At 62.6% G+C, this 57,671-nt stretch carries 51 protein-coding genes and 3 pseudogenes (1 of these 54 running past the window's edge); 31 read left to right on the top strand and 23 right to left on the bottom strand.

Annotation, left to right across the window (positions count from 1 at the left end; all coding sequences use genetic code 11):
* The 19 genes and pseudogenes from HWN72_RS09705 to HWN72_RS31800 form a co-directional block, all read left to right on the top strand.
* A protein-coding gene (locus tag HWN72_RS09705) for an alpha/beta fold hydrolase (protein WP_211150166.1) crosses the window boundary here: on the top strand, window positions 1-506 show its 3' portion. Its footprint begins 346 nt before the window's first position; the window shows 506 of its 852 coding nt (coding positions 347-852); its start codon lies off the left edge, out of view; the stop codon is at window positions 504-506.
* A gap of 19 nt (window positions 507-525) precedes the next feature.
* Window positions 526-1,449 carry a catechol 2,3-dioxygenase gene (locus HWN72_RS09700; protein WP_211150165.1) on the top strand — a complete coding sequence of 308 codons (924 nt, stop codon included), beginning with the start codon at window positions 526-528 and terminating at the stop codon, window positions 1,447-1,449.
* A 29-nt stretch (window positions 1,450-1,478) separates the two neighbouring features.
* Entirely contained in the window at window positions 1,479-1,883 is a 405-nt protein-coding gene (locus HWN72_RS09695) for a heme-binding protein (RefSeq protein ID WP_309141562.1), read from the top strand.
* 53 nt (window positions 1,884-1,936) lie between these two features.
* Window positions 1,937-3,421 (top strand): 2-hydroxymuconic semialdehyde dehydrogenase, encoded by a 1,485-nt coding sequence (locus HWN72_RS09690; protein WP_211150164.1) that lies wholly within the window; start codon window positions 1,937-1,939, stop codon window positions 3,419-3,421.
* A gap of 4 nt (window positions 3,422-3,425) precedes the next feature.
* Window positions 3,426-4,238, top strand: a complete 813-nt coding sequence (locus HWN72_RS09685; RefSeq protein WP_211150163.1) for a 2-keto-4-pentenoate hydratase — start codon at window positions 3,426-3,428, stop codon at window positions 4,236-4,238.
* Window positions 4,239-4,263: 25 nt separating this feature from the next.
* On the top strand, window positions 4,264-5,202 hold the full coding sequence (locus HWN72_RS09680; RefSeq protein WP_040261278.1) for an acetaldehyde dehydrogenase (acetylating): 939 nt from the start codon (window positions 4,264-4,266) through the stop codon (window positions 5,200-5,202).
* A complete protein-coding gene (dmpG, locus tag HWN72_RS09675; protein WP_025548191.1) occupies window positions 5,199-6,230 on the top strand; it encodes a 4-hydroxy-2-oxovalerate aldolase in 1,032 nt (343 codons plus the stop codon). Before HWN72_RS09680 ends, dmpG begins: the two co-directional genes overlap by 4 nt.
* Window positions 6,231-6,240: 10 nt before the next feature.
* Entirely contained in the window at window positions 6,241-7,011 is a 771-nt protein-coding gene (locus tag HWN72_RS09670; RefSeq protein WP_086494137.1) for a 2-keto-4-pentenoate hydratase, read from the top strand.
* Complete coding sequence (locus HWN72_RS09665; protein WP_086494136.1) at window positions 7,012-7,224, top strand: 2-hydroxymuconate tautomerase; 213 nt, start codon at window positions 7,012-7,014, stop codon at window positions 7,222-7,224.
* A 4-nt stretch (window positions 7,225-7,228) separates the two neighbouring features.
* Window positions 7,229-7,507, top strand: a complete 279-nt coding sequence (locus HWN72_RS09660; protein WP_025548196.1) for a 2Fe-2S iron-sulfur cluster-binding protein — start codon at window positions 7,229-7,231, stop codon at window positions 7,505-7,507.
* A gap of 19 nt (window positions 7,508-7,526) precedes the next feature.
* A complete protein-coding gene (locus tag HWN72_RS09655) occupies window positions 7,527-9,026 on the top strand; it encodes an aldehyde dehydrogenase (protein ID WP_211150162.1) in 1,500 nt (499 codons plus the stop codon).
* Between the two features lie 42 nt (window positions 9,027-9,068).
* On the top strand, window positions 9,069-9,869 hold the full coding sequence (gene hcaB / locus HWN72_RS09650) for a 3-(cis-5,6-dihydroxycyclohexa-1,3-dien-1-yl)propanoate dehydrogenase (protein ID WP_211150161.1): 801 nt from the start codon (window positions 9,069-9,071) through the stop codon (window positions 9,867-9,869).
* Between the two features lie 72 nt (window positions 9,870-9,941).
* Entirely contained in the window at window positions 9,942-10,322 is a 381-nt protein-coding gene (locus HWN72_RS09645; RefSeq protein WP_007015990.1) for a hypothetical protein, read from the top strand.
* Between the two features lie 224 nt (window positions 10,323-10,546).
* Window positions 10,547-10,735 (top strand): annotated as a pseudogene (locus HWN72_RS31040) (sigma 54-interacting transcriptional regulator); the annotation flags it as partial.
* 36 nt (window positions 10,736-10,771) lie between these two features.
* On the top strand, window positions 10,772-11,104 hold the full coding sequence (locus tag HWN72_RS31035; protein WP_248005918.1) for a helix-turn-helix domain-containing protein: 333 nt from the start codon (window positions 10,772-10,774) through the stop codon (window positions 11,102-11,104).
* Between the two features lie 116 nt (window positions 11,105-11,220).
* Window positions 11,221-12,447: an NAD(P)/FAD-dependent oxidoreductase gene (locus HWN72_RS09635; protein ID WP_007015992.1), complete on the top strand. Its 1,227-nt coding sequence runs from the start codon at window positions 11,221-11,223 to the stop codon at window positions 12,445-12,447.
* Window positions 12,448-12,615: 168 nt separating this feature from the next.
* Window positions 12,616-16,062, top strand: coding sequence for a pyruvate carboxylase (locus HWN72_RS09630; RefSeq protein WP_211150159.1), 3,447 nt, complete (start codon window positions 12,616-12,618; stop codon window positions 16,060-16,062).
* A 441-nt stretch (window positions 16,063-16,503) separates the two neighbouring features.
* Window positions 16,504-16,569: pseudogene (locus HWN72_RS31805) on the top strand (hypothetical protein); the annotation flags it as partial.
* Complete coding sequence (locus HWN72_RS31800) at window positions 16,550-17,029, top strand: oxidoreductase C-terminal domain-containing protein (RefSeq protein ID WP_309141561.1); 480 nt, start codon at window positions 16,550-16,552, stop codon at window positions 17,027-17,029. The pseudogene HWN72_RS31805 and the gene HWN72_RS31800, both read left to right, overlap by 20 nt.
* Window positions 17,030-17,044: 15 nt before the next feature.
* On the opposite strand, the gene HWN72_RS09620 is transcribed toward HWN72_RS31800, so the two are convergent.
* On the bottom strand, window positions 17,045-17,836 hold the full coding sequence (locus HWN72_RS09620; RefSeq protein ID WP_375154519.1) for a 1,6-dihydroxycyclohexa-2,4-diene-1-carboxylate dehydrogenase: 792 nt from the start codon (window positions 17,834-17,836) through the stop codon (window positions 17,045-17,047).
* A gap of 170 nt (window positions 17,837-18,006) precedes the next feature.
* Between HWN72_RS09620 and HWN72_RS09615 the strand changes: the two genes are divergently transcribed.
* The 4 genes from HWN72_RS09615 to HWN72_RS09600 are packed head-to-tail and all read left to right on the top strand — an operon-like array spanning window position 18,007 to window position 21,045.
* Window positions 18,007-19,008 carry a dihydrodipicolinate synthase family protein gene (locus HWN72_RS09615; protein WP_211150158.1) on the top strand — a complete coding sequence of 334 codons (1,002 nt, stop codon included), beginning with the start codon at window positions 18,007-18,009 and terminating at the stop codon, window positions 19,006-19,008.
* Window positions 19,009-19,018: 10 nt separating this feature from the next.
* Window positions 19,019-20,194 carry an aromatic ring-hydroxylating dioxygenase subunit alpha gene (locus HWN72_RS09610; RefSeq protein ID WP_211150157.1) on the top strand — a complete coding sequence of 392 codons (1,176 nt, stop codon included), beginning with the start codon at window positions 19,019-19,021 and terminating at the stop codon, window positions 20,192-20,194.
* Complete coding sequence (locus tag HWN72_RS09605) at window positions 20,191-20,688, top strand: aromatic-ring-hydroxylating dioxygenase subunit beta (protein WP_211150156.1); 498 nt, start codon at window positions 20,191-20,193, stop codon at window positions 20,686-20,688. Before HWN72_RS09610 ends, HWN72_RS09605 begins: the two co-directional genes overlap by 4 nt.
* Before the next feature lie 51 nt (window positions 20,689-20,739).
* Window positions 20,740-21,045 carry a hypothetical protein gene (locus tag HWN72_RS09600; RefSeq protein ID WP_211150155.1) on the top strand — a complete coding sequence of 102 codons (306 nt, stop codon included), beginning with the start codon at window positions 20,740-20,742 and terminating at the stop codon, window positions 21,043-21,045.
* Window positions 21,046-21,443: 398 nt separating this feature from the next.
* Here HWN72_RS09600 and HWN72_RS09595 read toward each other — a convergent pair whose 3' ends face one another.
* The 5 genes and pseudogenes from HWN72_RS09595 to HWN72_RS09575 all read right to left on the bottom strand — a co-directional run bounded on the left by HWN72_RS09595 (window position 21,444) and on the right by HWN72_RS09575 (window position 27,883).
* Window positions 21,444-22,451, bottom strand: coding sequence for an IS110 family transposase (locus HWN72_RS09595; protein ID WP_098109090.1), 1,008 nt, complete (start codon window positions 22,449-22,451; stop codon window positions 21,444-21,446).
* 115 nt (window positions 22,452-22,566) lie between these two features.
* Window positions 22,567-23,172: pseudogene (locus HWN72_RS09590) on the bottom strand (IS5 family transposase); the annotation flags it as partial.
* A 519-nt stretch (window positions 23,173-23,691) separates the two neighbouring features.
* Window positions 23,692-25,173 carry an efflux transporter outer membrane subunit gene (locus HWN72_RS09585; protein WP_211150154.1) on the bottom strand — a complete coding sequence of 494 codons (1,482 nt, stop codon included), beginning with the start codon at window positions 25,171-25,173 and terminating at the stop codon, window positions 23,692-23,694.
* Window positions 25,174-25,180: 7 nt separating this feature from the next.
* Window positions 25,181-26,737, bottom strand: a complete 1,557-nt coding sequence (locus tag HWN72_RS09580) for an MDR family MFS transporter (RefSeq protein WP_211150153.1) — start codon at window positions 26,735-26,737, stop codon at window positions 25,181-25,183.
* Window positions 26,738-26,743: 6 nt separating this feature from the next.
* Window positions 26,744-27,883, bottom strand: coding sequence for an HlyD family secretion protein (locus HWN72_RS09575; protein ID WP_375154518.1), 1,140 nt, complete (start codon window positions 27,881-27,883; stop codon window positions 26,744-26,746).
* Window positions 27,884-27,991: 108 nt separating this feature from the next.
* Here HWN72_RS09575 and HWN72_RS09570 point away from each other — a divergent pair, with 108 nt between their 5' ends.
* Entirely contained in the window at window positions 27,992-28,468 is a 477-nt protein-coding gene (locus tag HWN72_RS09570; RefSeq protein ID WP_211150152.1) for a MarR family winged helix-turn-helix transcriptional regulator, read from the top strand.
* A 214-nt stretch (window positions 28,469-28,682) separates the two neighbouring features.
* Entirely contained in the window at window positions 28,683-30,056 is a 1,374-nt protein-coding gene (locus HWN72_RS09565; protein ID WP_248005911.1) for an AarF/ABC1/UbiB kinase family protein, read from the top strand.
* A gap of 31 nt (window positions 30,057-30,087) precedes the next feature.
* Here the strand turns inward: HWN72_RS09565 and HWN72_RS09560 are convergent, their stop codons facing one another.
* Entirely contained in the window at window positions 30,088-30,456 is a 369-nt protein-coding gene (locus HWN72_RS09560; RefSeq protein ID WP_248005910.1) for a hotdog fold thioesterase, read from the bottom strand.
* A 41-nt stretch (window positions 30,457-30,497) separates the two neighbouring features.
* The gene (locus tag HWN72_RS09555) at window positions 30,498-31,382 is read right to left on the bottom strand and encodes an alpha/beta fold hydrolase (protein WP_211150149.1); all 885 of its coding nucleotides are present in this window, start codon (window positions 31,380-31,382) and stop codon (window positions 30,498-30,500) included.
* Between the two features lie 81 nt (window positions 31,383-31,463).
* Here HWN72_RS09555 and HWN72_RS09550 point away from each other — a divergent pair, with 81 nt between their 5' ends.
* A complete protein-coding gene (locus tag HWN72_RS09550) occupies window positions 31,464-31,910 on the top strand; it encodes a MarR family winged helix-turn-helix transcriptional regulator (RefSeq protein ID WP_248005909.1) in 447 nt (148 codons plus the stop codon).
* A gap of 13 nt (window positions 31,911-31,923) precedes the next feature.
* Here HWN72_RS09550 and HWN72_RS09545 read toward each other — a convergent pair whose 3' ends face one another.
* From HWN72_RS09545 to HWN72_RS09500, 10 genes are all read right to left on the bottom strand, one after another.
* Window positions 31,924-32,343, bottom strand: a complete 420-nt coding sequence (locus HWN72_RS09545; RefSeq protein WP_211150147.1) for a BphX family protein — start codon at window positions 32,341-32,343, stop codon at window positions 31,924-31,926.
* A 26-nt stretch (window positions 32,344-32,369) separates the two neighbouring features.
* Complete coding sequence (locus tag HWN72_RS09540; RefSeq protein ID WP_211150146.1) at window positions 32,370-32,657, bottom strand: DUF1330 domain-containing protein; 288 nt, start codon at window positions 32,655-32,657, stop codon at window positions 32,370-32,372.
* 54 nt (window positions 32,658-32,711) lie between these two features.
* The gene (locus HWN72_RS09535) at window positions 32,712-34,034 is read right to left on the bottom strand and encodes an LLM class flavin-dependent oxidoreductase (protein ID WP_211150145.1); all 1,323 of its coding nucleotides are present in this window, start codon (window positions 34,032-34,034) and stop codon (window positions 32,712-32,714) included.
* 38 nt (window positions 34,035-34,072) lie between these two features.
* Window positions 34,073-35,140, bottom strand: coding sequence for a tartrate dehydrogenase (locus HWN72_RS09530; protein WP_211150144.1), 1,068 nt, complete (start codon window positions 35,138-35,140; stop codon window positions 34,073-34,075).
* A 22-nt stretch (window positions 35,141-35,162) separates the two neighbouring features.
* Complete coding sequence (locus HWN72_RS09525) at window positions 35,163-36,176, bottom strand: ketopantoate reductase family protein (RefSeq protein WP_211150143.1); 1,014 nt, start codon at window positions 36,174-36,176, stop codon at window positions 35,163-35,165.
* A gap of 20 nt (window positions 36,177-36,196) precedes the next feature.
* Complete coding sequence (locus tag HWN72_RS09520) at window positions 36,197-37,159, bottom strand: dihydrodipicolinate synthase family protein (RefSeq protein WP_211150142.1); 963 nt, start codon at window positions 37,157-37,159, stop codon at window positions 36,197-36,199.
* 51 nt (window positions 37,160-37,210) lie between these two features.
* Window positions 37,211-39,877, bottom strand: coding sequence for a pyruvate, phosphate dikinase (gene ppdK, locus HWN72_RS09515; protein ID WP_211150141.1), 2,667 nt, complete (start codon window positions 39,875-39,877; stop codon window positions 37,211-37,213).
* Between the two features lie 106 nt (window positions 39,878-39,983).
* Entirely contained in the window at window positions 39,984-41,081 is a 1,098-nt protein-coding gene (locus tag HWN72_RS09510) for an NAD(P)-dependent alcohol dehydrogenase (RefSeq protein WP_211150140.1), read from the bottom strand.
* A 36-nt stretch (window positions 41,082-41,117) separates the two neighbouring features.
* The gene (locus HWN72_RS09505) at window positions 41,118-41,687 is read right to left on the bottom strand and encodes an aromatic-ring-hydroxylating dioxygenase subunit beta (RefSeq protein ID WP_007016011.1); all 570 of its coding nucleotides are present in this window, start codon (window positions 41,685-41,687) and stop codon (window positions 41,118-41,120) included.
* Window positions 41,684-43,048: an aromatic ring-hydroxylating dioxygenase subunit alpha gene (locus tag HWN72_RS09500; protein WP_211150139.1), complete on the bottom strand. Its 1,365-nt coding sequence runs from the start codon at window positions 43,046-43,048 to the stop codon at window positions 41,684-41,686. Before HWN72_RS09500 ends, HWN72_RS09505 begins: the two co-directional genes overlap by 4 nt.
* Before the next feature lie 129 nt (window positions 43,049-43,177).
* Between HWN72_RS09500 and HWN72_RS09495 the strand changes: the two genes are divergently transcribed.
* Complete coding sequence (locus tag HWN72_RS09495; protein WP_211150138.1) at window positions 43,178-44,137, top strand: DMT family transporter; 960 nt, start codon at window positions 43,178-43,180, stop codon at window positions 44,135-44,137.
* Window positions 44,134-46,047, top strand: a complete 1,914-nt coding sequence (locus tag HWN72_RS09490; RefSeq protein WP_211150137.1) for an AMP-binding protein — start codon at window positions 44,134-44,136, stop codon at window positions 46,045-46,047. Before HWN72_RS09495 ends, HWN72_RS09490 begins: the two co-directional genes overlap by 4 nt.
* Window positions 46,048-46,596: 549 nt before the next feature.
* Here the strand turns inward: HWN72_RS09490 and HWN72_RS09485 are convergent.
* The gene (locus HWN72_RS09485) at window positions 46,597-46,860 is read right to left on the bottom strand and encodes a transposase (RefSeq protein ID WP_013834063.1); all 264 of its coding nucleotides are present in this window, start codon (window positions 46,858-46,860) and stop codon (window positions 46,597-46,599) included.
* A 911-nt stretch (window positions 46,861-47,771) separates the two neighbouring features.
* Between HWN72_RS09485 and HWN72_RS09480 the strand changes: the two genes are divergently transcribed.
* The 3 genes from HWN72_RS09480 (at window position 47,772) to HWN72_RS09470 (ending at window position 52,032) form a co-directional block, all read left to right on the top strand.
* Window positions 47,772-49,379 (top strand): phosphatidylserine/phosphatidylglycerophosphate/cardiolipin synthase family protein, encoded by a 1,608-nt coding sequence (locus tag HWN72_RS09480; RefSeq protein ID WP_211150136.1) that lies wholly within the window; start codon window positions 47,772-47,774, stop codon window positions 49,377-49,379.
* Between the two features lie 229 nt (window positions 49,380-49,608).
* Complete coding sequence (locus HWN72_RS09475) at window positions 49,609-50,682, top strand: helix-turn-helix transcriptional regulator (protein ID WP_211150135.1); 1,074 nt, start codon at window positions 49,609-49,611, stop codon at window positions 50,680-50,682.
* Between the two features lie 222 nt (window positions 50,683-50,904).
* Window positions 50,905-52,032 carry a tetratricopeptide repeat protein gene (locus HWN72_RS09470; RefSeq protein WP_211150134.1) on the top strand — a complete coding sequence of 376 codons (1,128 nt, stop codon included), beginning with the start codon at window positions 50,905-50,907 and terminating at the stop codon, window positions 52,030-52,032.
* Here the strand turns inward: HWN72_RS09470 and HWN72_RS09465 are convergent.
* From HWN72_RS09465 to HWN72_RS09450, 4 genes are all read right to left on the bottom strand, one after another.
* The gene (locus HWN72_RS09465; RefSeq protein WP_211150133.1) at window positions 52,018-53,394 is read right to left on the bottom strand and encodes an efflux transporter outer membrane subunit; all 1,377 of its coding nucleotides are present in this window, start codon (window positions 53,392-53,394) and stop codon (window positions 52,018-52,020) included. The genes HWN72_RS09470 and HWN72_RS09465 overlap by 15 nt on opposite strands.
* A 2-nt stretch (window positions 53,395-53,396) precedes the next feature.
* Window positions 53,397-55,346, bottom strand: a complete 1,950-nt coding sequence (locus HWN72_RS09460) for a MacB family efflux pump subunit (RefSeq protein WP_211150132.1) — start codon at window positions 55,344-55,346, stop codon at window positions 53,397-53,399.
* Window positions 55,347-55,354: 8 nt separating this feature from the next.
* Window positions 55,355-56,557, bottom strand: coding sequence for an efflux RND transporter periplasmic adaptor subunit (locus tag HWN72_RS09455; RefSeq protein ID WP_211150131.1), 1,203 nt, complete (start codon window positions 56,555-56,557; stop codon window positions 55,355-55,357).
* 120 nt (window positions 56,558-56,677) lie between these two features.
* Window positions 56,678-57,532 (bottom strand): SMP-30/gluconolactonase/LRE family protein, encoded by an 855-nt coding sequence (locus HWN72_RS09450; RefSeq protein ID WP_211150130.1) that lies wholly within the window; start codon window positions 57,530-57,532, stop codon window positions 56,678-56,680.
* Window positions 57,533-57,671 lie beyond the last annotated feature (139 nt).

The raw sequence follows: 57,671 nt of genomic DNA, 5'->3' as shown, positions 1-57,671 counted from the left end.
TGGCGTTCATGATCGCGCATCCCGATCGGGTCGAAAGGGCGGTGCTGATGGGGCCGGCAGGGCTCGATTTCCCGATCACGCCTGCGCTCGACCTGGTCTGGGGCTACCAGCCTTCGCTGGAGGAAATGCGCGCCTCGCTCAAGTACCTTGCCTGGGATCACAGCCGGCTAACCGAAGACCTGGTCCAGTCGCGCTACGAAGCGAGTGCGCGTCTGGAAGCGCACGAGCCGTATCACGCGACGTTCGGCGGGGCTGACCGGCAGCGCAACATCGCGATGCTGGCTAGCCGCGAGGAAGACGTGGCGGCACTTAAACACGAAACGCTCATCCTGCATGGCCTGTTCGACCAGGTGATTCCGCTGGAGTCCACCGTTCGCCTGGCCAGCCTGTTGCCGCGCGCCGACCTGCACGTGTTCGCGGAATGCGGCCACTGGGTTCAGATCGAACGGATGGCGAGCTTCAACCGCATGGTGGCCGAATTTTTCGAGAACGGCCTCAAGGCCTGAAGGGACAAGGAGAACTGAAATGGCGCTGACCGGTGTACTTCGCCCTGGCTATGTCCAGTTGCGCGTCCTCGATCTGGATGAGGCAATCCAGCACTATCGTGACCGTATCGGCCTCAACCTGGTGAGCGTCGAGGGCGGCAGGGCTTTCTTCCAGGCCTTCGACGAGTTCGATCGCCACAGCATCATTCTGCGCGAGGCCGATACCGCGGGGCTCGACCGGATGGCATTCAAGGTCGCCAGGGATGCCGATCTCGACCACTTTGCCGAACGGCTGCTCGACATGGGGGTCCACGTCGATATCATTCCGGCGGGCGAGGATCCCGGCGTTGGCCGCAAGATCCGCTTCAATACGCCAACTGCCCACGTGTTCGATCTCTATGCCGAGATGGAGCTGTCCGATACGGGTCCGGCCGTGCGCAATCCGGACGTCTGGATCGCCGAGCCGCGCGGTATGCGCGCGACCAGGTTCGATCATTGCGCGCTCAATGGTGTCGATATTTCGGCGAGCGCGAAGATTTTTGTCGAAGCACTGGATTTTTCGGTCACTGAGGAACTGGTGGACGAAGGGTCCGGCACTCGGCTGGGCATCTTCCTGTCATGCAGCAACAAGGCGCATGACGTGGCGTTTCTGGGCTATCCAGAGGACGGACGGATCCATCACACGTCTTTCAACCTCGAATCTTGGCACGATGTCGGTCATGCGGCGGACATCATCAGCCGCTACGACATCTCGCTCGATATCGGCCCCACCCGCCATGGGATCACACGCGGTCAGACGATCTATTTCTTCGACCCGTCGGGCAACCGCAACGAGACGTTCAGCGGCGGCTATACCTATTATCCCGATAATCCGCGCCGGATGTGGCAGGCCGAGAATGCCGGCAAGGCGATCTTCTATTACGAGAAGGCGCTCAACGACCGCTTCATGACGGTGAACACCTGAGCATGAATGGAGTGGCGACAATCCGGTCGGTGGGACACGATCTTGCCGCCAAGGCGGTGCAGGTCGCCGTGGCCAAAGGCGGCGAGGCGGGCTGTCCCCTCGTCGCCGCAGTGGTTGGCGCCACCGGGGAGCTGGTCGCCCTGTTGCGCGCCACCGGGGCCCCGTTCCCCTCGTCCCAAATCGCGCAGGACAAGGCCTATACCGCGGCCAGCTTCAAGGTTCCGTCGCCGGACGTCTACAAGATGGTCGCGGGCAATCCCGCGCTAAGCGGAGGTATCGCCGCGAAGCCCGGAATCGCCATGTTCGGCGGCGGGCTGCCGATCGCGATCGCCGGCGAAATCGTCGGCGCGATCGGAGTGTCGGGCGGAACCGAAGAACTGGATACGCAGTGCGCAAACGCAGCCCTCATCTCGATCGGGGCGACGCAATATTGAGCGTCTGGCCATCGCGGCACTGAAACAAGACGCTACGGAGAATTGAAGAGCCCATGGCAAATGAGAATATCCCGGCTGTTACCGACACCATCCTGAATTTCATCGGGGGCGCTTATCGCCGTGGAAGCACCGGCAAGACCTTCGACAATTTCGCTCCTGCGACCGGCCTTCGGATCGGTACTGTCCACGAGGCGAGCGAGGCCGACGTGGCCGATGCGGTTGCCGCGGCCAAGGCGGCGCTCAACGGCCCCTGGGGCAAGATGACCACGGCGGAACGGGTCAGGCTCATCACGGCCGTTGCCGCCGAGATCGAGCGCCGCGCGGACGATTTCCTCGCTGCCGAAGTGGCGGATACCGGCAAGCCGCGCCATGTCGCCTCGCACATCGACATTCCGCGCGGCGCCGCGAACTTCCGGATGTTTGCCGACGTCATTTCGACGACCCCCACCGAATCCTTTGCAACGGCAACGCCCGATGGCGGGAAGGCGCTCAACTACGTGGTACGCAAGCCCAAGGGTGTGATCGCGGTGATCTGCCCGTGGAACTTTCCCCTGCTGCTGATGACCTGGAAGGTCGGACCGGCCCTGGCGTGCGGCAACACGGTTGTGGTCAAGCCATCTGAAGAGACGCCGCGGACCGCGGCGCTGCTGGGCGAAGTCATGAACGCGGTCGGGATGCCCGAGGGTGTCTACAACGTGGTGCATGGTTTCGGGGCGGGTTCGGCCGGGGAATTCCTAACCTCGAACCCCGATATCGATGCGATCACATTCACCGGCGAAACCGGCACCGGCCAGGCGATCATGCAGAAGGCCGCGGTCGGGGTTCGCGACATTTCGTTCGAGCTGGGCGGAAAGAATCCGGCCGTGGTGTTTGCCGACGCCGATCTCGACAAGGTGGTTGAAGGGCTGTCGCGTTCGGTATTTCTGAACACCGGCCAGGTCTGCCTCGGGACCGAGCGGGTCTATGTTGAACGGCCGGTTTTCGACGAATTCGTCAAGCGGATGACTGTGGCTGCCAAGGCGTTCAAGCCAGGTGCAACCGGCGACCCAGCCTATCTGGGGCCGCTGATCAGTGCCGAGCATCAGGAAAAGGTGCTGGGATACTATGCGCGCGCGGTGGCCGAAGGCGCCACTGTCGTCACCGGGGGCGGGGTTCCCGCGATTTCTGGGGATGAAGCGGGCGGCTTTTATGTCGAGCCGACGTTGTGGACAGGCCTGGCGCACGACAGTTCGGTGATGCGCGAAGAAATCTTCGGCCCGTGCTGCGGAGTCATTCCCTTCGATGCCGAAGACGAGGTGATCGGCCTGGCCAACGACACCGACTATGGGCTGTGCGCGACGATCTGGACCGAAAACCTCTCGCGGGCGCACCGCGTCGCCGCCTCGATGCAGGTTGGCGTCTGCTGGGTCAATTGCTGGTTCCTGCGGGATCTGCGCACCGCATTCGGGGGTTCGGGACATTCCGGGATCGGCCGCGAAGGCGGCGTGCACAGCCTCGAATTCTACACCGAAACCGAAAACATCTGCGTGAAGCTTTGAGACCATGACGACTGAAACCACTATCGATCCCACGGCCATCGAGCAGGCGGCCGAGCAATTGCGGGGCGCGGCTGCCAGCGGCAAGCCGGTGGCGCCGATTCGCGATCTCATTTCGGCCGGCGGCGTGGATGCCGCCTACGCCGTGCAGGAAATCAACACCCGGCACGCCCTTGACAGCGGACGGCGCCTGGTCGGCCGCAAGATCGGGCTGACCTCGCTGGCGGTCCAGCGCCAGCTTGGCGTCGACCAGCCCGATTACGGCATGCTGTTTTCCGACATGGACGTGCCCGAGGGGATTCCGATCTCGCTCGATCAGGTCATCCAGCCCAAGGTCGAGGCCGAAATCGCGATCGTGGTCGGCCGGGACCTGCTCTATCCCGATCTCACCACCGCCGAGATGATCCGCGCGGTCGAATATGTCGTACCCGCGATCGAGATCGTCGATAGCCGCGTTGCCAACTGGGACATCCGCATCTGGGACACCGTCGCCGACAACGCCTCGAGCGGGCTGTTCGTGCTGGGTGCGGTGCCGCGCAAGCTCGAAGCGCTCGACCTGCGCGAATGCGGCATGGTGATGGAGGTAAAGGGCGAGCCGATCTCGGTGGGGGCGGGGATTGCCTGCCTCGGCAGCCCGATCACCGCATCGCTGTGGCTGGCGCGGGTGATGGCCCGGGTCGGACGCCCGCTGCTTGAAGGCGACGTGATCCTGTCCGGCGCGCTCGGGCCCATGGCCGGGATCGCGCGCGGCGATGTCGTGGAAGCGAGAATCAATGGCGTCGGAACGGTGCGGGCGGCTTTCGCTGGCGAGGCCGGCTGACGCAGATGAACGGAAAGATCGAAGAATGACCAAGATGAAGTGCGCCATCATCGGCTCCGGAAACATTGGTACCGATTTGATGATCAAGCTGCTCAAGGGTTCCGATACCCTTGAACTGGCGGCGGTGGTCGGGATCGACCCGGCCTCGGAAGGCCTCGCGATGGCCCGCGAGCGCGGCGTGGCGACGACCCATGAGGGAATCGAAGGGCTGCGCAAGCTGCCGGCCTACCCCGAGATTGGCATCGCGTTCGATGCGACTTCGGCCTACGCCCACAAGGAACACGACGCTGCCCTGCAAGCCGACGGCAAGCTGGTTGTCGATCTGACCCCTGCCGCGATCGGGCCGTTTTTTGTCCCGCCGGTCGGCGGAGTGCTCGACAGCGAAATCCGCAATGTCAACATGGTCACCTGCGGCGGCCAGGCGACCATTCCCATTGTCGCCGCGGTTTCTCGGGTGACCCCGGTTCATTACGCTGAAATCGTCGCGTCGGTGTCCTCGCGTTCTGCCGGGCCCGGCACCCGCGCGAACATCGACGAATTCACCCGGACCACCGCGAAGGCGATCGAGATAGTGGGCGGTGCCGGCCGCGGCCGGGCGATCATCATCCTCAATCCCGCCGAACCGCCGATGATCATGCGTGACACGATCTTCACGCTGACCGATCAGGTGGACGAGGACGCCATCCGCGCCTCGGTCAAGGAAATGGTCGAAACCGTGCAAGCCTATGTGCCCGGCTATCGCCTCAAGCAGGAAGTGCAGTTCGAACGGTTCGGCTCGAACCGGCCGCTGAAGATCCCCGGATACGGCGAATTCGTCGGCCTGAAGACCAGCGTGTTCCTCGAGGTCGAGGGCGCTGGCGACTATCTTCCGAAATATTCCGGCAACCTCGACATCATGACCGCCGCCGCCAAGGCAGCGGGTGAGCGTTTGGCCCAACAACGCCTTGAAAAGGTGGCAGCATGACCTTCAATCCCGAAACCGGAAAGCTCTACATCCAGGACGTCACCCTGCGTGACGGCATGCATGCCATTCTTCACATGTACGGCACCGAAAGTGTCCGCACCATTGCCAAGGCGCTGGACGATGCCGGCGTCGATGCGATCGAGGTGTCGCACGGCGATGGCCTCAACGGCACGTCGTTCAACTACGGGTTCGGTGCGCATACCGACTGGGAGTGGATCGAGGCCGCCGCCGACGTGATCAAGAACGCCGTGCTGACCACATTGCTGGTGCCGGGTATCGGCACGGTCGAGGAACTCCGCCGCGCCTATGCGCTCGGCGTGCGCTCGGTGCGGGTGGCGACCCATTGCACCGAGGCCGACGTCGCCAAGCAGCACATCGGCATTGCCCGCGACCTCGGCATGGATGTCTCGGGCTTCCTGATGATGAGCCACATGATCGATGCCGAGGCGCTGGCGCAGCAGGCCCTGCTGATGGAAAGCTATGGGGCGCATTGCGTCTATGTGACCGACAGCGGCGGCGCGCTCGACATGGACGGGGTGCGCGATCGCCTGCGGGCCTATGACCGCGTCCTCAAGCCGGAAACCCAGCGCGGCATCCACGCCCACCATAACCTTTCGCTCGGTGTGGCCAATTCTATCGTCGCGGCTCAGGAAGGCGCAGTGCGGATCGATGCGAGCCTTGCCGGAATGGGGGCAGGGGCCGGCAATGCGCCGCTCGAGGTGTTCGTCGCCGCCGCTGATCGCAAGGGCTGGAACCATGGCTGCGATGTCATGTCGCTGATGGACGCGGCGGAGGACATCATCCGTCCGTTGCAGGATCGCCCGGTGCGGGTGGATCGCGAAACGCTGAGCCTGGGCTATGCCGGGGTCTATTCGAGCTTCCTGCGTCACGCGGAAAAGGCCGCCGAACAGTATGGGCTGGATACGCGCGAAATCCTGATCGAACTGGGCAAGCGCCGGATGGTCGGGGGGCAGGAAGACATGATCGTCGATGTCGCGCTCGATCTTGTTTCCGCACGTGCAGCATAGGCCCAAGGCAATGGACAAACTTGAGCGATACGCCGAAATCCTCGACAGCGCCGCTTTGCACGCGCGTGCCACACCGCAGCTCACCCATACCGATCCCGACCTGAGCGTCGCGGATGCCTACCGGGTCCAGCAGCTGTCGGTCGATCGGCGGCTGGCGCGGGGCGAACGCCGCATCGGGGTCAAGATGGGGCTGACGAGCCGCGCCAAGATGCTGCAGGTCGGGGTCGACGAGGTCGCCTGGGGGCGATTGACCGATGCCATGCTGATCGAGGAGGGCACGGCCATGTCGCGGGCGCGTTTTGTCCATCCGCGGGTCGAGCCTGAAGTCGCCTTCCTGATGAAGGCGACGCTGGCCGGCAAAGTGACGGCGGCGGCCGCGCTGGCGGCGGTCGAGGCGATTGCCCCAGCCATGGAAATCATCGACAGCCGCTATGAGAACTTCAAGTTCGCGTTGTCCGATGTCATCGCCGACAATACCTCGTCGTCCGGGCTGGTGATCGGTTCCTGGAACGATCCCGCGCTGGATTTCTCGAACCTCGGCGTTTACCTCGAAATCGACGGGGAAGTGAAGCAAATCGGCTCGACCGCCGCGATTCTCGGCCACCCCCTGCGCTCGCTGGTCGCGGCAGCCAGGCTTGTTTCCGAAGCTGGTGAGGAGATTTCGGCCGGAGACATCGTGATGGCGGGCGGGATCACCGCCGCGCCCAATCTGGCACCTGGTCAAACGGTGCGCACGACCGTCCAGGGGCTGGGTTCGGTCATGTTCCAGGTGGAGGCCTGAATGCCGATCATCGAGGTCAACTTGCTCGAAGGGAGGACTTCCGACGACAAGGAGCGGTTGATCCAGGCTTTGACCGCTGCCGCCATCGAAGCGATCGGTGCGCCGCGCGAATCGGTTCGCATCATCCTGCGCGAGATGCCGCCGGGCCATTTCGCGGTGGGTGGAGAGACCTTCGCTGCCAAAGCGGCCGCGAAGGCGGCTGGACAAGGCTAGGACCGTGACCGGCCTCTATCAAATCCGCGTGGTCGGCGGCGGCGAGTTCACCTGCGGCGGGGACGAGCGGGTCCTCCTCGCAATGGAACGTTGTGGTGCCGGCGATATCGGGGTTGGTTGCCGGGGCGGCGGATGCGGAATTTGCCGGGTGAGGGTAGTCGAAGGCGATTACCGGACCGGCAAGATGAGTGCGGCGAAGGTGTCGGATAGCGATCGCCAGGCAGGTTATGCCTTGGCTTGCCGTCTGTTCCCGGCCGAAGATCTGGTCATTGCAGTGGAATAAGATTGGAAGGAGTTTTAAGATGGCTACTCAACTGAAAAGCGCGGAAAACGAATACGGCATCAAGCCGGAATACGGCCACTTCATTGGCGGTGAATGGGTTTCGGGTGACAGCGGCAAGACGATCGACCTGATCAATCCGGCGACCGGGGCGGTGCTCACCAAGATCCAGGCGGGCAACGCCAAGGACATTCAGCGCGCGGTCGCGGCGGCCAAGGCCGCCTTCCCGAAGTGGTCGGAAAGCTCGCCCGCCGAGCGCCAGGAAATCCTGATCGAGGTCGCCCGTCGGCTCAAGGCGCGCCACCAACATTACGCAACGCTCGAAACTCTGAACAACGGCAAGCCGATCCGCGAATCGATGTACTTTGACATGCCGCAGGCTATAAGCCAATTCGAAGTGTTCGCCGGCGCAGCCTATGGCCTACACGGCCAGACGCTGGACTATCCCGATGCGATCGGCATCGTCCACCGCGAGCCGCTGGGCGTTTGCGCGCAGATCATTCCATGGAACGTCCCGATCCTGATGATGGCCTGCAAGATCGCGCCAGCCCTGGCTTCAGGCAACACGGTGGTGCTCAAGCCCGCGGAAACCGTCTGCCTTTCGGTTATCGAATTCTTCGTCGAAATGGCCGACCTTCTGCCCCCGGGCGTAATCAACGTCGTGACCGGTTACGGCGCCGACGTCGGTGAAGCGCTGGTGACCCACGAGGATGTCCGCAAGGTCGCGTTCACCGGTTCGGTGGCGACGGCTCGCCGGATCATCCAGTATGCTTCCTCGAACATCATTCCCCAGACTCTGGAATTGGGCGGCAAGTCGGCGCACATCGTTTGCGCGGATGCCGATATCGATGCGGCAGTGGAGAGCGCCACGATGTCGACGGTGCTGAACAAGGGTGAGGTCTGCCTGGCCGGTTCGCGGCTGTTCCTGCACCAATCGATCCAGGACGAGTTCCTCGCCAAGTTCAAGGTGGCCCTCGAAGGCATCCGCCAGGGCGATCCTCTGGACTTTGCCACCCAGCTTGGTGCGCAGGCTTCGCAGATGCAGATGGACAAGGTCCAGAGCTATCTTCAGCTGGCTACCGAGGAAGGTGCCACGGTCCTCACCGGAGGCAGTCGCAACGAAAGCCTCGCCGACGGGCATTTCATCAAGCCAACGGTCTTCACCAACGTCAGCAACTCGATGCGTATCGCCCGCGAGGAAATCTTCGGCCCGGTCACCAGCGTGCTGACCTGGAACGACGAAGACGATATGATGGCGCTGGCGAATGATACGACCTATGGCCTGGCCGGTGGCGTCTGGACCAGGGACATCTCCCGCGCGCACCGGATTGCCCGCAAGCTCGAAACCGGAACCGTGTGGGTCAACCGTTACTACAACCTCAAGCCCAACATGCCGCTGGGCGGATACAAGCAGAGCGGTTTCGGCCGTGAATTCAGCCATGAGGTGCTGAACCACTACACGCAGACCAAGTCGGTTATCGTCAATCTGCAGGAAGGGCGCGTGGGGATGTTCGACCAGTAAGGTTGTCCAACCCGTACAATCGGCTTGAAGAGGAGAGAGGCATTGTCTGCAAGGCTTGAAGGACAGGTCGCGCTGCTGACCGGCGGCGCAACCGGAATTGGTGCGGCGGTGGTCGCCCGCTACATCGAAGAAGGGGCCAGGGTCGGCGTGCTCGTTCGCGACGACGATCAGGCCCAGCTGGTGCGTTCGCGCCACGGTGACAAGGTTGCCGTGGTTGCTGGCGACGTCCGTTCCTTTGCAGACAATGCCCGGGCCGTTGCCGAGACTGTCGGGGCATTTGGCAAGCTGGATGTCTTTGTCGGCAATGTCGGGATCTGGGATTTCATGGTGCCACTCGAGCAGCAGGATCCCAAGATTCTGGAAAAGACATTCGACGAAATCTTTGACGTCAACCTGAAGGGGTATTTCTTCGGTGCGCGCGCCGCTCTCCCCGAACTGAGGAAAACCAAAGGCAGCATCGTCTTTACCGCCTCGACGTCGAGCTACTACACTGGCGGCGGCGGGACGCTGTATGTCGCATCGAAGCACGCGGTGCTTGGCCTGATCCGGCAGCTGGCCTGGGAACTGACACCCGATATCAGGGTCAATGGCGTCGCGCCGGGCGGCACCCGAACTCCGCTCAGCGGCACCAAGACTGGCGGGTTTTCCGAAACCAAGATGGAGGAGATGCCTGGCCTGGACGGAATGATCGCGGGCATGACGCCACTGGCGCGGATCGCCGAGCCGGACGATCATGCAGGTCTCTACGCGCTTTTGGCTTCGCGCCGCGATTCCGCATACATGACCGGAACGGTTCTGCTCAGCGACGGCGGCGTCGGCATCGGCAAGCGTCCCGACGCCTGATCCGCCGGTTCGGCCAGACGGCAAACACCGCAGGAACGACACCCTGTATCCGAATGTGGAGGATCGAGAACCATGGCCGAAAAATTCGAGTTCAAGGAACTGCTGAACGTGGCGGGTGTGATCGGCGCCGCGCGGTGGAAGCCAACCCATGTGGGACCAACGATTGCACCGCCGGAACTGGTCGAATTCGGCGGCGATATCACTCGGGATCGGGCCGAACGCATGATGGGCCATGCCGAAGCAGGCGGGCTTGCGATCTATGGCATCGGCCAGCTCAGCTACCAGCGGGCGCCGGTCGACAAGACAGTCGTCTACCCGATCGATGCCTATTATGCGCATGGCCAGTACACCTCGGTGATCGCAACTATCAACCGGGTTGCCGTGCTGCTGGACAACAAGGCAAAAGTGGATGTTCAGGACATGGTGCGAAAGATGATCCTGGTCGATAACTGAGAGCTGGGCTTGCCCGATCGACTTCGGTCTGGCTCTGCGCACTTGCTTGGCCATGAATGGCGTAAAATGGAAGTCGCGGCATCCCCGAAAAGGGATGCGGCCTAGACTAAGTTGCAAGGGGGTAATCAGAGAGAAAAATCCCCATTCGGGTGCAACTGTCGGTTGGGGGTCGCGCGGTCTGACCAACGCGATCTTTGCCAGCGCGCCCGATCACGAGCGCCAGAATGGCCGACCGCTCTACACATAATTTGAGTATGATAAAGGCTCTGACTCTGGCGGGCCGAGCGGGACGGTTCGAGTTGGCGCATGGCGGCACACTGTTCCTTGATGAAATCTCGATGCTGTCCCCGCTGGCTCAGAGCAAGGTTCTCCGGGTCAAGCAGGAGTGCGGATACGAGAGAGAGGGCGATATGAGGACCACGAGGGGGCAATGTCAGGGAAATCGAACGATGGTTGAACGTGCGATTTTGCTGGTGAACGATGGCGAGGCGATCGACCTTTGGCACCTGTTCCTCGGCTCGGGTCGCGTGTGCATCAGGGCCGACCTGGCCTTGACCAACGATGGACGGGTGTCGGGCGCCGAGGTCGGTAAAGAACAGGATCAGTCGATCAGTCACTTGGTCGGACTGTTGCGACAGAACGGGGAAGGGCTGGAAACATTTGAATGCACGATCGTCGAAGCAGCGCTTGAGGCTGCACAGGGCAATGTCGCGCAGGTAGCTCGAGACCTTGGCATGACTCGCCGGCAACCTGCATCGCGCCTGGAAAAGATCGGGCGGTAGAGAGTGCCTCATCATCCATCACTTGCAACGAGTTGTATAATATGCAACGATAGACAGTCACCGCGGCTGCCCTGAACAGCCCTGACGTGGCAAACAGAAATTTGGGAGAGAACTAAGTGCGCTCGATTGCGATAGTTGGTGCAAACCTGGCCGGTGGGCGCGCAGTCGAAGCCCTGCGGCAGGCAGGGTTCGACGGGCGGATCACCTTGATCGGCGAAGAACCGTGGCGTCCTTATGAACGGCCGCCGCTCTCCAAGGAAGTGCTGTGGGAACCGGCAAATGTTCCGGACAATTTCTTCCTGCAGGACGAGGCCTGGTACGACGATAACCGTATCGACATGCGCCTGGGCACCCGAGCCGAAGCAATCGACCTTGCGAGCGGCGGGGTCCGCCTGTCAGGGGGCGAGCTGGTTCAGGCGGACCGGATCCTGCTCGCCACGGGCGGTCACGCCCGCAAGCTCAACCTTGCCGGGGCCGATTGCGAGAACGTCCATTATCTGCGCACACGAGACGATGCGACCCGCATGGCGCTCGACCTGCGCGAAGGTGCCAGCATCGTGATCGTCGGCATGGGCGTAATCGGCGCCGAAGTCGCCGCCAGTGCGGTAAAACTCGGCTGCAAGGTCACCGTCGTCGAGCCGATGCCAGTGCCGATGGAAAGAGCGCTCGGCCGGCGCTTTGGGCAATGGCTGGGCGAGGAGCATCGCAGGCGGGGAGTAGCGACCCATTTCAACTGCGGCGTGACCGGCTTCAGGTTTGCCGGCAACCGTGTCAGCGCGGTCGTGGCAGACGATGGCACCGTGATTCCGTGCGATGCCGTGATCGTGGGGGTGGGGATCGTGCCGGCCACCTCGCTGGCCCGCGATGCCGGGATCGAGGTCAACAACGGGATCATCGTCGACCGTCGATGCCAGACCAGCAACCCGGCGGTATTCGCGGCGGGCGACGTGGCCGAGCAGGACGGGTTTTTCGGCGGACGGTTCAGGCAGGAAACCTACCAGAACGCTGCCGACCAGGCGCAGGCGGGCGCCCTGGCGATGCTGGGGCAGGAGGTCTCCTACTGCAAGCCGATGTGGTACTGGAGCGATCAGTTCGATCTCAACATCCAGTTCTGCGGGCAAATTCCCGTAGAAGCCGATATCGCAATTCGCGGCGAGATGGACAGCAACACCTTCGTCGCCTTCTTCCTGGCCGGTGAAACGATCGAAGGCGTACTGACGGTCAACCGCGCGCCCGACATGGGGGTGGGCAAGCGGCTCGTCGAAAGGCGAGCCCGCGCCAGCGCCGCAAGCCTGGCAGACGCCAATGTTTCCTTGCGGGACTTGCTCAAGCAGGCGGGCTGACCGGCAGTTCCCTTCGTTCAGCCGCTTCCTCCGCCGGAGGCGAACAGCGTCTGGCGATCGTTGCGATTCTGAGCCTTGCTTCGCTCTCGTTTATTGCGTCGGGGTCGAAGTCCTTGCTGAGCGAAGCCACAAAGCAGTCTTTTCAAGCGATAGAGATGGTGTCCTCAATTGTCTAAAATCCAGATCAGGCGGATTCTTGTCGCCAACAGAAGTGAAATTGCCATCCGCATATTCAGGGCCGCCGCCGAACTCGGCATCCAGACGGTCGCGATCTATGCCGAGGAAGACAAGCTCTCACTTCATCGGTTCAAGGCTGACGAAGCCTATCATCTCGGCGACAGTATTGGTCCGATCGCGGCATATCTCGACGTGGCGAGGATCATCGAGGTCGCCAAGCAGGCGAATGTCGATGCAATCCACCCAGGTTACGGCTTCCTATCCGAAAACCCGGATTTCGCCGAAGCATGTGCCGCAGCCGGACTGACATTCATCGGCCCGGCCCCGCAGACCATGCGACAGCTTGGTGACAAGGTTTGCGCGCGCCGGATTGCCATCGAGGCAGGCGTTCCGGTCGTCCCCGCGTCCGATCCGCTGCCCGACGACGAAGTTGAAATCAGGCAGATCGCCGCGAGCATCGGCTATCCTCTCATGCTCAAGGCGAGCTGGGGCGGTGGCGGACGGGGGATGCGTCCTATCGAGGACGAAGCGGGTCTCATCGAAGCCGTGCGTTCAGGCAAGCGGGAGGCCAAGGCCGCCTTTGGTCGCGACGAGGTCTATCTTGAAAAGCTCATTCGCCACGCGCGGCACGTTGAAGTGCAGCTGCTGGGCGACAGCCGAGGCAACTTGTTCCATCTGTACGAGCGGGATTGCTCGATCCAGCGTCGCAATCAGAAGGTCATCGAACGGGCACCGGCTCCGTACCTGGACGCTGAAGCTCGGCAGGCCTTCTGCGCAGCAGCGCTCAAGATCGGCGCTGCAACTGGCTACGTGGGGGCCGGCACCGTTGAATTCCTGATGGATGAGAGCGATGGGGCTTTCTACTTCATCGAGGTTAATCCTCGTATCCAGGTCGAGCACACCGTCACCGAAATGGTGACCGGCATCGACATCGTGAAAGCGCAGATCAGGATCGCTGAGGGTGGGCGGCTTGGCGAACCTGACGAAACCGGCGTGCCGCCGCAAGGCGAAATCAGTCTGTCCGGTCATGCCCTGCAGTGCCGCATCACCACCGAAGATCCGGCTAACAACTTCATTCCGGACTACGGCCGGATCACCACCTACCGCGGGGCGTTTGGCTATGGTGTGCGCGTAGACGGTGGCACCGCCTATTCGGGCGCGGTGGTCACGCGCCACTACGATCCGTTGCTTGAGAAGGTCACAGTTTGGGCACCGACGCCGGGCGAAGTCGTTGCCCGGATGACACGTGCGCTACGTGAGTACCGCATTCGCGGCGTAGCGACAAATTTGGCGTTCCTCGAGAATGTGCTGACGCACCCCGACTTCGTCGCCAACCGCTACACGACAAAGTTCATCGACGTCACGCCCCGACTTCATTCGCCTGGCAAGCGGCGTGACCGTGCAACCAAGCTGCTGACCTACATCGCGGACGTGACAGTCAACGGGCACCCGGATATGAAAGACCTGCCTCGTCCGCCAGTGCACGCCCGCCCCGCCAAGGCGCCGCCAGTTTCGGGGATACCACCGGAAGGAACTAGGCAAATCCTAGAACAGCGAGGGGCAGATGGACTGGCAAAATGGATTAGGGAGCAGCCTCAGGCGCTGCTGACTGACACAACGATGCGTGATGCCCATCAGTCGTTGCTGGCCACCCGGATGCGCGGAATCGACATGGTGCAGGTGGCGGCAAGCTACGCGCAGCTGACACCACAACTACTCAGTCTTGAATGTTGGGGCGGGGCGACCTTCGACGTTGCCATGCGCTTCCTCTGGGAGGATCCTTGGGAACGCCTTGAACGTATACGGGAACGCGCGCCCAACCTGTGTACGCAAATGCTGCTGCGGGGCGCCAACGGCGTCGGCTATACGAATTATCCAGACAACGTGGTGCGCTTGTTCATCAAGGAAGCTGCACGGGGCATCGATATCTTCCGCGTGTTCGACTGCCTGAACTGGGTCGAGAACATGCGGGTCGCGATCGACGCCGTCATTGAGAGCGGCAAGGTCGCTCAAGGCGCGCTCTGCTATACTGGCGACATTCTTGACCCTGATCGCGCCAAATACGACCTCGCCTATTATGTCGACCTAGCGAAGCAACTCGAACGTTCCGGCTGCCAGATGCTCGCTGTAAAGGACATGGCCGGGTTGCTCAAGCCTGCCGCCGCTTCGGCGCTGTTCAAGGTCCTCCGAGACGTCACCGACCTGCCGATCGCCCTCCATACGCACGACACGTCCGGAGCAGCTGCCGCAACGATCCTGGCGGCGATCGATGCTGGTGCCGATAGCGTGGATGCCGCCATGGACGCCATGTCCGGCAGTACGTCACAACCCTGTCTCGGCGCCATCGTCGAAGCGCTGCGTCATTCGAGCCGCGATACCGGCATCGATCCGGCGGCGATCCGTTCGCTGAGCTTCTATTGGGAAGCGGTCCGCACCCAATATGCAGCCTTCGAAAGCGATTTGAGGAGCGGTGCGTCGGAAGTCTATCTGCACGAAATGCCTGGAGGCCAGTTCACCAATCTCAAGGAACAGGCGCGCAGCCTTGGCCTCGATACCCGCTGGCACGAAGTGGCCCGCGCTTACCACGATGCCAACAAGCTATTCGGGGATATCGTCAAGGTCACGCCGTCATCAAAGGTTGTGGGCGACATGGCCCTGATGATGGTCGCGCAGGATCTCACTCCGGGGGACGTGCTGGATGCGAGCCGCAAAATAGCTTTCCCGGCTTCCGTAGTGGAGATGCTTCGCGGTGACTTGGGACAGCCGCAAGGAGGTTGGCCGAAAGACATACAGGCACGCGTGCTGGGCACCGAGCAGGCAAGCACAGTGCGCCCGGGAAGTTTGCTTGGCGAACTCGACCTAGATGTAACTCGTGATCGTGCGGCGGCCGAATGTCGTAAGACTCTGAGCGACCAGGAATTCGCAAGCTATCTGATGTACCCGAAAGTCTTCGCGTCGTTCTGCGATACGACGCGACGGTTCGGCCCGATTTCCGCGCTTCCAACGCCCGTATACTTCTACGGCATGCGGCCGGGTGATGAGGTCAATGTCACCATCGAGGCCGGCAAGACACTCATCATTCGTCTGACCGCCATCGGCGAGGTCGAGGAGGATGGCACCGTTCGGGTCTTCTTCGAACTGAACGGCCAGCCCCGCATTATCACCATGGACGATCGTCGGCATGGGCAGATTCAAACCCGTCGGCGAGTTGCCAATCCTGCCGACGAGAACCAGATCGCTGCGCCCATGCCGGGCCTAGTCAGTGCTCTGGTTGTCCGCCAGGGGCAAGAGGTAATGGCCGGCGAACTGATGATGACACTAGAAGCCATGAAAATGGAAACCGCCATTCTCGCACCACGCGATTGTGTGATCGGCGAATTACTGGTCCGCGCGGGCCAAGCGATCGACGCAAAGGACCTATTATTCGTGCTCGAATGACATCGCAAACGGGACTTTGAAGTGATGGGGTGGATGCCCCCGGTTTTGCAAGGGGATTTTCTGACTTTCCTGGGCTTGGCGCTTCTATCGGTCGTGTGTCAGGCCTCTCATGGCGGCCTAATGGTGCCACGGGCCGGTATGCATTTCGAAGGACGAAGGCCACATCGATTCAGCGAGGTGGGCGCATCCAAAAGCCCCTTCGCCAAAGCGGCATCAGCGTGATTCATTGCGCCTGACAGGAGGCGGGGATGCGTCAGGCGGGATTGTTTGGCCTAGCGGATCATTTGAAGCAGCTGTCGGCCTATGGTATCCATCCGGCGAGGGCGGCGGGGAGCATCGCAAGCGGGGAGTGGCGACCCATTTCAACTGCGGCGTGACCGGCTTCAGGTTTGGCGACAACCGTGTCAGCGCGGTCGAGGCGGACGATGGCACCGTGATGCCGTGATCGTGGGGGTGGGGATCGTGCCGGCCACCTCGCTGGCCCGCGATGTCGGGATCGAGGTCAACAACGGGATCATCGTCGACCGTCGATGCCAGACCAGCAACCCGGCGGTTTTTCGCGGCGGGCGACGTCGCAGAGCAGGACGGGTTCTTCGGCGGGCGCTTCCGCCAGGAGACCTACCAGAACGCTGCCGACCAGGCGCAGGCGGGCGCCCTGGCGATGCTGGGGCAGGAGGTCTCCTACTGCAAGCCGATGTGGTACTGGAGCGATCAGTTCGATCTCAACATCCAGTTCTGCGGGCAAATTCCCGTAGAAGCCGATATCGCAATTCGCGGCGAGATGGACAGCAACACCTTCGTCGCCTTCTTCCTGGCCGGCGAGGCAATCGAAGGCGTGCTGACTGTAAACCGCGCGCCCGACATGGGGGTGGGCAAGCGGCTCGTCGAAAGGCGAGCCCGCGCCAGCGCCGCAAGCCTGGCCGACGTCGGTGTATCCTGGCGGGGTCTGCTCAAGCAGGCGGGCTGATTTCCGGCGGCGCGGTCAGCCGATGCCGCCCCCAGCCACGTACAGCGTCTGGCCTGTGACATAGGACGCATCGTCGGAGGCGAAAAAGCAGATCGCCGCGGCCAGTTCTTCGGGCTCGCCAAAGCGGGCCATCGGCGTATCGCGCAGCGTCTGCTCCATCACTTGGCCGAACCCCAGGCGATCCGCGTCGGTGGGCGCAGCCGGATTGCGCGGGGTGACTCTGGTCACGTTGACCCCGCCCGGCGCGACGCAGTTGACGCGGATGCCGCTGGCTTCGAGTTCAAGCGAAAGCGCAGCGGTCAGCGCAGCGACCCCGCCCTTGGCAGCGGCGTAAGGCACGCGGTTGACGCCGCGTGTCGCAACCGAGCCGATGTTGACGATCGCCCCGCGCCCTGCCGCCAGCATGTGGGGCAGAACCGCGTGGCAGCACCACAGTGTCGGCCACAGCGACCGGTTGATTTCCGCGGTGATTTCCTGCGGGGTGTAGTCCCAGTAGGGCTTGGCCCAGATTGTGCCGCCGACGTTGTGAACGGCGACGTCGATTCGCCCGAATCGGTCAATGACCGTCTGATACAGTTCAACAGCGCCTTCGCAGTGTTCCAGGTCCACCGCGACTGCCAGGGCATTGCTGCCTTCCGCCTGGAGCTGTGCGGCCGAAGCCTCGGCCGCCTCCGCTGCGCGGTCGGCGATGACCACGCTGGCGCCTTCCTCGGCCAGGCGCCTTGCGGTCGCCAAGCCAATACCTTGCGCTCCACCCGTGACCACGGCCACCTTGTCATGGAATCGATTCAGCAAAGTCACGTCCACATTCTCCCCGTCGTTCGTCCCGGCGAAACGAGACCTGTTCGAACTTCGGCAATTCCTGCCATTAACCGCAAGAGCCCGATATTAGGACTTGAAGTGACATAAGGAAAAGCATTACACAATGGAGAACATCCCGCTCGAGGCGGGCAATTTCCATTGGGAGAGTATGAGTCATGGCCAAGCCGTTGTTGAGCGCCGTCGATGTCAAGGGCGCTTGGGCAATCATTCCGACCCCGTCCAAGGATAACGCTTCGGACTGGCGTGCGACCAAGACCGTCGATCTCGATGAAACCGCTCGCGTGGTCAACGGGCTGATCGATGCCGGGATCGACGGCATCCTGAGCATGGGAACGCTGGGCGAAGCCGCGACCATGACCCATGACGAAAAGCTGGATTTCATGCGTGCGCTGGTCGACGCGGCGGCCGGCCGGGTTCCGGTCTTCGTCGGCACGACCTGCATCAACACCCGCGATACGGTGGCGCTGACTCGCCAGGCGCTTGAACTGGGTGCCGACGGTACAATGCTCGGCGTGCCGATGTGGTGCGCGCCGAGCCTCGACGTCGCTGTCCAGTTCTACAAGGACGTTGCCGAGGCCGTGCCGGAAATGAACATCGCGATCTACGCGAACCCGGAAGCCTTCAAATTCGATTTCCCGCGTCCGTTCTGGGCCCAGGTGGCTGAAATTCCTCAGGTCGTGACCGCCAAATATATCGGCGTCGCCAACCTCTTGCCCGACCTGGCCGCGATCCGGGGCCGGATCAAGCTGCTGCCGATCGACTTCGACTATTACGGAGCGGCGCGGATGGATGATTCGGTCGATGCCTTCTGGTCGAGCGGGGCGGTCTGCCACCCGCTGGTGACCACGACCCTGCGCGACCTGGTCGTCCAGGCTCGCGCAAGCGGCGACTGGAGCGCGGCCAAGGCGTTCATGGGCCGCCTCGGCCCGACTGCGGCACCCTTGTTCCCGAACGGCAGTTTCAAGGAATTCTCGACCTACAATATTGCGCTCGAAAAGGCCCGGATGGACGCCGGTGGCTGGATGAAGGCGGGGCCGGTACGTCCGCCCTACCATCTCTGTCCGGAGCCTTATCTGGCCGGCGCGCGCAAGTCCGGTCAGATGTGGGCCGAACTGGGCAAGGCGCTCGAAGCCGAAGCACTTGTGGCTGCTGCCTAGGAGGATCGCGATGACCGAGACCGGCTTGACCTGGCCCAAGAATTTCAACGAAGTTCCGAAGGCGGCGTTCACCCGCAAGGACATCTACGCGGAGGAGATCAAGCGCATCTTCTTCGGGCAGGAATGGCACCCGGTCGCGCATGAAAGCGAATTGCCCAATCCAGGCGATTTCAAAACCTTCCGGTTGGCTGGCGTCCCGCTGCTGATTGCCCGCGATATTGAAGGGCTGGTACGGGTGTTTTACAACGCCTGTTCGCATCGCGGCAACCAGCTCGAAACCGCGGTGATGGGGAACAAGACCGAATTCGAATGCCCCTATCACCGATGGCTGTTCGATGCGAAGGGCGACCTGGTCGGTTGCCCCAACCATCGCGATTTCCTGCCCGGCTTTGACAAGTCCGACTATCCCTTGGCGCAGCCCCGGTTCGACAGTTTCTACGGCCTTATTTTCGTGACCCTTTCGGCGGAAACCGAAACGTTGGCGGAATTCCTCGGCGATTCGCAGAACACCTTGCGCGAACTTCTCGGCGGGGACGGCAGGCTCAAGCTGCTGGGCTATCAGAAGGTGCGCTACGACAGCAACTGGAAGTCCTATACCGACAATGATGGCTACCATGCGCCATTGCTCCACCAGGCATTCAAGATGCTCAATTGGCAAGGCGGCAAGGGACGCCAGTTCGCCGCGACGAAACATGGCCACGTCTGTTTCGAATCGGCGTTGTCGGTAGTCAGTGGTCCGACGGTACTCAAGGACGATTCGCTGATCGCCTTCAAGGGGCAGGACCCAGCGGTCGGCTCGCGTATTGTTATGCTTTTCCCGACCTTCGTCTCGACCAAGCATCTCGATGTGATCAACCTGCGCTTCGCGACACCGATCGACGAAGAGACGGTGGAAGTCCACTACGCCTATTTCGCGCACCAGGACGATGATGAGGACATGGTCCTCCATCGTCTGCGGCAAAGCTCCAACCTGCTGGGACCCTGCGGCCTGATCAGCATGGAGGACGCATCGATCTTCCATCGCATTCATATTGGCAACCACACGCCCGGCAATGCGATTTTCCAGAAGGGCGTGCACGACCAGTCGAAGCTGGAGTCGGAGTTCCTCCAGAACGACGAGAGCGGCAATCTTCCCCGCTGGGAGTATTACCGGTCGGTGATGGGTTTCGAGAGGGCCGAGGCATGACGCAGACCGACACTGCGCTTGAGGCCGCGCTCTACGCCCTTCTGCTGGCGGACTCCAGCGCGCTTGACGGCAAGGACATGGAGGGCTGGCTCGCCAACTATGCCGAGGAAGACGAGGCTTCCTACATCTGCCGTTCCGCCGAAAATTCGGAAAATGGTCTCGCCCTGGGATTCATGTACGACGATTGCCGATCCAGGCTCGAGGATCGCGTCACTTTCGTGAACGATATCTGGGTCGGTACGTTCCAGGACTATCGCACCCGTCACTTCGTCCAGCGCGTCGCGTATCAACGCGTCGATGCCTCTACTATCTCGATGCGATCGAATTTCTCGGTTTTCATGACGCCCACCGATAGCGGCATCACCCAGGTTTTGGCTGCGGGTCAATATCTCGATACCATCCGTTTGGAAAAAGCCGGTGCGTTGAAGCTGCTGTCCAGACGGGCCGAACTCGATACGTCCGTTCTGCCACGGTATCTGGTATATCCGATTTGATATCGGCTGCCGAACATCGCTGAAATTGCCAGCCATGGTTGGAGTTCTCAGTTGGATCGCAAGGCGCTGATGATCGACGCCCATGCGTGCCTTGTCGCCGCGGAAGCGGACTGGTGTAGGAAGTCGTCGCGATCGCCGAAGGCCGTGGAATCCGCCGAGAGGGCAATTCTCGCCGCCGACGATGCGGAAATGCGCATGGACCCAACCATGGCGCCGGTGGCTAACACGCGCTTCAGTCGCGTGCGGTTTGATGCCTCCGAACGGGCCTCATTCCAGACCGAGTGGCGACCGCTGTTCCGGTCGCGGCAAATGGCCTATAGGGATAATATTTGCACATTATGCAATGCTGGGATATGAGACGACCAGCCAGAAACCGGCCTGATTCGTCAACGCCGTGTGCGGAGAGTCAAAGGGCGGCTGCTAAAGCGGCAACCCTGGCAAGGACAAAACCCGGCGGATGAAGGATGCGATAGCGGTTCCTGCCGAGTAGGAACGATTCTAGGCCGTAGATCTGTAATTGCAGAGCTTGGCGGTGCCGATCCCTTGAGGGTTTCATGGATCTGTCCGCACTGGCCCGGCCGAAGCCTGGTCGTGCTATATCGGGTCTCACAGAGGCGAACGTTGCATTGACTCGAAGCGGGCTTTGCAGCCCATCTGACTACCTTCGCAGATCGTTCGTCCCTGCGTTCCCTCGCGGGACACCGCCCTCGGATCGCTTTGACGCTTCACCGCTGGCAAACAGGTTCTACCCTACCTCACGCTTGGAACAAAGTGCCATCGCGCAGCATGGCATGCATGATGACCGCGAGCCGACGGGCGAGTGCGACACGGGCTTTCTTCAAGCCGCGACGCTTGGCGATCTTCATGGCCCATGTTTTCAGGGCGAAGGTCTCACGGCTCCGGGTGAGGATCGAGTTGGCAGCTTCGTAGAGCAGCTTGCGCACGGTCCCATCGCCCTGTTTGGTGATCCTGCCTGTCCAGTCTAGTTCGCCCGACTGATGGCGGCGGGGCACAAGGCCGAAGTAGGCGCCGGCATTGCGTGATTGTCGGAAGCGTCCGGCTTCATCGACTGCAGCGGCGAAGGCGGCCGATGTCTGCACGCCGACGCCTGGGATGGTCATCAGGATCTCGCAAGCCTGTGACTGGCTGGCGATGACACGCAGGCGGCGGTCCATTTCCTTGATTTGCTCGACCAGTTCTGCGCGCACGGACAGCAAGGATGCGATGGCGTCGCCAAGGCCCGGGATGTGTGCCGCTTGCATGATCCGTTCGAGGAAGGCCTTCCCTTGACCTGCGCCGGGCCGATAGCCGAACGTGGCGCAGAGACCGCGGATCGTGTTGTCGAGCCGGACACGCGCTTCCACCAGATGGCTGCGTGCGGTGATCACGCTGCGAACGCCATGCGCTGCCGGAGATTTCACATGCACCTCCTTGTAGAAGCCGGTGCGCGCCAACTGTGCTAGGCCGGCGGCATCGTGAGGGTCGGTCTTGTTCGCCTTCATTGCTTTGAGGCTCTGGTGCGCCTGGCGGGCATCGATGCACACCACCGGGACACCCAGTTCACGCAGACCAAGGCAAATCGCCGGCGACATGCGGCCCGTTTCGATCACCGCCCGCTCGATTGGACCATATCGCTCCAGCATCATGGCGATCGCCTCCGGAGAGCTTTCCACTTTCTCCGACACGACCTTCCGACCATTGTCATCAACGATGCAGACCTGCGTGGATTCCATCGACAAGTCCAATCCGGCATAGTGCTTCATGGCTGCTTCCTTCCTTCAGGATTCGACAACCAGAAGTGTGCGCCTCAACCAAGGTCCGAGGGAAGCAGCCGCAATTACACGATGACTCATAAACTCGAAGCCAAGCCGCTTTGAAGTACAGCCAAGTGCTAAAGTACGGTTTTGAGTGGCGGTTGGCCTTGGGCGGGATATTGGCGAACGCGCCCTCTCGCGGAGAGATGCCCGGATGCGGTCAGCATCGTATGCCTTGTCCGCCAGCACTATTGTTCAGGCACCCACATGATCGAGCAGGCAGCTTGGCCGTCATGGCTCTGCGCGGCGCTCAGGCTCGGTCGGATCGGAAGGCCTTGCTCTTCGACGACCGCGTGGATTTTGGTCTTTGAGCCCGCCTCGGGTGCGACCGAGACAATGATCTCGATCCCCTTTCTGCCGTCGCAGCCTGCTGGTGCGTCCGGACGGATGTGCTGTCGATCATCTGGATGTCGCCGTCGTGGGCAACGGTGATGGCTTCTATCATCCGGTCCCACGCACCGGCTTTTCGCCAACGCACGAAGCGGTTGTAGCAGGTAGTGCGCGGGCCGCAGCGCTCGGGCAGGTCGCGCCACGGCGCTCACGACCGCAGCACCCAGAAGATACCGTTCAGCACGCGACGTTCATCGACACGCGGCACGCCTCTTGACTTGTTGGGTAGCAGTGGCTCGATCACGCGCCATTCGAAGTCCGTCAGATCATATCGGCTCATGCCGCCGCCGAATCAGCAAACGGTCGAAATGGGAAGGGTGATTGGTCGATTGCCGATTACGATGTTATGGTCCCGGCATGACGATCTACCCCAAAATACAGATCTCCCTCTTGCGCGAAATCGGTTTGGAAGCTTTGGGATCCGATCGGTCTTGCGGATGAGAACGGCTCGTGCGGCGAAGGAGGTACCGACGAATATGACGGGCATATGTTACAGGTCGTCAGCAAGTTCTGTCGCGGTAGCTCGAAAGACGAAGCGGCAACTTACCTTATCGGAATAGCATCCGATCATATGGGTATCGGTCGTATACCCCGACGCCACTACGGCAACCGCTAGCGCAATCGCAGATTACCTCACCTCTCTGCCGGATGGCCCGAAAGACCGTCCGCTAATTGCATTTATGAGTTCACGACCTAATCGAGTGATTCGAGATTTCTATGAATGACCGCAAAGCAGGGGTCCTTCGCGGCCTCACCAGTAATGAATTTTTTTGAACAACGAGCCAGATCGTAGAAAAGTTCAGTAACTTTCGCGATCCGCAACAGCCTGCGTCGTTACCAACTCCCTCCATCCGAGACCCAGCGATTTCTGAATCGCTATCCAGCTGTTGGTCATGGCGGCGATAGACCGGTTCAAGTCCGCTTCGGCCTGCCGGCGTTGCCGAAACGAGGTATTGAGGTCCGCTTGGGAGATCGCACCGGCCTTGTATCGCTGTTGATTTAGGTCGGCGGCCGTATCGGCCTGCCGCTTGATTTGCGCGAGAGCAGCAACGTTGGCGCGTTGCTGACCAAATCGGGCGAGCGACTGCTCCGCGTCCTGGAACGCTCGCAGAACGATCTCGCGATAACGCTGCAACGCCTCTTCCCGCCCGGCTTCGGCCTGGTCGATCGAAGCTGCGGTACGCCCGAAATCAAGCAGGTTCCACTGCAACTGCGGCAAAGCTATTGCCGAGAGGTTGCCCAGATCGAAGATGTCATCGGGCCGAGTGCCTCCAAGGCCAAGAATGCCCATGAAGGAAAGCTTCGGGAATCGAGCCGCTTCGGCCACTCCGATCCGGGCATTGGCTGCCGCAAGCATCCGCTCGGCGGCGCGAATGTCGGGCCTTCGGGCGATCAGCGCGGCAGGGTCGCCCACGGCCACGCGCGCCGGTGGGAGAGGGATGGCCGCAGCTGGCGACAATAGCTGGTCGAGACTGCCGGGCGCCTCTCCAGTGAGAACCGCGAGAGTGTCTTTCAGGACCGCAACGTCCGCGTTTGCTTCGGCGATCTGCGACTCCAAAAGTTCGAGTTCAGCGTTTGCGTTGCCGACGGGAAACAAGGCAAGAGCGCCTTGCGTGTACCTCTGGTAAGTCAGCTCAAGAGTCTGCTGCTGCAATTGGCGCTGCTGCTCGGCACTATCGAGTCGCGCCTGGGCCTCCCGGAGACCGACGTAAGCTCTCGCGACTTCGGCTGCGAGCTGGACCTGCGCATCCTCCGCGTTCGCGACGCTCGCGGCAGCCTGCGCATTGGCGGCTTCGATGCGCCTTATCTGCCCTCCGGCAAAGTCTATTTCCCAGTTCGCATTCAGTCCCACGTTGTAGACGCTCAACGTGTCCTGATCACCATCTTGGCTGGGCCCGTCCGGCGTTCCGGCCGGCGGGCCGCTCTGGAGGTCCAGACCAGGCACCCGGGCTTGTATCGTGGTCGCTTGCGCAGCCGTCGACGGAAGCCGGTTGGCGCGCTCCTGCCGCAATGAGGCGCGCGCCTGATCGATCCTGGCGCGCGCGGCGGCAACACCGGGGTTTCCGGCAAGCGCGCGGGCTTCCAGATCATTGAGCACGGGATCGCCCAGTAGCAACCACCAGTCGCTGGCGACCGGCGCTTGCGATTCCACATCGGAACCGGCGCGCACAAAGCCATCGGCCCCGACCGTCTTGACCGTAGGCGGTCCGGCATAATCGGGACCGGCGGTGCATGCTCCGAGAAGAGCAACAGGGGAAAGGAGCGAAATCAGCTTGCGCATGAATATCTCAATGCATCGAAAGCGAGACGTTCTTGGGCAGCGCCCGAAGAAACATCACCAGTGGAACGGTTGCGAGCGTGATCGCCCCCATGGCGAAGAACACGTCGTTGTAGGTCATCACAAACGCTTCCCGCTGGATGGTGGTCGAGAGCGTTTGCAGGGCCGCTTGCGGGCTGCCCAGCGATGCAGCGAGGCCATCGAGATAGTCCTGTAACCGCCCGCTGTTCGCATTGAGCGTTTCTTCCATCCGCCTGCTGTGATGCCACAGCCGCTGGTCCTGAAACGATGCGAGCCCGGCGAGGGCGAACGAGCCGCCGAGGTTGCGTGCGGCGTTAAAGATGCCGGACGCGTCACCGGCATCTTCCTTGGCCACAGAGGCTACGGTAGCCTGATTGAGGAACATCATGGTCAGGATCATGCCGATGCCGCGCAGGAACTGGCTTTCTGTAAAGACGCCGCCGCCCGATTCGGCGGTCAGGTTGATCGAGATGAAACAGCTGAGCGCCATGATGAGCATCCCGGCCCCTACGGCGATGCGGATGTGAATCCTTCGGATCATTAACGGCAGAACGGGCATCAGAAGGAAGGCAGGTACGCCCATCCAGAAGATAACCAGCCCCGTTTGCAGCGCATTGTAGTCGGAGATAATAGCCAGGAACTGGGGGATCACATAAGTCGAGCCGTACATCACCATGCCGAGCGCCAGGGCCATGACGACCACGCTGGCGAATTGTCGGCTCAACATCAGGCGAAGCTTCAGAACCGGCTTCCTCGCGTAGAGCTGGCCATACGTCAGCAGCGCGAAACCGATCAGTGTGATAATTGTTAGCTGTAGGATCAGCGCCGATTCAAACCACTCTTCGCGATGTCCCTCTTCCAGTACGACGGTCAGGCCGCCCAAGCCCAGGATCATGCCCAGAATGCCTGCCCAATCGGCCTCGCGCAGATAGACCCAGTCCGGCTTTTCGTGAGGGAGCCCGATAAACAAGAGGAGCAGCAGCAAGGCGCAGACCGGGACGTTGACGAAGAAGGCATAATGCCAGCTCAGATTCTCGGTCAGCCATCCGCCCACCAGTGGACCCATGACCGGGCCAAGGACGACCGTCATGCCGAACAGCGCCATTCCTATCGGCTGCTGCGATGGCGGCAGCCGCTTGGCAACGATCGTCATCGCGGTCGGGATAAGCGCGCCCCCCATGAAGCCCTGCCCCACGCGCCCAATGATCATCGTGGTCAGATCTGTCGCTACGCCGCAGAGAACGGAAAACGCGGTGAACGAGCTCACCGCTATGATCAGCAGGGTGCGAAGTCCGAAAAGCCGCTCCAGCCAAGCACTCAGCGGGATGATGATGATTTCGGCAACGAGAAAGGCAGTCGCAATCCAGGTGCCTTCCGTTCCGGTCGCACCAATCTCCCCCTGGATCGTGGGCAGCGCCGAATTGACGATCGAGATGTCAAGCGTCGCCAGCATTGCGCCCAGTGCACCGGCAGCTACCGCGATCCACGCGGTTGCGTCGGCGCGCTCGGGAGAACCGGCGATGGGTGTCGGCGACGCCGCTTCCATCGTTCGTCAGCGCGCCCGCGCGCTGAGCGCGTTGAGTTCGCCCTTCGCGCCGCGGGTGTCGACCGTTGCCACCACCGACATGCCCGGCACCAGCAGGCGCCGGACCTCGGGCGTCGCCTGTATCGAAATGCGAACGGGAATCCGCTGGACAATCTTCGTGAAATTGCCGGTGGCGTTCTGCGGCGGGAGGATGGAGAACTCCGCACCGGTCCCGGGTGCGATGCTTTCAACCCGCCCCTCGAGTTCGAGGTCGGGAAGTGCGTCGATCTCCAGAGCGACCGGCTGTCCTCGCCGGATCAAGCCGAGCTGGGTTTCCTTGAAATTCGCCGTCACATAAATCCGATCAGTCGGGACCACGCTCATGAGCCGTTGCCCCGGCTGGACGTATTGGCCGGCGCGAACCGTCAAATCGCCGACCCGCCCCGTGATGCTCGCGCGCAGCGTCGTTGCCGACAGGTTGAGACGCGCGGCTTCGAGCTGCGCGCGTGCAGCGTTCGCCTGTGAATCAGCCTGTTGGATTTGCTCGCCTAGAGTGCCTAGTCGCCTCTGCGCAGCCAGAAGCCCGGCTCTCGCCGCCGCGACTTGGGCCTGCGCTTCACGGGCCTGCGCCTGTAGCTGGTCCAACTTTTCCCGCGGTTCGGCTCCGGTCGCAGCAAGCGGGCGATAGCGGGCGACCTGTTCCCCTGCGAGCGCCGCCTGCGCCGTCGCTGCGGCAAGCTGCGCGCGGGCCTGGTCGATCGCGGCATCCTGTTCGCGCTGCTGGGCGCGAACCGTGTCTGCGCCCGCCAGTGTCGCGGCAATCTGCGCAGTGACCTGGTTCGACTGCGCGCGGTAGTCGCGAATGTCTAGCTGAGCGAGCGCGTCGCCTTCCCTCACCGGCTGGTTTTCCGTGACCAGCACGCGATCCACATATCCGGCCACCTTGGGCGCGACCACCACGCTGTCGGCCGCAACATAGGCGTTGTCGGTCGATTGCTGATACTGTCCGTATGTCTCGTTGCGGTAGTACCAGATAGCGGCCGCGATGAGTAGGAGGAGCCCGGCGAGCACCAGACCGCGCCGAACCTTTGGGTTGGAGAGCGCCTTGGGTTTATCCTTTTCGTTATCGACTTCGGCGTCGATTGCCTGTCCCATGTCTTCGGCCATATGCCTTCGCACTCCGTAGCTGCGCCCCTGACGCGTCCGCGCCACATAGGCTTTTCACGCATATATGAAAGCCCTTTACTAATTCCAGCCTCGAGGTAGCCTCCTTTCATGACTGCCCAGACGAAGAGCCCCAGTCTCGATAACGTCGTAAACGACGATGATCGCGCCATTTTCCTGATGGATGAAATCAGCCGGGCGGCACGAAGAGCATTCGACGAGCGCACCCAGCCCATTGGGCTTAACCGCACTCAGTGGAGGGTGCTGGCCCAGCTCATCAAGGATCCATCGCTGAATCAATCGGATATCGCCAGACAGCTCGAACTTGAGTCGGCGACGGTAGGTCTGGCTGTCACGGCATTATGTGAGCAGGGATACATGATCCGCCGGCGCGACATGAGCGACGGGCGGGCCTGGCAGCTCGACCTGACGAGGAAGGTCGAGAACATCTTGCCCGAACTCAGGAACGCCGCTGACGCGACACATGAGAAGTTATGGGCAGGGGTGTCCCCAGCACAGAAAGAGGCTCTGGCCGACGTGTTGGCAATCATGAGCGCAAACGCCCGTGGACTGCTTTTCGATGCCTGATGCGCCCGTCTCGACAGTAAGCGACAGTCGCCGTCTGGCGCAGGTGATCGGCATTCTTGGAAGACACGGTCTTAACGGCCTTTCGGCAAGTCTCGGTATCGGGCGGACCCGGGGGGATGCGCCACCTCCGCGACCCGAAGCGGTCGTTTCTGCACTCCGCGAGATCGGCCCAGTCGCCGTCAAGTTCGGCCAGGTTCTGGCAATGCGGAGCGACATGCTCCCCCCCGAATGGACCACTGCGCTCGCGACCCTGCATGATCGCGTGCCCGCCGTGCCATTTGCCGAAGTTCGGCGTTCGCTCGAGGCGGCATTGGGCGCGCCGGTCTCCGACTATTTCGAACACTTCGACGAGACGCCGCTTGCTGCAGGGTCCATCGCGCAGGTCCACGCCGCAGTGCGCAAGGATGGTGTTCCTGTGGTCATCAAGATCAGGCGTCCTGGTATCGAGGAGATCGTGGATGCCGATCTGCGTCTGCTCCGGCGGCTTGCCCGTCTGGCGCAGCGGGTCAATCCCGCGATCGCCCGCCAGCGGCCCGACGAACTCCTGCGGTTTTTTGCCGAAAGCCTGGACCGCGAGATGGATCTTTCAGCGGAAGGAAACGCCAGCGACGAGATTGGCGCATTCCTGGCCGGTCTCGGCGTGGAGACGGCCCGCTTTGATTGGGAGGCCACCGGAAGGAGCATCAATATTCAGGAGCGGGTCGATGGCCTGCCTGCGACCGAGCTGGAGCAGTTGCGCGCCGCGGGCATCGACATGGCGCAAGTGGCGCGAACCTACGCCCAGGCCGTCTTGCAAATGATCGTGATCAACGGTCGTTTTCATGCGGATCCCCATCCCGGCAACATCCTGATCAAAACAGACGGCACCGTCATCTTCATTGACTTCGGCGCCGTCGGGACACTGCTGCCTCATCGCCGCGACGAACTCGTGGACCTTTCGCTCGCGATCGCGGGTGAAGACACGGCCACTCTGGCACGCATTCTCCTGCGTTGGGCCGGCGACCCTCCCGTCGATCGCGAAGCACTCGCCCGTGCACTTGCGGGACTGATTGATCGGTTCAAGGCGTCGGTGCTTGGCCAGATCGATCTCGGCGAGGTGTTCTCCGACGTGTTCCGCCTGTTGCGGGAGTTCGAGTTGTCGCTACCTCCAGACCTCGCTTTGATGTTGCGCACGCTGCTTACGGCGGAAGGTTTCGTGCGGCGCATCGACCCCCGGTTCGACATCGGCGCGGAACTGGCCCCGATCGCTGGGCAATTGCTTCGCGAACGCGTCGGATTTGGAGAACTGCGTGACAAGGCGCGTCGCACGGCCGCGCTTCTGGGGCGGGCGGCGCTGAATGCCCCCGAACTGGTGTTAGCGCTGGAGAAGATCGTGCGGTCGGGCCGATTACCGATCAGCCTCGACCGCCGGGATCTAGAGCTCCTGGCCAGCGGCAGTCGCCAGCGCCCCCTCGCTGGTCATCATGTCATTTCTGCTGCTCTTATTATCGCCGCAGCCATTCTACTGGAGGGGCAGCCAACGCTTGCCGGAGCATGCACATTTGCGGCTGCTACAATCATCGCAGTCGAATGGTTTCGTCGGAAATGAAGACGCATGGATATCGTTCAGAATTGCCAAATCAGCCAACATAGGCACCCCGGCCACTTGCGAGCAGTTGCTGCGCTGTATCCTCGATTCTGGTTTCCGCGACGCTCAACTGCTTGCCCAGTTTGACCACACTGCCATTCGCGCGCACCGGCCCGGAGGTTGCAGGACGATGAAAATCGACGCGAAGTTCGGCGGTCGCCCGTGCGGTGCCGCCCAGCGCGTTGACGGTGTAGAGTCCGGTCAGGTCGATCAACGCCGACAAGATGCCGCCATGCGCCGACCCGATCATCGGGTTGGAGACGATCTCGTCCCGCCACGGCATTTCGAGGACCAGTTCGCGCTCGGTCAATTCGACAATATCGAGGCCGAGCCAGCGGTGAAACGGCGCGATGTGGAGCATCTTGCGGAGTTGGGCGAGCTCGGGCCTCTCGGTGCGGCTAGTCATCTTGCATCGCTCGCGGCATGAGTTCGGATCAGGAAGTCGGCAATCGCCGCGCCGAAGACATCGTTCTGGTCGCCGACCACCATGTGCGTGGCATCGGCAATGTCGCTATAGGCGGCATGCGGGACCAGTTTGCGGAAATGGGCCACCGCTTCCGGCGAGACAAGATCGCTCGAACCGCCCCTGACCAGATGAACCGGAAGCGCGAGGTTCATGGCGGCGTTGCTGAGTTCGCTCCGCCCGTGATCGCCCAGATCGCCGTTCTGCGCCCGGCGTCGCATCACTCCATCGATAAAGGCGGGATCCCAGTGCCAGTAGTAGCGCCCGTCGGGCTTCTGGCGGAGGTAGTGGGCAAGGCCCGCTGATGCCTTGCGACTTGGACGATGCGGCAAATATTCGGAAATGATGCGCGCGGCTTCGTCCGCGGAGGCAAAGCCCTCGCGCGCATGGGCGGCCATGAAGCCGACAACCCGCGCAACGCCGGCTGCTTCCATCTGCGGGGTAATGTCGACGAGCGTGAGCGATGCGAAACTGCCCGGCGCAAGCTGCCCTTCGGCGACAATCCCGGCGAGCCCGCCGAGCGACGCACCAATCAGCGCTGGCTTGCGATCCAGCTTTTCGGAAATCGCCACCAGGTCACTGGCGAAGTCGGCAATGTCATAGGCCCTGTCGCTGGCCCAATCGCTGTCACCATGACCGCGCAGATCGATGGCGATGGCGCGAAAGCCATGACTGGCGAGCAGTGTCGAAATCTTCTTCCAGGCCCGGCGGGTCTGCCCGCCGCCATGGGCAAGTATGACTGGCATTGCATTGCCCACGCCTTCGATCGTGGCGGCAATGGTATGGCCCGACTGTCCGGTCAGCTTGATTGACTCACTGTGCATGCAGTCCTCTTACTGTAAGATATATTACAGTAAAGTCTTTTCAATCGACCGATCGGCGACTATGCCGCTTGTCCTATGCCGATGAAAATCGACCAGGACAGCTACGTTACAGAAACCGACGAGATCGTCTTTCTCGTCGAGGAAGTTCCGCGCAAGCTGCGCAAGCGGTTCGATGCCTCAACCGCCAAATTCGGCCTCTCCCGCACCCAATGGCGTGCGCTTGCCTATATTTTCCGCTCGCCGGGACTGACCCAGACCGAACTCTCCAAATGTCTCGAACTCGAGCGCGCCAGTGTGGGCCATGTGATAGATCAGCTGGAAAAGGCCCAGTATGTCGAGCGCCGCTCGTTCGAGGGCAATCGCCGAGTTTGGATACTGCATCTGCTGCCACGGGCAATCGAGATACTACCCTCATTGCGGTCGGAGGCTGATGCCATCTACGCCCAATTGCTATCGGGGATCTCGGAGCAGGAATTCCGGACAATCAAGACCTTGCTTCAAACGATGGCCCACAACTTGGAGTGTTAAAAGAATTGAACGGTTAGCTTTGTTGCGACTTGTCCCGGTGCGCCGCGGTCCAGGAGTACCAGGCTCCAAGTACGATCACCGCATGAGCCGCCAGCGTTGTGAAGACGACCCATGCCGCCTCGCCGCTGCACAGAAGGCTGTAGATGTCCCAGGCCGCGCCGACTGCTTCTGTGAGTACGATCACCGGGACCAGCGCGATGTATTTCCACGGCTGCCGCGCGCCCCACAGGGCGACGATACCGATCGCGGCCAGCTGTATCCCGACGATCAGCCAGGCATCGAGCAGCAGGCCGAACACCGGCTTGCCCTGGCCCAGATCGATTCCCGGATAGATCAGGGGCAGTGCCCTCGCATAAACCGGCGGCCAGAGCAGGACCAGATTGCACAGGTACCAGATTCCGCTGGCGATGAGGAAGATGCGCAGGCTTTGCATGGCTCGGTCTCCAGGGACTGCGCCGGTCAGTCGGCGACCGCGAAAATGTCGGACGTTGCGCCGGCGATCCGTGCAGCCTTGAACGGCGCATAGTCGGGGCAGGCCATGAACGCTTGGACATCCGCCATCGCGGGGAAGCGGATGATCACCGTGTAGTGCGGCGCCGCGCCTTCGCCTTCGAAGCGTTCGAACTGGTTGGAACGGCAGATCAGTTCGCCGCCGAACTGCGCAACCATCGGCGGAACATTGGCTTGGTAGTCCGCAACCCAGCCATCGTCGTGTGAGGTGACGGAAGCGATGAAATAGGCGGCCATAGTTGTTTCCTCCGTGTCGTTACCGGTCTGTTCGGCGGCTCCCGGTTCGCCGCGTCAAAAAAATCGGTTGCTGGGGCGCGGCAAACCGAAATGATCGCGCAGGGTGGTTCCTTTGTAGTCCTTGCGGAAAATGCCCCGGCGCTGCAATTCGGGCACGACCAGATCGACGAAATCGTCGAGCCCCTCCGGCAGATAGGGGAACATCACGACGAACCCGTCCGAACCGCGCTCCTCCAGCCATTGCTCCATCTCGTCGGCGATCGAAGCCGGAGTGCCGACGAAGGCGAGCCCGGCATAGCTGCCGGCTTTCGCGGCGAGCTGGCGGATCGTGAGATTGTTCTGCCGGGCTTGCGTGACCAGCATTTCACGAGAAGTCTTGCTGGCGTTGGTATCGGGTATTTCGGGGAGGGGGCCATCGGGGTCGAACCCCGAAACATCGTGACCGAGCATGCCGCACAGCGAGTGAATCCCGCTTTCATAGTGAACCAGGCTGTCCAGGTGAGCGCGCTTGGCCTTGGCCTGCTCAACCGTGTCGCCGACAACGACGAGCGCGGCGGGCAGGATCTTGAGATGATCGGGATTGCGTCCGATCGGGATCATCCGCCCTTTCACATCGGAATAAAAGCTCTTGGCGGCGGCAAGATTCGAAGCGGCGGCAAAGACGACTTCGGCGGTTTCGGCGGCAAGCTGGCGTCCAGGATCCGAGGCCCCAGCCTGGAAGATGACCGGCCAGCCCTGCGGGGGGCGGGCGATGTTGAGCGGACCGAGGACCGAGAAATGCGGCCCTCTGTGATCGAGCACGTGCATCCGCGCGGGATCGAAGTAGATGCCGCTTTCCGCATCGCAGACGAAGGCGTCTTCCGCGAAGCTGTCCCACAGGCCAGTCACGACGTCGTAGAATTCGCGGGCGCGTCCGTAGCGTCCGGAATGATCGGGCTGCACCTCGAACCCGAAATTCTTCGCGCTGTCGGGGTTGGACGTGGTCACGACGTTCCAGCCGGCCCGCCCGCCGCTGATGTGATCGAGTGAGGCAAAGCGGCGCGCGACGTGAAAGGGTTCGTCGAAGGTGGTGGAAGCGGTCGCGACCAGCCCGATCCGTTCAGTCGCGCCGGCCAGCGCCGACAGCAGGGTGAAGGGTTCGAACGAGGTGACGGTGTGGCTGCGGCGCAGCGCCTCGACCGGCATGTTCAGAACACCGAGATGATCGGCCATGAAAAAGGCATCGAACTTGCCCGCCTCGAGCTTGCGGGCGAATTGACGGATCGCGGCGAAGTTGAAATTCGCATCCGGGATTGCCCGGGGGTAGCGCCAGGCGCCGGTATGGATGCTGACCGGCCGCATGAACGCGCCGAGGTGAAGCTGGCGTTGCTGGCTCATGCGTTTCGTTCCTTCAGGTTCGCGAAGACTGCCGGGGATCACCTTCCCGGCAGCTTTTCCAGTATCTGGCGGGTCAGGTCCGCTGTACTGCCGTCGCCACCTAGATCGGGGGTCAGGACCGCTTGCGGATCGAGCAGGACCGCTTCGATCGCGGCCAGCACCATCGCCGCGGCTTCAGCTTCTCCCAGATGGTCGAGCATCATTGCCCCCGACCAGATCTGGCCGATCGGATTGGCAATACCCTGGCCGGCAATGTCCGGGGCCGAACCGTGCACCGGTTCGAACATCGACGGAAAGCGCCGCGGCGGATTGAGATTAGCCGACGGCGCGACCGCTATCGTCCCGGTTACGCCGGGACCGAGATCGGACAGGATGTCGCCGAACAGATTGGATCCGACCACCACGTCGAAGCGTTCGGGTGACATCACGAAGCGGGCCGCCAGAATGTCGATATGGTACTGGTCGGTGGCGATCTCGGGATATTCCGCGCCGATCGCCGCGAAACGCTCGTCCCAGAACGGCATCGAATGGTATAGCCCGTTGGACTTGGTGGCCGAGGTGACGTGCGGCCGGCCAAGCTTGCGCGCGAAATCGAAGGCGTAACGCAGGATCCGGTCGGTGCCGCGGCGGGTGAATACTGCCTGCTGGATGACGATTTCATCCTCTCCGGTGCCGGTGCGGCCGCCGATCCGGGAATATTCGCCTTCCGAATTTTCCCGCACCACCCAGAAGTCGATATCGCCGGTACTCTTGTCGCGCAGCGGCGAGCGAATGCCGGGCAGCAACCGCACCGGCCGGAGATTGACGTATTGATCGAATTCGCGCCGGATCGGCAGCAGCAAGCCCCACAGCGAGACGTGATCGGGCACCCCGGGATAACCGACCGCGCCAAGGAAGATTGCGTCATGATCGGCAAGCCGGGTGAGCCCGTCATCGGGCATCATTTTCCCGGTGGCAAGATAGGTTTCGCAGCTCCAATCGAAGTCGCGAAACTCGAGCGCGAAGCCGCATCGCTGCGCGACCGCCGACAAGACCTGCACCCCGGCGGGCAGAACCTCGCGGCCGATGCCGTCGCCGGGAATATTGGCTATGGTATAGCGGTTCAAGCGGGCTTCCCGTGCCGAAAGGTCAAAGGTAGGTGTTCAGGGTCTTGAGGACCCGGTAAGCCCCCAGGAATGTCGGCGCATCGACGCCGAGGCGTTCGGCGGCCTCGGCGAGCGGTCCCAGAATTTCGTCGACCTCCATGCGCCGTCCTGCCACCAGGTCATCGTGCATCGAGGTCCGCACCGGGCGATTCTCCGGCTTGAACCGGCCGACCATGGCCATCACCCCGGCGAGCGCTTCGTCGAAGCTTTCTCCGTTGATCTCGACGAGCCGTGAGACGGGCGCGAAGAAATTTTGCGGTTCGTACCCCAGCGCATTGTAGATCGCCAGCAGGTCCTTGACGATCAGGACATACTGGGCCGCGCCTTCGCGTACCGCCACACCGTCGATGAAATCGAGCTCTTTGATGCCGCCCAGGGTGCTGGCGCTCCACGATGAAGCACTTCCGACCTGGACCAGTTTTTCCCAATGGACATGGGTGATGTCGGCAGTCGAGCGGGACCCCATCCCGGCTGAGTCGAGCGCCTCGGCCATGGTCCGGGTGCGATCGCTTTCCCTGCCTCCCAGTTCACCGAAATAGGCGGTTACCGGGACGGCCATGTGGTTGAGCGCGCGGCCGGGTTCGAGCAGGGTTGCGCCGTCCATGATCGACCCGCCGATCACCTTGTCCTTGCCGAACGCGGCCTGCAGCCGGCCTTCCTTGCCAACCCCGTTCTGCAAGGTGAGGGCGCAGGCTGTCCGGTCAACCAGCACTGTCGCATCGGCCAGCGCCTGATCGGTGCCCTTCGCCTTGGTCAGCAAGATGTAATAGTCGATCGCGTCCTCGACCTCAGCCGGGGTCTCGACCGCGAACAGGTTGTCGCGCTGCACGAACTGTGCACGCACCCCTTCGATTTGCAGACCGCCCTGACGGATTGCCTCGACATGGGGTTTGCGCGCAATCAGCGTTACCTTGTGTCCGCCGCGGGCCAGGAAGCCGCCGACAACGGAACCAAGACCGCCTGCGCCGTGGATGCAGAAATGCAATTGCTTTGTCATTGGTAGTGTCCTGCGTTCGATCAGGCGATGCCGAGCTCGATGAGCTTGGCTCTGATCTCTTCCTTCTTCTGCGGGGTCACGTCGGCAACCGGCGGCAGGATCGGGCCGGCCTTGAGGCCGATCGCCTCATACCACGCCTTGATGTTCGCCAGTGCCGAAGCATAGGTCGCGGTGCGCGCAATATCCCAGACAAACTGGTCATGGTAATATTCGCGGACATCGTGCAGGCCTTCCCACTTGGTGCGGGCCTCTTCCCATTTGCCCTGGTTGGCGAGGTTGATATAGTCGCGCGCGAGGTGGCGCTTTTTGCCATAGAGCATGAACGACAGTTCGCCCCAGCACACCGTCCCGCCCAGCCGGAGGTCTTCGAGGAAGAAATATTCGAACGGCTCCATGGTGTTGAAGCCTTCGGGCATCAGGCTGCGGATCTTGATCGTCTCGGCGCGGTTAAGCGCACCCTGCTTGACCCCGATCACGGTATCGAGATCGGCCAGGCGGCGCATCAGGTTCCAGCTCAGCACCGTGCCCGAAACCGGGGTGCGGTAGAGGCAGACCGCCATATTGCTGCGATCGGTCAGATACTTGAACCAAGCGAAAATCTCGTCGTCGGTTCGCAGCTGGACGACCGGGTTGATGACCTCGGCGCCGTTGAAACCCAGCTTCTCGACGAACTGCATCTTTTCGAGCGCGAGGTGGACCGACGGGTCGAGGATGATCGTCCACAGGTCGAGCCGCCCGGCGTTGGCCTCGGCGACGATCTCGTGAAAGCGCATCCATTCGGACGGAGTGACGTTCCAGCATTCGGCAATGAAGCCGCCGACAACCAGGCCATCAAGGCCCATTTCGACGTATTTGTCGATGTTGTAGCGGATCCCGTCGATATCGAACTTGTGGTCGGCGGTCATAGGGGTGATCGGGCACTGGTAGAACCCCCGGACTGTCTCGGTGGCCCACTTCTTGGCGTCTTTGCGATCGTAGTCCATGTTAGTATTCCTTCACCCTTTGTCTGGTTGACTTGTTGGCATTGTGCCGAGCTAGGTTGCGGCCAGCGCCGATTGGGCAGCGGCAAGGCGCGCGATCGGAACGCGGAACGGAGAGGCGCTGACATAATCGAGGCCGACCCGGTCGCAGAAAGCGATCGAGGCCGGATCGCCACCGTGTTCACCGCAGATCCCCAGCTTGATGTCGGCGCGCGTCTCACGGCCCAGCCGGGCAGCCATCGCAATCAGCTTGCCGACCCCGTCGACATCGATGCTGACGAACGGATCCTTGGCATAGATGCCCTTGTCGATGTAGCTGCCAAGGAACCGTCCGGCATCGTCCCGGCTGATTCCCAGCGTGGTCTGGGTAAGATCGTTGGTGCCGAACGAGAAGAACTCGCCAACCGCGGCGATTTCGTCCGCCACCAGCGCGGCGCGGGGCAATTCGATCATGGTCCCGACGGTGAATTCAACCGTCAATCCCTGCTCCGCGAAGACCGCTTCCGACACCCCGATCACAGTCTGCTTGAGCATGTCGAGTTCGCGGGCCGTGCCGACGAGGGGGATCATGATTTCCGGCACGACCGGTTGGCCGGTCTCCCGGCTCACCGCGCAGGCCGCTTCGAAGATTGCGCGGGCCTGCATCTCGTAGATTTCCGGATAGACCACGCCCAGGCGGCAGCCGCGGTGGCCGAGCATCGGATTGGACTCGGCCAATTCCTCGGCCCGGCGTCTGAGCTGATCCACGCCGATGCCGACGGCGGCGGACAGCTCGGTGAATTCCGATTCGGAATGGGGAAGAAACTCATGGAGTGGGGGATCGAGCAGCCGCACCGTGACGGGAAGCCCCTGCATGATCTCGAAAATCCGGGCGAAATCGCTACGCTGTTCGGGCAACAACAGATCGAGCGCGACGAGCCGCTCAGCCACATTCGCGGCCAGGATCATCTGGCGCATGAAGTTGATGCGTTCGCCGTCGAAAAACATGTGTTCGGTGCGGCACAGACCGATGCCTTCCGCTCCGAACTGGCGGGCGACTTCGCAATCGGCCGGGGTTTCGGCATTGGTGCGCACATTCATGCGGCGATGCCGATCGGCCCAGGCCATCACCGTCGCAAATTCGCGGTCAAGCTCAGGCATCACGGTTGGCAGGGCGCCCTGGAAAATCTCGCCGGTGCTGCCATCGATCGTGATCAGGTCACCTTCGGCGATGTGCACGCCACCAATCTCCGCTGATCGCGCCTGGTAATCGATCGACAGGCTGGACGCCCCCGAGACGCAAGGGCGCCCCATGCCCCGCGCGACGACCGCCGCATGGCTGGTCATGCCGCCCCTGGCAGTCAGAATTCCGCGAGCGACATGCATGCCATGGATGTCGTCTGGCGAAGTTTCCTGCCGGACCAGGATGACGCTTTCACCCAGTTCGGCGCGCACCGCAGCCGTATCGGCGTCGAACACGACCGCGCCCGATGCAGCCCCCGGCGAAGCCGGAAGCCCCGATCCCAGCAGGGTCCGTGGCGCGTCGGGATCGATCGTGGGATGCAGAAGCTGATCGAGCGAGGCCGGATCGATCCGCCTGATCGCCGCTTCCTCGGCGATCAGGCCTTCCTCGACCATATCGACGGCGATCTTCAGCGCGGCTTTGGCCGTGCGCTTTCCGGAGCGGGTCTGCAGGATATAGAGCTTGCCGCGCTCGACCGTGAATTCGATGTCCTGCATGTCCTGATAGTGCAGCTCGAGCAGCTCGAACAGGCGGGCGAGCTCCGTGAAGACCGCGGGCATCGCCTCTTCCATCGACGGCAGCTTGGCACCGGCGGCCGTGCGGGCTGCGAGCGTCAGATATTGCGGCGTCCGGATCCCGGCGACCACATCCTCGCCCTGGGCGTTGACCAGCCATTCTCCGTAATAGGCCTTGTCCCCGGTTGCCGGATTGCGGGTGAAGGCGACGCCCGTCGCGCTGGTTTCGCCGAGATTGCCGAATACCATCGCCTGGACGTTGACCGCCGTTCCCCATTCGCCAGGGATGCCGTTGAGGCGGCGATAGACCTTGGCGCGATCGGATTCCCAGGATTCGAATACAGCAGCGATTGCGGAAGCAAGCTGCTCGTCGACGTCCTGCGGAAAGGGAGCGCCGCGTTCGGCCTCGACGATGCCGAAGAACTCGCCGATCAAGTCACGAAGATCGGCGGCGCACAGGTCCACGTCCTGCGAGACGCCGCGATCTTCCTTGGCCTTTTCCAGCGCGTCCTCGAACCGCGCGTGATCGATCCCGAGCACAACGCTCGCGTACATCTGGACGAAGCGGCGATAGCTGTCCCAGGCAAACCGCTCGTCGCCAGACGAAGCAGCCAAGCCACGCACCGTTTGGTCGTTGAGGCCCAGGTTGAGGATCGTGTCCATCATGCCCGGCATCGAGACCCGGGCGCCGGAACGAACCGATACCAGCAAGGGATCGCGCCGATCGCCGAACCTCTTGCCCACCGTGCGCTCGATATGGGTCAGCGCCGACCTGACTTCGCCATCGAGGCGCGCGGACTGGCTGTGGCGATCGCGCAGGAAATGAAGGCATTCTTCGGTTGTGATGGTGAAGCCGGGTGGGACAGGCAACCCGATCCGCGCCATCTCGCCGAGATTGGCGCCTTTGCCGCCCACTACCGCCTTGTCGCGGGCGCGCGCGTCATCATGGGCAATGCCGGGGCCGAACGTGTAGACGGTTTTCATTTGCTGCTAGTTTCCCCGCGGAATGTGCCGCTCTTGCCAAACATGTCCCCGGGCATGCCGCGCCTTGCCGCCACACGGGCGGCAAGGCGGCTGGCGAACACGGTCCTTACATCCGGAGGATGGCCTTGATCGCGCTGCCAGTTTTTTCGGTGTCTTCGACAGCCTGGTTGATCTGATCGAAATCGTAGAACGAGCAGAGCTTCTCGAATGGGAACAGGCCGGCCTTCTGCATCGCGATCAGCTGCGGGATGAACACCTGCGGCGTGCTGGAGCCTTCCACTACCCCGCGCAGCTTGCGACCGAACAGGATGTTGTTCATATCAAGCGAAAATTCGGTGCCCAGCTTGGCGCCGCCCACGACTGCGGTTTCCCCCAAGTTGTGGGTGCTTTCGACCGCCGAACGCAGCACTTGCGGGATCGCGGTCGTATCCATCGCATAGTCGGTGCCGCCACCGGTCATCGCAACAATCGCTTCCTGGGCATTGGTGGTCGAAGCGTCGATGACATCCGTTGCGCCGAGTTCGCGGGCGACTTCGAGCCGAGCCGGATTGCGATCGACCGCGATGATCTTGAGACAGCCCGACGACTTGGCGGCCATCAGCGCGCTGAGACCGACCGAGCCGACGCCGAAGATCGCGATCGACGAACCCGGAGCCGGTTGCAGCGAATTGAGGATTGCTCCCGCGCCGGTCTGGATGCCGCAGCCCAGCGGGCCGAGCAATTCGATCTGCGCGTCGTCGGCAACCTTGACGCAATTGTTTTCGCTCGCGATCGAGTAGGTCGCGAACGAGGACTGGCCGAAGAAGCAGGCGTTCACGTCCTCGCCGTTGCGCGTGATCGGGGTCGATCCGTCGAGCCTGCGGCCCATGAAATTGAGCGGGAACAGGCTGGGGCAATAGGCCTGATGCCCCTTGAGGCATGACGGGCAGGTGCCGCAGTAGCTGAACGACAGGACCACCTTGTCACCTGGCTTGACAGTGGAAACCCCGCGTCCGACCTTTTCGACGACGCCCGCGCCCTCGTGGCCGAGTACAGCCGGCAGCGGGGTCGGGTAGTACTGGTCGCGGACAGTCAGGTCGGTGTGACACATGCCCGCCGCAGCAACCTTTACCAGCACCTCACCATCGCGCGGGTCTTCGATCGATACATTATCGAGGACGAATTCTCCGCCTTGACGTTCGATGATAGCGGCGTAGGCTTCCATGCATAATCTCCCGGCTTTGCGCCAAATCGCGCGTTATTAGCAAAAGAAATACAGATTCTTGTCTTGCGTGACTCTCGCATCGAGGATAAGTTTTCGCCGGAAGACCTTGAAACCATTGCCGTCCTGGCGCAACTTGTCTTCACGCCCCAATGTATGCACCGTGACTTCAGTCTGGCGGCGGTTGCGGTAGACAAGGATGTTCGACAGGACGTCCAATTCGCCGTTTTCGGCTTCAAAGGCTTCGACATTCGACACGAAGTACCGGATTTTGGATGGCGGATCCTCCATCCAGACCTGACCTGAATAAAGCCGTTCGACACGCTGCTTGAGCTCTTCGAAGTCGTCGTTGTAAATTGCCGCATCGTCTGGCGTTGGGTCCGGGCGCCGGTCTCTCACGAAGCGCTGTTCGTAAATCGGCATCCAGTAATGGATGTCTTCGGCGACCATTCCGTGCAGCCATTCCCGGTACTGCCCGGTCTGCAACAGTCTGACCTCGGCACGATAGTGCGCTTCGACGGCGTAGTGCACATCCGGCGTCACCGGAACTTGTTCGGTCGACATGTTCTCTCCGTAGTTGTCGATATTTGGACCGGCTCTGGCGATCATTCGGCCGCGTTGAGCTTTTCGTTCCAGAAATTGCGATTCGTGAAGACCGAATCCCAATTGTCGTCGTTTGCCTTCACGCTCGCCCAATCGGGGGCATCGATCATTTCCTTCCAGAACCGGTAGAAGCCCCGGTAGGATGTCTCGCCAATGAAGCTGATGCCGACGATTCCGGGATAAACCGGATGCGGTCCTTCGTAGCCGACGCCCATGGTCGAATTCATCATGCCGTCACGCGTGATCACGCCACGGTTCACGTAGGTTGCCGAAGACATGTTTTCGCCGTCGTCGCTTTCCAGCGTCCCGGCGGTTCCGAATGTTCTCGTCGCTTCGCGCTGTATCGCACTCTTGGTAGCGGGATCGGCATCGCTCGGCACCATGGTATAGGTCCATACTTCAATCTCGTGCGGCCCGCGTGGATGCCAGATTTTGAAGGTGTTGGTGCCATACAGGAACGAGCAATTGGGGAAGATCGCGCCGTTCCAGTGCCCGACATAAAGCCGTTCGCGATCCGCGCCAAACTTGCGGCGCACCTCGCCGCGGGTGTCCTCAAGATATTTGTTCCAGCCGTCGCCCTTTCGGTGGATCGCAGCCGCCGCGTTGTCGATCACCCCAAAGCCATGACCATGCCGGGTCGTGAACTGCAATCCAAGATCGTCGAAGGGAATGTCCGCGCGGTTGCCGGCCAGTCCCGCCAACGGACCACCGATCTGACCAAGCGCCGCCGCATGGGTCCATCCGACATGATATCCGTCGCCGACAAAATTTTCGACCGGCACTTTCCAGTTGCAGTGAAGCAGGCTCTTCATCGGCGGACCGAGCAGTTCCAGCCCAGCGCCCCCTCCTTCCCAGATGGTGTCGAGATAAAAACGGAATTCGCCCAGGTAGTCTTCAAGGCTTGGCGCTTCGGGATCATGGCAACCGAAAATGAAACCCTTGTAGGTTTCGACCCGAACAGACTTCGCCGCCAGCTCTTGCTTATCGAGTTTGTTGTGGTAACAGCGCGACTCGAGTGGGACATCGACCAACGATCCATCCTGCCCGTACACCCAGCCGTGATAATTGCAGACGAACGCCTTGGCGTTACCGCTGTCGGCGTGGCAAATCTGGTTGCCGCGGTGCGTGCACGAATTGATAAAGGCGCGGAAGGTCCCGTCGCTCTGGTGCGAAAGGATGATCTTGTCCTCGGCCATATAAGTCGTGATGAAGTCGCCCGGCTTCGGGAGAAGCGATTTGTGGCCGAGCATCAACCATGCCCGGGAAAAAATCCGCTCTATTTCAAGATCATAAACGTCTCTGTCCCAGAACACCTGACGGGACTGGCTAGCATTGACAGTGTCTACGAGTGTGGTGTCGCCGCTCATGGCTCTCTCCGGTTTTCACGACCTGCGATTGTCTTCGGCAGATTCGTGCATTAGGGGCAATACGATGCACGATATGCAAAAAGCCGATACTGCGCAAGTGGGATTGAGACAGCCGGAACGCTCGTTCTGATGGGTGCTGCCAACGGTTATCCAGGCTGGCGGCATGCCCCGCGTTACCTGTGGAATTCACCATTCTTGCTGCTTTCGCTTGCTTCGCTGTTCTGGGCCTTGAACCCCATCGTCGGCCGGGCGGCGCGCGACTTGCTTTCTCCCCTGTCGCTGGCCTTTTGGCGTTGGGTGGTCGCGTTGCTGTTCGTTCTGCCCTTTGCCTGGCGGCACGTCGTGGCCGATCGTCGGTTCCTGCGCGAGTCCTGGCGCCTGCTGGCGGTGCTGGGCGTGTTCGGCGTGGGGGTGTTCGCCTTTATCGTTTACTGGAGCCTGCAACTCACCACAGCCACCAACAGCCTGCTGCTGCAATCGACGATGCCGATCATGACTCTGGTCATGCCGAGCATTCTGTTCGGGGAGCGGATCAGACCGCTGCTGGTTTCCAGTGCGGGGCTGTCTTTTACCGGAGTCGTCTGGATAGTGACCAGAGGGCAGCCTTTCGCGTTGCATCTTGGCGGGCTCAACCATGGCGACTTGCTCGCCCTGACCGGGGTCTTCCTTTACTCGGCCTACGCGACGTTCTTGCGCAAGGTGCCCGCCATACACCACATCAGTCTGCTCGCGGTGCTGTTCGCGGTCGGCATGGGAACGCTGGCTGTACCTTACCTGGTCAGCCTGGCCGATAGCGGGGTCGCCACGCCACAAATTGAAGTGATTGGCGCGGTGCTCTATGTCGGCATCTTTCCCTCGCTGATTGCCTATGCGTTCTTCAACCGCGCGGTAGTCCTGATCGGTTCAGTAAGAGCCGGCGTCTACATGAACCTGCCCACAGTGTTCGGTGTTTTTCTGGCGGTGCTGCTGTTGGGAGAGAGACTTGAAACCTATCACATGGTCGGAGCGGCCATTGTGGTGGCCGCGATATTCGTTTCGCGCCGAGTAGCGGCGGGGCAGACAGAAAAGTGGGGAGAGCGGAAACCATGAGTGATGAGACCGGGGCGGTGGCCTACGATGGCGCAGTGCGGTGGGCTGCGGGGCGCCCTGACCAATTCTGGCTCGAGGCCGCAAAGGCGATCGACTGGGTCGAAAATCCGCCGCGCGCCCACGACCAAAGCATGGGCTGGTTTCCCGAAGGCATCCTGAACACATGCCACAATTGCCTCGACCGGCATGTCCAGGCCGGACGCGGCGATGCGCTGGCGCTTGCCTATGACAGCCCGGTAACCGGAACCATCCGCCATTACACCTACCGCGAACTGCTGTACGAAACCGAACGTACGGCGGCGATGCTGGCGAGCCTCGGCGCGGAAAAGGGGGATCGGGTAATACTCTACATGCCGATGATCCCCGAGACGGTTTTCGCGATGCTGGCTTGCGCGCGGCTCGGTGTGATCCATTCCGTTGTGTTCGGCGGGTTCGCCCCACCCGAACTGGCCAAGCGGATCGACGATGCCACCCCCAAACTGGTGCTCACCGCTTCGTGCGGAATCGAGGGCAGCCGCACCATTGCCTACAAGCCGTTGGTCGACGAAGCGCTGGTCCTTGCCGCCCACTCGGTCGAGCATGTCGTCCTGGTCCAGCGCGAACAGCTAACCGCGGACTTGATGCCCGTCCGAGACATTGACTGGCACGATCTGCAGCGCCGGACCGCGGATCAGCCGGTGCCTCCGTGCGTTCCTCTAGCCTCCGGCGAGCCGCTCTACATCCTCTACACCTCGGGCACCACCGGAACGCCCAAAGGGGTGGTGCGCGACAATGGCGGACACGCCGTGGCCCTGGCCTGGTCGATGGCCAACATTTACGGCATCGGGGCAGGGGACACGTTTTGGGCAGCCTCGGACGTCGGTTGGGTGGTGGGGCATAGCTACATCGTCTATGGCCCGCTGCTAGTTGGGGCCACGACCGTACTGTTCGAAGGCAAGCCCGTCGGCACACCCGATCCCGGCACCTTTTGGCGAACCATCGTGCGGCATAAAGTCAAGAGTTTCTTCACTGCGCCGACCGCCATCCGGGCGATCCGCAAGGAAGATCCCGATGCCCGGTTCCTGAAGGAGATTGGCACCGGAGCGTGCCGCGCGGTGTTTCTGGCCGGAGAACGCGCGGACCCGGAAACGATCGCGTGGCTGGAGCGGTTAAGCGGTTTGCCGGTGATCGATCACTGGTGGCAGACCGAGCTTGGCTGGCCGGCCATCGCTTCATGCTTCGCGATGGGGGACCTGCGCCGCAAGCCTGGCAGCGCTGGCTTTCCGGTGCCTGGTTACCAGTTCGCCATCCTCGATGACGATGGACTTGCTCTGCCCGACGGGGCAAGCGGCAATGTCGTTATCGAAACCCCGCTGCCGCCCGGCACCTTCCGTTCGCTGTGGAACAATGACGCGACGTTCGTCCGGAATTTCGAAACGTTCCCTGGATACTACGAAACCGGTGATGCAGGCTTCCGCGACAGGGACGGCTTCGTGCACATCATGGGGCGAACCGACGACATCATCAACATCGCTGGTCATCGACTTTCGACCGGACAGATGGAAGAAATCGTGGCTCGACAGCCGGGGGTCGCCGAATGCGCCGTTGTCGGTGCGCACGATGACCTCAAAGGTATGGTGCCGGTTGCCTTCGTCACCCCGCAAGCCGGCTATGCGACGGACAAGAGCCTTGTCGAGCGCTCAGTCCTTTCCGTGCGCAGCGAACTGGGGGCTATCGCGGCGCTGAAGGCAGTTCTGGTCGTCGAACAATTGCCCAAGACCCGTTCTGGCAAGATCTTGCGTAGCCTGCTCCGTAAGATCGTTAACCGCGAACCCTTCGATATCCCCGCGACAATTGACGAGCCAGAAACGCCGGCCAAGATTGCGGCGGTTTATCGGGAAGAATTGGGACTTAACAACCATCATCTATAAAATCCCGGTATGTGATTGACCTGTATTGATATTCTTCGACCTTTTAAGGTTTTAGTCCGACAAGGCCATCGTCAGCGGGCGATTACAGGAGTTCCAGCCAAGGTCAGGTTCAGGTAAAAAATGTTCTGGAAGATGGCAGGGGGATTTGATGATACGACCGGTTTTGATGCATTTGCGGGCCATTATTCGTCGAGATCGAACGCCAGATACGCTTTCCTTGCAGTGGCGGTCGTCACCCCTAGCTTGATGGCTGCCGTTATCACCGACAGCTGCCTCATCGGCGTCGATTCCAAACGCTTCTAGGGCTGATCTGTGATTTGTGATCGCTGGCGGTTTGTCCCTTGAGGGTTCCAAACGGTCTGTCCGCACTCGCCGGCCGAAGGGCTGGTGGTGCTGTATCGGGCCTCACAAGGCCGGACGTTGCATTGACTCGAAGCGAGGTTGGAAGCCCATGTGGCAACCTTCGCAGTTCGTCCGTCCCTGCGTTCCCTCGCGGGCACCGCCATCGGGTCAGCTCGAGAGCGTCACCACTGGGCATACTACCTTATCTCAGGCCTCGAACGAGTTTCCGTCGCGCAGCATGGCATCCATGATCATTGCGAGGCGCGGCGCGAGCGCGACACGCGCCTTCCACGGGCCGCGACGTTTGGCGATCTTGAGAGCCCAGCTTTTGAGCGCGAAGCTCTGTTTTGTGCGGGTCAGGATCGTGTTGGCCGCCTCGTAGACCAGCTTGCTGACCGTTCCGTCACCTTGTTTGGTGATCCTCCCGGTCCAGCCGAGGTCGCCAGATTGATGGTGACGCCGAAGATGCACCGGCCGTCAGTGATTGTTTGAAGCGGTTTGCTTTATAGACAGCGGCCGCGAACGCAGCCGATGTCTGCACGCCCAAGGCATCGAGAACCATCGTCCAGAGCCTCTTCGCGACAGGCGGTTGAACCGGTCGTAGCTCGTCGTCGATGCCCTTGGTCCGAGGGCAGATGTACCAGCAGTAGCCAGACTTCAGAACATGCAGGATGCCCTAGATCACACGACGATCATTCACCCGCCGCGCTCCGGCCTGGTTTCTCGGGAGTTGAGGCTAGATCGCCAGCCAGGGTTCATCCGACAGCCAGAACAAAGAGCGCGACATCAAAAGGGCCCTCCGTCAATCATGGGAACCCTTCGAATCAACCTGCCGACGCAATTTCAAGAGGCTGATTGGGTTTTGGCCCGAGTGAGAGCCAGCCAAAGCTCGACGTCACTGATTCTCTAATCGCAAATCGCGACGAGGGGGGCGATCGAGAGCTACCTAGAAAGCTACCTAGCCGTGGACGTGGCGATCTTTGACCCTGAAGCAGGCTTCTAAATACCTGAAAAAAATTGTGCAGGCACTTGGGCTCGAACCAAGGACCTGCTGATTGAAAGGTAGATTTGGGTCGAACTGCCGTGCTGGCGACAAATCAGGGACCATACGAGCAGCAGATCGGCCTGACGCAGGCCAACATCGTTTCGTCGCAACGTAGCGAGTTTGGGGGTAGTGCTGGGGGTATTTTAAGGGCCAATGGAAAAATAGCGCCTAATAACCAGACGGTTATAAATATCTGATGGTTCCCTCCTCCGCTACCATCCTTCCCGGATAATCCCACGTTTCAATTCATTCGCATGCCGGTGTCGCAAGGCATGGGTTTACATGTGCTTGCTCCTCCCCCTACCACCTCGGGGCGGGGTGAGATCGAGGTATGTGAATGGCCCTTGTGCGGCGATGGCAGGTGGCGCTGCTGGGAATGACCGGCCTTGGAGCCGCGGCTTTCGGATTGATTCGCGCCAATAGACTTCCGCGTCGCCGGGCTTCTTCCGACATTTCGCCTCCCGCTAGGGGCGGGACGACGCTGTCGCGCGTGGCGCAGGAGCGGGCGGCGCGGTATCCGGGGCTTTCGGGTGTGCATCTCGTGCCCGATGCCGTCGATGCCTTCGCGGCGCGCCTGCTGCTGGTCAAGGCGGCCGAACGGACGATTGATCTGCAATACTACATCTGGCACGGCGACCGCACCGGAACCCTGCTGCTGGAAGCCGTGCATGAAGCGGCGCAGCGCGGGGTACGGGTGCGACTGCTGCTCGACGACAACGGGATCGCCGGGCTCGACGGGGTGCTTGCCGCGCTCAATGCCCACCGCAACATCGAGGTGCGCCTCTTCAACCCCTTCCGGATACGCTACCCCAAGGCGATCGGTTTCCTTGTCGACTTCGGGCGCCTCAACCGGCGGATGCACAACAAGAGCTTTACCGTCGATGGCGCGGTCACCATCGTGGGCGGGCGCAACATCGGCGATGAGTACTTCGGCGCGGGCGACGGCGCCCTGTTCGCGGACCTCGACGTCGTCGCGATCGGCCCGGTCGCCCGTGAGGTGGAGGCGGACTTCGAGCGTTACTGGACGAGCGAATCGGCCTATCCGGCGCGGCAGATCCTGCCGATCCTGGGCCGCCGCAAGCGTGCTAAGCTGCGATCGCGCGCCTCGGTGGTGGAGAGCGATGCCTCGGCCCGCCGCTATGTCGAGCGTCTGCGCAGCCTGCCGCTGGTGCAGGATGTGGTCGAAGGCTCGCTCACATTCGAATGGGCCGAGGTGCGGATGATCAGCGACGATCCGGCCAAAGTCGTGCGCGACATCGAATATCGCAATCTGCTGGCCGGCAAGCTCGACGGGGCGATCGGGCGACCGCAGCGAGAGATGACGATCGTGTCGGGCTACTTCGTGCCAGGCGAGCAGGGCACGCGTCAGCTTGCCGATTATGCTCGCTCGGGCGTCAGGGTGACGGTGCTGACCAATGGCTATTCCGCGACCGACGTGGCGTTGGTCCATGCCGGGTATGCGCCCTGGCGCAAGCGGTTGCTGCGCGCGGGTGTGCGATTGTTCGAGACGGCGGCAGAAGTGCGCGGCGTGCCGTCGAAGAAGCAGCGCCGGCAGGGCAATCGTCTCGGCATCGGCAGCCGCCTGCGGCCGACCGGCAGCGGTTCGTTCGCGGCGCTGCGCTCGGGCGCGGCGACGATCCACGCCAAGACGATCACCGCCGACAGGGAGCGGCTGTTCGTCGGTTCGTTCAATTTCGATCCGCGTTCGCTCAGGCTCAATACCGAACTGGGTTTCGTGATCTACAGCGCCGCCCTGGCCGGGCAGGTGGCCGACGCGTTCGAGACCATCGTTCCGGATGCGGCGTACGAAGTTACGCTGGACGCACAGGACCGATTGCACTGGACCAGCGAACAGCGCAGCGCCGCGCGTGAGCCGGGGCTGGGCCTGTTCGACAGCCTCCTGATCGGGTTCGCCTCGCGCCTGCCGATCAGTTGGCTGCTGTGATCAGGGGTAACTCCACATAGCCCATCCGTGCGGACAGAGCTTCGGGGGTACGAGAATCTGGCCGCGCGTTGCCCAGGCCATGGTGGGATCGCACGTGGTTCATGAGCCTATCCCATGGAAATGTGGAGAAATTCACCCTCTGAAAATCATGGAGGAAGGGGTCCGTGCTCGACAAGTCAGGCGCGGCGCGCAATCTGGATGTATTGCACAGGGGTAACCGGGGGGCGCCATGTCGTTCGGAATAGAGGAAATTTACGAGGCCGCCTTCGATCGAACGCGGTTTCCTGAACTGATCGAACGGCTGGGGGCGGCGATGGGAGCGCAGGCCGGTTTTATCGGCTGGAGCGACCCGGACCGGCAGGTCGGATTCCAGTTCCAGTTCGGCAACGACCCGGTCTGGCTTGGCCGTTACGTCGAGACTTATGCGGCGCTGGACGTGCTGCTGCCACATCTCCACGCCATTCCCGAAGGCGAATGCCGCCCGGCCTGGGACCTGATGCAGACGCAGGAAGTGCGCGAGAGCCGGTTCTACCGCGAGTACCTGGCGCCACAGGGGATCGTCGACAACCTGGCGGTGAACCTCATCAAGCGGCCGGGCATCATCGCCAGTCTCGCTCTGCTGCGCCGTGAGCCGGCTGGGCGTTATACAAAGCTGGAATGTGCCAGGCTAGCGGCGCTGGTGCCCCATCTGCGGCGTGCGATTTATATCCAGAGCCATCTCGTGCGGGCGCAGGAGCATGCCGCCGCCGACCGCGCCTTTGCGGGAAGCGCCGGGAGTTCGGTACTGTTGCTCAGCGCCGAGCACCTTCTGCTGGAAGCAGCCCCGGCGCTCATCCCCTTGCTGCACCTGCGCATCGGCGAGCCGATCGGCGAGGGCGTGCTGGGCAACGCGATCGCACGGGCGATCACGCAAGGTGAGCCGGTCGCGGTCGAGGTGGTGCCGGGGGAGGACGCCTCGCCGGTTCGCGTGCTGCTCGAATCGCGGCGGCTGGACACGTCCCGCTTCGGTGACCTTGCGGACGGGCCGGCGGCGTCGTTCGCGGTGCACGTGACGCGCGTGGATCTGCCGCGCGCCATCGCCTTCGACGCCATCGGCAGCCTCTACGGCCTTACTACCACGGAACTGCGGGTGCTGAAGGATGCGGTAGATACCGGCGATCTCACCGCGATCGGTGACCGGCAGGGCATGGCGAGGGCTACTGCGCGCACGCACCTCCATCGCATCTACGAGAAGACGGGGACGCGCAGTTTTGCCGGACTTTCCAGTCTTGTGCACCGTTTCGGGACGATTTCTTCGGGCTGAAAAGATGCAGGGCCTAAACAGATGGTGGATGCGGGGCCGGGGGTTAGCGCCTAAGCATTTGGCGGAGGGCATCAGGGGGTGTCCGAAAGCGAAATGGTGGGTTCCATGATGAACGTGCCGTCGATGCGAGCCGGTTCGAGTGGGGGCACTGGGGCTGGTTCCGAGACCGGGTCCGCGTGGCCGGGAGAGTCTTCTCCGCGCTATTTTCCCGATGATCCCGCCGTGTCTGCGGCTCGCCGGTTCGAGGCGTTCGAAGGCGTGCTGATGGCGGCGGCGCTGCTGGCCGCAGCGGGCATGTTCATGGCGGCGGCAAGCAATACTTATTCGATCACGGGTAGTGCCTCTGCAGCGACGGGCGTTTCTTCCGAATTGCCGTCGGACCCGACCATCGGCGGGCGGTTGCTGGTGGCACAGGATCTCGTCGCGGACCGGGAGACGGCGGGGCTGGAGCGGGCGATCGGACTGCTCGAGGGAGTGACGGCCCAGGCGCCCGGGTTCGCGCCGGGCCATGCCGGCCTTGCCGAAGCGCTGATTCTCTCGCGAGAGTTCGGCGGCAGGAACGACGCCGATGCATTTCGGCAGGCGCGGGAAGCGGCATCGGCGGCGGTGCGGCTCGATCCCGACCTCGCTTCGGGCCATCGCCTGCTGGGCTTCATCGCCTATTGGCGAGACCACGATTTCGCGCAGGCGCAAAGGCGTTTCGCCCGCGCGCTCGCACTCGATCCAGACGATGTGCTGTCGCACTTCTGGTACGGCAATATCCTCAGCGACCATGGCGACCATGGAGCGGCGCTGGCGCAACTGGAGCGCGCGGCGGTACTGGAGCCCGGCTCCCTGCCGATCCGTACCGACCTGGCCTGGGCGCGGTGGTCGGCGGGACAGGACGCGATCGGTGTCGCGACGCTGAAAGACATCGCTGCGTCTCATCCCGAGTTTCCGGTCGCGCAGGACTGCCTGGCGGTGATCGCGCTAGTCGATGGCGACCACGCGGGTTACGTCCGCCACTTCACCCGGTTCGCCCGTTCGCGTGCGGATGCGCGGTTGCTGGCGAAGGCTGGCGAGTTGACCCATGCGGGGCAGGGACGGCTGCTTGACGTGGTCTACGAACAGGCGCTGGCGGATGTAGCGGATGGATCGCGCAGCCGGGCGTGGCCGGTGCTCGTCGCGTCGCTGCGGGGGGAGCGGGCATCGGTGGTCAGCCTCCTGCAGGCGGCCGACCGGGCGAACGAGGCCTGGGGCGACGCGGCGTTGATCCCGCGGATTCGCGCCGCATGGAAAGGCGATCCCGAAGTTGCCGCGATGATCGACCGGCGCGTGAGCGCGAACGCGGTGCGCCTAGCTTCCCGTTGAGGGGACCTGCCCACCGAGGGCCTGATAGACCTGCACTTGCGCGACCAGCCGGTTGTAGCGGTTCTGGATGAGGCTGCTACGCGCGCTGCGGGCACGCTCCTGCGCGTCGAGCCAGGAGCGCAGGGGGATGAGCCCTGCGCGGTACTGCCGCTCGTACAGGGCCTCGGCGTCGACGGCGGCATCGAAGTTCTGCGCCGCGAACTGAGCCTGCCGGATGTACTGGTCGCGCGCCGAGAGCGAGACCTGCGTGTCGCGCAGGGCATCGTAGAACGTCTGGCGGAAGTCCTGCACGGCGATGTCGTAGTCGGCACGCGCGACGCCGGTGGCGAGGCGCACCTTGGCCGGGTTCAGCTCCGCCAGCGACAGCGCGCCGCCGAGGCTCGCGACCGGGTTGGTGAAGAACTTGAGCAGCGAGGAACTGGCCGTGCCGAGCGCGCCGGTCAGGCTGAAGCTGGGGTAATAGCTCGCGACCGTTGCGTCACTCGTCGCCAGCGTGGAGCGCAGGCGCAGTTCGGCGGCGGCAAGGTCCGGGCGGTTGGCTAGCAGCGAAGCGGGGACGCCCGCAGCGATGGCGGGGAGATCGGCCTGGGGCAGCGCTTGCGGTTCCGGTCCTTCGTAGTCCTGCCGGGCGAGCAGCGCGGCGATCGTCTTGAGCGCTTCGACGCGGGCCTGCACCAGCTGCGTTTGCGAGGACTCCTGCGACGCGACGGTCTGCTGCGCGTCGCGCAGTTCGAGGCGGGAGACGGCGCCCGCATCGTATTGTCGCTGCACCAGTTCCAGCGCCCGGCGTACATAGGCAAGGCTCTGTTCACCCAGCGCGATCTGCTCGTTGGCATAGGCGAGCTGCCACCATGCCTGAACCGTGGTGCTGACGAGTGCGAGGCGGGTTTCGGCAAGGTCCTGCGCGGTGGCCTGCGCTTCCCAGCGGGCGGCGTCGGCCTGCGCATCGAGGCGGCCGAACAGGTCGATCTCCCAGGAGGCGCCAAGGGTGGCGGAACTGCTCTTGCTCCACGCCGAGCCGCCTTCCAGCGCCTTGGACGCGTCCGACGAGGCATTGGCCGACAGGCTTGGCAACAATGCCTGCCGTGCGAGGTCCGACGACAGCTTCGCGCGCTTGAGGCGCAGGCCTGCCGCAGCAAGGTTGGCGTTATCGGCGAGGACCCGGTCGACGAGCGCGGTCAGCGCGGCATCGTCGAACTCGTTCCACCACGGTGCGCCGACCTTCTGCGGCGCGCCGAGCACGCCCGCATCCCAGTTCGCGGCGACCGGCACGGCGGGCGCAGCATAGTGCGAGCGGACCACGCCGCCGCAGCCTGCGGTCAGCGGCAACAGGGCCAGCGCGGCAAGGAGGTGAGGGCGCATCGTCAGTCTCTCGAAAGGGCGTCGACCGGATCGAGCCGGGCCGCACGGCGCGCGGGCAGGAAGCCGAACACGACGCCGATGAGGGTGGAACAGGCGAAGGCGGCGACGATCGACGTGGTCGAATAGGCCATCGCGAAGTCGGAGGCGAAGTAGGAAAACACCACGCCCAGCGCCAGCGACAGGCCGACGCCGATGACGCCGCCGATCAGGCAGACGAGGATCGCCTCGATCAGGAACTGCTGGAGGATGTCGGACTGGCGCGCGCCCACCGCCATGCGCACGCCGATTTCGGCGGTGCGTTCGGTGACAGAGACCAGCATGATGTTCATCACCCCGATGCCGCCGACGACCAGCGAGATCACCGCGATCGCGGCGACGAGGAGGGTCATCGTCTGCGTGGCGCTGGTGATCGTGGCGCGGATGTCGTCGGAGTTGCTGATGAAGAAATCGACGATGCCGTGCCGCTGGGTCAGGAGCTGCGTCACGGCGTCTTGCGCCGCCGAGGTCGAGACATTGTCGCTGATGCGCACGGTGATGCTGGAGACGTAGCTCTGGCCCAGCATCCGGCTCATCGCGGTGGTGTAGGGGATATAGGCGGTCAGGCTGTCGCTGCCGCCGAAGCCCTGTTGCTGGGTGCCGACGATGCCGACGATGCGCACGGGAACCTTGCCGAGCAGCACGACTTTGCCGAGCGGGTCCTCGCCATCGGGGAACAGGGTCTTCTGCGTGTTCTCGTCGATCACCGCGTCCTGCGCCAGTTCGCGCACCGCCTGCGTATCGAACAGACTGCCGGAATTGAGCGTCAGGCCGCGCACGCGGAAGTAGTCGGCGCCGACGCCGCTGACTTGCGCGGTGGCGGCGACATTGCGGTAGCGTGCGGTGACGCTGGTGGAGACGCTGGGCGTCACGCTGTCGATGTAGGAGAGCTGGCCGAGCGCCTCGGCGTCGCTGTCCTTGAGAGTCTGGATCTTGCCCGATCGCATGTCACCGAAGCTCTTGCCCGGATAGACGGTGAGCGTGCTGGTTCCGAGTCCGGATATGTCGGAAAGGATCTTGGCCTGCGACCCGTTGCCCAGCGCCACCACCGAGACCACCGAGGCGATGCCGATGATGATGCCCAGCATCGTCAGGAAGGTGCGCAGCTTGTGCGCCGACATGGCGAGCACGGCCATGCGGAACGCCTCGCGGAAGCGGTCGGCAAGCTGGCCGAAGCCGCTGGCGCCGGTCGGCGGTGGGGCGAGGGCGGGCGCGGTCTTGGGTTCGGAGGTGCGGCGATCGTCGATGATTGCGCCGTCGCGGATCTCGATGATGCGCTCGGCGTGCTCCGCGACGTGCATGTCGTGCGTGACGATGATGACGGTGTGGCCCTCGGCGTGAAGTTCGCCGAGGATCGCCATGACTTCCACGCCGCTGGCGGAATCGAGCGCGCCGGTGGGTTCGTCGGCGAAGATCACCTCGCCGCCGTTCATCAGCGCGCGCGCGATCGAGACACGCTGCTGCTGGCCGCCCGAAAGCTGGCCCGGCCGGTGTCCCGTCCGCTCGCCGAGGCCCAGGCGGGACAGGATCTGTGCCGCGCGCGACGCACGTTCGCCGCGCGGCTTGCCCGCATAGATCGCGGGCACCTCGACGTTGCCGAGCGCCGAGAGGTCGGTCAGCAGGTGATAGCGCTGGAAGATGAAGCCGAAGTGCTCGCGGCGCAGCGCGGCCAGTTCGTCGGGTTCCAGTTTTGCGGTGTCGCGGCCGTTGACCCGGTACGATCCCGAGGTCGCCCGGTCGAGGCAGCCCAGGATGTTCATCAGGGTGGACTTGCCCGAACCGGACTGGCCGACGATGGCGACCATCTCGCCGGCCTCGATGGTCAGGTCGATGTCCTTGAGCGCCGCGAAGACGCCGTCACCCGAAGGATACTCGCGCCGGACGTGCGAGAGCGAGAGGAGCGGGGCGGGTTCCATCACCCGCCTCAGAAGCCCGGCGGCCCCATGCGGCGGCGACCGCTCGTTCCGCTATCGGCCTTGGCCTCGCCGATGACGACGTTCTCGCCTTCCTTGAGGCCGGACAGGACCTCGACGTTGACGTTGTTGTTGAGGCCGATCCTGACCTTGCGGCTTTCGATTGTCCCGTCTTCTGTCTTCACGCGGACGGCATAGGCGCCGTTCTTGTCCTTCGTGCCGAGCGCGGTGGCGGGGATCGTCAGCGCATTGGCGCGGCGGTCGAGGACGATGGTGACCTTGGCGGTCATCAGCGCGCGCAGGCGGTTGTCCTCGTTGGGCACCTCGAACAGCGCGTTGTAATAGATCGCGGTGCTGGAGGACGAACTGCTCGACGAGGAACTGCTGGAACTGGAGCTGACTTCATCGACGATAGATTCCGGCGCCGGTTCGATCATGCGCAGTTTGGCCTCGTAGCGCTTGTCGGGATCGCCGAGGATGGTGAAGTAGACCGGCAGGTCGGGCTTCACGTTGATGACGTCGGCTTCCGAGACCTCGGCCTTGATCGTCATCACGTCCAGCTTGGCAAGGATCACGATAGTCGGCGCCGACTGGTTGGCGTTGACGGTCTGGCCCTGCTTGGTGACGACGGCGACGACGACGCCGTCCATCGGCGCGGTGATCTTGGTGTAGCCCAGTTGCACTTCGGCGGTGTTGACGCTGACGCTGGCGCCGCGGATCTGCGCTTGCAGGGCGTCGTAGCTGGCCTGGGCGGACTGCAGTTCCTGCCGTGCCGTCTCGAAGTCCTGCTGCGATGTCGCCTCGCCGGCGCCAAGCATCTTCTGGCGGTTGAAGGCAAGCTGCGTCCGCGCCAGCGTGGCCTTTGCCGATGCGACCTGCGCCTGCATGTTGGCAAGGTCGGCGCGGGCGGTCTCCAGGCTGTTGGTCTGGGTGCGCGGGTCGATCAGGCCGATGAGGTCGCCCTTGTGGACCACGTCGCCGATCTCGAAGTTCAGTTCGTCGAGGCGGCCGGACACCTGCGCGCCGACGCTGACGAGTTCCTTCGGCTCCAGCGTGCCCGTCGCCTCGACGGTGCGTTCGAGCGCCCCGCGCGCGACCTTGACGGTCGCGACGTCAGGCTCTGCCGGAGCGGCGAGGAACAGCTTCCAGACGAGAAGGAGAACGCACGCGCCGAGTACGACGCCGCCGATCACGATGCGACGAGTGGTGAACATGCTGCTCCGTATGGCTGCTGGAAGGCAGCTTGTAAGCAGGGATTTTGGTAGCAATGTGTAACGGTTGCGCAAATCCTTGCGACAAAGCGCGACTGTGCCGGAGCCGAACGGCCCGGCCGGTCAGCCGAGGTAGGTACCGGAGGGCAGACCCGTCACGCCCGCATCGATCTCGTAGAGCGCGCCGTCGAATTCCGATTCCGGAAGGCCCGTCGCCGCAGAAGTCACGAACATGCGATCGAGGTTCTCCCCGGCGAAGGCGATGTTGGTGATGCGCCTGGCGGGCAGCTCGATCGAGCGGTCGCGGGTGCCGTCGGGGGCGAAGCGGCTGATACGGCCGCCGTCCCAGTGGGCAACCCACAGGAACCCTTCCGCATCGGTGGTCATGCCGTCGGGATAACCGTCGTCCTCGGAGAAGCGGATGAATTCCTGCCGATCACGGGCGCCGCTTGCGTCGAGGGCGAAGCGGTAGATCGTACGGCGTCCGGAATCGGTGTGGTAGAGCCAGTTCCCGCAAGGTGAGAACGCCGGGCCGTTGGTCACGGTGTAGCCGGTGTCGACGACCTGCCATTCGCCCTGCGGCGAGAGGCGGTAGAACGAGCCGGAGACTTCCTCCTCGGCCATGTCCATGGTGCCGCACCAGATGGCGCCGTGGCGGTCGGCCTTGCCGTCGTTCATGCGGTTGCCGGGCAGGTGCGGTTCCGGATCGGAGCGCTCGCCGATGGTCAGCGGATCGAGCGTGATCGCAGCGACGCCGTCGCGGAAACCACCGAGGAAGCCGCCGGAAGCACGCGGAGCCACCCAGCCGAGCGGCGCGGGCATGTCCCAGCGTTCAATGGCGCCGGTGGCCAGCGTCAGCCGGTTGAGGGCGGGGGCGAGGATATCGACCCAGTAGAATGCGCCATCTCGCTCGCACCAGAGCGCGCCTTCGCCGAGGGTGTCGCGCACGTCGCGCTCGATCTTGCGCCAGAGGGTCATTCGCCGTCTCTCCCGGTCGGGGGTGAGGGAGGCCCACCCCGCTGCGACTAGGCAGCAAGCTGCCAAGTCTCACTGCCCCTCCCGCAAGCGGGAGGGGCATCTTCATGTCTCCCCACCCGCTCGCGGGAGGGGTTGGGGG

This window comes from Novosphingobium sp. HR1a (genome assembly GCF_015594425.1).
Lineage (GTDB): Bacteria > Pseudomonadota > Alphaproteobacteria > Sphingomonadales > Sphingomonadaceae > Novosphingobium > Novosphingobium resinovorum_A.
This window is presented reverse-complemented; position numbering and strand designations above follow the sequence as displayed.

Bases quoted from the DNA above. Each gene is read 5' to 3' on its own strand.
- HWN72_RS09700 (WP_211150165.1), top strand. From the start codon at position 526: ATGGCGCTGACCGGTGTACTTCGCCCTGGCTATGTCCAGTTGCGCGTC.
- HWN72_RS09690 (WP_211150164.1), top strand. From the start codon at position 1,937: ATGGCAAATGAGAATATCCCGGCTGTTACCGACACCATCCTGAATTTC.
- HWN72_RS09685 (WP_211150163.1), top strand. From the start codon at position 3,426: ATGACGACTGAAACCACTATCGATCCCACGGCCATCGAGCAGGCGGCC.
- HWN72_RS09680 (WP_040261278.1), top strand. From the start codon at position 4,264: ATGACCAAGATGAAGTGCGCCATCATCGGCTCCGGAAACATTGGTACC.
- dmpG (WP_025548191.1), top strand. From the start codon at position 5,199: ATGACCTTCAATCCCGAAACCGGAAAGCTCTACATCCAGGACGTCACC.
- HWN72_RS09670 (WP_086494137.1), top strand. From the start codon at position 6,241: ATGGACAAACTTGAGCGATACGCCGAAATCCTCGACAGCGCCGCTTTG.
- HWN72_RS09665 (WP_086494136.1), top strand. From the start codon at position 7,012: ATGCCGATCATCGAGGTCAACTTGCTCGAAGGGAGGACTTCCGACGAC.
- HWN72_RS09655 (WP_211150162.1), top strand. From the start codon at position 7,527: ATGGCTACTCAACTGAAAAGCGCGGAAAACGAATACGGCATCAAGCCG.
- HWN72_RS09645 (WP_007015990.1), top strand. From the start codon at position 9,942: ATGGCCGAAAAATTCGAGTTCAAGGAACTGCTGAACGTGGCGGGTGTG.
- HWN72_RS31035 (WP_248005918.1), top strand. From the start codon at position 10,772: ATGGTTGAACGTGCGATTTTGCTGGTGAACGATGGCGAGGCGATCGAC.
- HWN72_RS31800 (WP_309141561.1), top strand. From the start codon at position 16,550: ATGTCGGGATCGAGGTCAACAACGGGATCATCGTCGACCGTCGATGCC.
- HWN72_RS09615 (WP_211150158.1), top strand. From the start codon at position 18,007: ATGGCCAAGCCGTTGTTGAGCGCCGTCGATGTCAAGGGCGCTTGGGCA.
- HWN72_RS09610 (WP_211150157.1), top strand. From the start codon at position 19,019: ATGACCGAGACCGGCTTGACCTGGCCCAAGAATTTCAACGAAGTTCCG.
- HWN72_RS09605 (WP_211150156.1), top strand. From the start codon at position 20,191: ATGACGCAGACCGACACTGCGCTTGAGGCCGCGCTCTACGCCCTTCTG.
- HWN72_RS09595 (WP_098109090.1), bottom strand. From the start codon at position 22,451: ATGAAGCACTATGCCGGATTGGACTTGTCGATGGAATCCACGCAGGTC.
- HWN72_RS09585 (WP_211150154.1), bottom strand. From the start codon at position 25,173: ATGCGCAAGCTGATTTCGCTCCTTTCCCCTGTTGCTCTTCTCGGAGCA.
- HWN72_RS09580 (WP_211150153.1), bottom strand. From the start codon at position 26,737: ATGGAAGCGGCGTCGCCGACACCCATCGCCGGTTCTCCCGAGCGCGCC.
- HWN72_RS09575 (WP_375154518.1), bottom strand. From the start codon at position 27,883: ATGGCCGAAGACATGGGACAGGCAATCGACGCCGAAGTCGATAACGAA.
- HWN72_RS09570 (WP_211150152.1), top strand. From the start codon at position 27,992: ATGACTGCCCAGACGAAGAGCCCCAGTCTCGATAACGTCGTAAACGAC.
- HWN72_RS09565 (WP_248005911.1), top strand. From the start codon at position 28,683: ATGCTCCCCCCCGAATGGACCACTGCGCTCGCGACCCTGCATGATCGC.
- HWN72_RS09560 (WP_248005910.1), bottom strand. From the start codon at position 30,456: ATGCTCCACATCGCGCCGTTTCACCGCTGGCTCGGCCTCGATATTGTC.
- HWN72_RS09555 (WP_211150149.1), bottom strand. From the start codon at position 31,382: ATGCACAGTGAGTCAATCAAGCTGACCGGACAGTCGGGCCATACCATT.
- HWN72_RS09550 (WP_248005909.1), top strand. From the start codon at position 31,464: ATGAAAATCGACCAGGACAGCTACGTTACAGAAACCGACGAGATCGTC.
- HWN72_RS09545 (WP_211150147.1), bottom strand. From the start codon at position 32,343: ATGCAAAGCCTGCGCATCTTCCTCATCGCCAGCGGAATCTGGTACCTG.
- HWN72_RS09540 (WP_211150146.1), bottom strand. From the start codon at position 32,657: ATGGCCGCCTATTTCATCGCTTCCGTCACCTCACACGACGATGGCTGG.
- HWN72_RS09535 (WP_211150145.1), bottom strand. From the start codon at position 34,034: ATGAGCCAGCAACGCCAGCTTCACCTCGGCGCGTTCATGCGGCCGGTC.
- HWN72_RS09525 (WP_211150143.1), bottom strand. From the start codon at position 36,176: ATGACAAAGCAATTGCATTTCTGCATCCACGGCGCAGGCGGTCTTGGT.
- HWN72_RS09520 (WP_211150142.1), bottom strand. From the start codon at position 37,159: ATGGACTACGATCGCAAAGACGCCAAGAAGTGGGCCACCGAGACAGTC.
- ppdK (WP_211150141.1), bottom strand. From the start codon at position 39,877: ATGAAAACCGTCTACACGTTCGGCCCCGGCATTGCCCATGATGACGCG.
- HWN72_RS09510 (WP_211150140.1), bottom strand. From the start codon at position 41,081: ATGGAAGCCTACGCCGCTATCATCGAACGTCAAGGCGGAGAATTCGTC.
- HWN72_RS09505 (WP_007016011.1), bottom strand. From the start codon at position 41,687: ATGATCGCCAGAGCCGGTCCAAATATCGACAACTACGGAGAGAACATG.
- HWN72_RS09500 (WP_211150139.1), bottom strand. From the start codon at position 43,048: ATGAGCGGCGACACCACACTCGTAGACACTGTCAATGCTAGCCAGTCC.
- HWN72_RS09495 (WP_211150138.1), top strand. From the start codon at position 43,178: ATGGGTGCTGCCAACGGTTATCCAGGCTGGCGGCATGCCCCGCGTTAC.
- HWN72_RS09490 (WP_211150137.1), top strand. From the start codon at position 44,134: ATGAGTGATGAGACCGGGGCGGTGGCCTACGATGGCGCAGTGCGGTGG.
- HWN72_RS09480 (WP_211150136.1), top strand. From the start codon at position 47,772: ATGGCCCTTGTGCGGCGATGGCAGGTGGCGCTGCTGGGAATGACCGGC.
- HWN72_RS09475 (WP_211150135.1), top strand. From the start codon at position 49,609: ATGTCGTTCGGAATAGAGGAAATTTACGAGGCCGCCTTCGATCGAACG.
- HWN72_RS09465 (WP_211150133.1), bottom strand. From the start codon at position 53,394: ATGCGCCCTCACCTCCTTGCCGCGCTGGCCCTGTTGCCGCTGACCGCA.
- HWN72_RS09460 (WP_211150132.1), bottom strand. From the start codon at position 55,346: ATGGAACCCGCCCCGCTCCTCTCGCTCTCGCACGTCCGGCGCGAGTAT.
- HWN72_RS09455 (WP_211150131.1), bottom strand. From the start codon at position 56,557: ATGTTCACCACTCGTCGCATCGTGATCGGCGGCGTCGTACTCGGCGCG.
- HWN72_RS09450 (WP_211150130.1), bottom strand. From the start codon at position 57,532: ATGACCCTCTGGCGCAAGATCGAGCGCGACGTGCGCGACACCCTCGGC.